The organism is Lujinxingia vulgaris (assembly GCF_007997015.1).
GTDB lineage: Bacteria > Myxococcota_A > Bradymonadia > Bradymonadales > Bradymonadaceae > Lujinxingia > Lujinxingia vulgaris.
Map to the genome: position 1 here is coordinate 516,020 of NZ_VOSM01000003.1, position 57,671 is coordinate 573,690.

Consider the following 57,671-nt stretch of genomic DNA (forward strand, 5'->3'; position numbering starts at 1 on the left):
CCATCGCTGATCCCGGCGAGCGCAAATTCGTCGCGCAGTGCTTCGGCACGTTGCGGCCAGGGGGCGCGGGCGCCCAGCGCCTCCAGGCGCTCGAGATGATCTTCGGCGCGCTCCCGATCCCCGTCGGCCAGCGCCAGTCGCGCAAGCCCCCAGTGCGGGGCCGGCAACGTGGGGTTCTTCTGCAGGGCCAGCGCGAAATGCTCCCGCGCCAGCGACGCTTCCTCGCGCGCCAGATGGTAACGACCCAGCTCGACGAGCACGTCGGCGCGATCGCCGACCTCCTGACGAGCGCGCGCGAGAAAAGGTGCGGCAGCCTCATCGCCCCGGCGTGCGCCGTGCAGGATCGCGAGCCACTTGTTCATCTCGGCCACCGCCGGCGCATACGTCGGCGAGCTGGAGTAATCGCGCAAGAGCTGCCGAAGATCGCGCCGTCCACGCGCCGGATCGCCCAGCTCGTAGGCACGGCCCAGCCCGGCCACAGCGGTCACGCTGCGACGATCGCGGAGCACCGCCAGCAAAAACGCCTCGCGGGCCATCTCGTAGCGTTCAAAATCCAGGTGAACTCTCCCAAGCTCAATGAGCAGCGAAGCGTCATTCTCATCGCCTCGCCAGGATTTGCGAAAGTATCCACGTGCGCGCGCCGTGGCATCATCGAGGCGGGCGATCAATCCCAGGTGCCAGTTGACCTCCGGGTGGTCAGGAGCGATGGCGTGCGCGCGCTCAAAATAATCGCTGGCCAGCTCCAGGTCGCGGCGCCAGAAGGCCGCCGCGCCCAGATCCACCAGATGCGAAACGCCACGCGGGTCGACTTGATTCCAGCGCTCCATGGTCGCCTCAAAGCTCTCCGGGAGCTCCCCCAGCCGGGAGTAGACCCGAAGACGTGTAGGCTCCAGGGCCAGCTGACCGTCCAGGGCAGCCGCGGCGTCGCGCCCCCGCTTCAACGCCAGATAGCCCAGCGCACGGCTGCGGCGATCATCCCAATGGGACGCTCCGGTGCGGTGTTCGACGACCTGATTAAAATCACCGGTGGCCAACGCAAGTGCAGCGCGGGCTCGACCTTGAAGTTCGGCGTCCTTAATCTGCCCGGCGACCAACCTCGCGGCGCGCTGACGCCCTCCCACCACATGCACGCGGGCAAGCTCCAGACGGGCGCGATCGGCCCACCCCTCAACCCCGAGCAACGCCTCCAGGGCGTGCACGGCGTGCTCAGTCGCTCCCATCTCCCGAAGCACCCGAGCGCGCGCAAGGAGCGCGCGGGCCTCAAGCTCACCGCGACGCTCGGGGGGCGAAATCAGATGGGCCGGACGCGCCGCCTCCCGGCGTGCGATCGCCGCGGCGCGCGTCTGCGCATCGGTATCCTCGGTATCGGTGAGCAGCGCGGCGCTCTCTTCGACGGCCACGGTTAAAGCCAGCGCAAGATCCGGTCTTCCCACCGCGACCAGCGCCTCCGGCCCGACAATCTGCACCTGTCGGTAGAACGCCGGCCGAAGTCCCGGATCGGCCAGGGCGCCTGCGAAGTAGTCGCGCGCCGCCTCCGGATCGTAATCTTCCGCGCTGGCAAGCCCCGCGACCACCTGGGCGACGGCCAACGCCGGCGCACGCCCCACCCCCGCCTCGACCAGCGACGCCTCCCACGCCCCACCCTGCTGCCTGGCCTCCACCGCCGTTGCCAGCGCCTCAAACGCCCTGCAAAAACGCTCGTCGATGCCCGGCGCCTCAACCTTCTCCCCGGCCGAAGCATCGCCACCCGAAGGCGCCTCCGCGACCTCCCCAAAAGGATCCACCCACCTCAGCGTCGTGTAGCAATGCTCGCCGGAGAGCTCGGCGCGATGATGCTCCCAGAGCTCGCGATCGTAGCGATGCGCCGCCAGCCGCATCATCGCGGTGCGCGCGGCCTCAAAGTCCTCATGCTGCCCGAGCACCCGCTGGTAAGCGCCCTGCGCGCAGCTCCACTGCCCGCGCGCCTCACAGAGCCTGCCGCGGGCATAAAGCGTCGCCAGGCGGCCCGGGTGCGTGCGCTCGGCGAGCACCGCGTACTCGGTGGCCTCCTCCCACTGCTCCGATGCGCTGGCCAGCAGGGAGCGCGCCGCCATCCCCCACTCGGTGAGCACCTCATCGCCCAGAAGATCGCGCAACGCCTCGCGCTCCACCGGATCCTCCATCGATTCCATCGCGCGCAGCGCGCGGGCAAATGCCTCGCGCTCCACAACTTCCGGGCTCTGACGGTCAGAGCGACGCGCCTGGGCCAGCACTTCATCAAGTGCCCCACCATCGAGGTGATTCAGGCGAACGAGCTCCGTATCGAGCGCGGTGATAAGCCGCGCGCGCCGGGCATGATCCCACCCTGCCCAGGCGCTCATCCCCGCAACCAGGATCACGATCAGCAGCACACCCACCAGCGCGGCGCGCCGCTTCTTCGGGCGGCGTGGGTGCCGACGCTCGATCTCATCGGTCGTCGGCAGCCCGACCTCGCGGCGCATCACCCGGGCACGTTGCACAGCCACCGGATCATCGCGCTTGGCGCCAACCTCCGGCGCTCCGACCGCCCCCGAGCTCTCCTCTGCAAGCGCGTCAGTTCCGCCCACCTCATCAGCCGCCGCTGACGCGCCAACCTCGACGCCTTCATCGTCATCGCCTGGGATGTCCGCGTCGCTCCGCTCCTGTAGCTCCTCGTCTGGCGCCTCATCGTCCGGAGTCTCCTCCTGCGGGGGCACCACCGCCACGCCCTGCTCACGCGCAAGCTGCACCAGCGCACGGGCCATCGAGACCTTCTCACGCGCGTGCAGCTCCGCCTCCAGAAGCCCCAGCAGCTCGCCGCGCGCCGGATTCCCCTCCAGCGCGCGCAGCACATCGGACTCCACCCCGGGATGTTCGATCTGGCGGGTGTAAACGTAGAGCAGAAGATCGAGCGCGTCGTCGCGCTCCGGGTTGCGGCGCAACCCCTCGACCAATTGCACAAGCCCTCGAACCGCGTCTCCACGGTCGAGGGCTTTTTTTGCTCGGTGCAGGAAATCCATGGCGCTGACGCGTCCGGGCCGCCCTCAACGGGCAAGAACCCTTCAGCGCGAGATCTTAACCTCGCCCGGGAGGAAGATCCCCAGGCCCACCGAGAGCATCACGGTGTTTGAGAGCTGCGGGTTGGCGTTGCCGCTGCTGATCTCGGCGCGATTGTAGAGGTAGTTACGAACCTGAACGTTGAGCGCGAGCATATCGCTCATGAAGAAACGAAGACCGCCGCCAAAGTAGCCACCCGGGCGGGTGCCGGCGATACCGTCATCGACGATCACGCCTTCCGAGCTGCCCTCGACGCCTTCATTGACAATGACCATGCCGCCGAAGAGGTGCAGGTCGTAATGCGAGAAGAGCGAGTTCATCACCGAGAACTTTCCGAAGATCGGCACGTAGGTAAAGCCCACGTCCGCGGCCCACCCCAGGTAGGAGTAACTCAGCGAATCAAGCCGAGCGAGCTCGCCATTGTCGGCAAGTGTGGCCTCAAGGTTCTCGCGCAGGTTGGTCGCCGGGTGCATCGCGCCGTACTGAAACGAGGCGCCCAGCCCGAAGACGTTATTCAAGTAGTAGGTCCCGCTGACTCCGGCCATCACGTTGCGCACGTAGGCATCGTTCATGCTGAACGTGGCCATCGGCTGCAATTCCAGGCGCGCGGAGCGGTGCAAGAGCTGGCGGCGCACGATCGGGCCGCTGTCAATCGCGGCGATCTCATCGCCCTCGGCAGCTTCAGCAGGAGCGTGCGGCAGGTAAAACGCGCACAGGGCAAGGGCGAAGACCAGGGGCCAGCGTCGATTCGACTTCATCATGAGCTTCTCAACCAGACAGGCGTCATTTCGCAACACACATACGCATCAGCGCTGCGCGGGCTCTTCGCTATCGGAGTATTCAAAGGCGGTGGGCACATACAGGCTCACCCCGGCGCCGACCGACACCGAGTGGGTCAGCGCGCCATCGGGCAGCCCGCGCAGCTGGGCGTTGTAGATGGTGTCGCGAACCTCCAGGTTCAGCGCCATCCAGTCGTTCAAAAACACCCGGGTGCTCAGCGCCGCGGTGCCCGCCAGGCCGCTCTGGCCCGAAGGACGCGCGATCGACGCGGAGTTCGCAAAGAGCACCCCGGCCGAGACCGACACATCGTAGAAGAAGAGCCCGCGGTTAAAGAGCGCGAACTTTCCGACCAGCGGAGCAAAGCCCAACTCGGCGCCGCCCGCCCAGTTCAGGTAGGCAGCATCGGTGCTCGCCCGCGCCTCCGTATCCACGTCGCGGAAGCTCTGGGTCGGACCGCCAAGCACTTCGCCAAAATCGTACCAGTCAAAGATCGCCCCGGCGTAGAAGCGCTCGCTGAAGTGGTAGTTGAGGTTCGCCCCGACGCGGAAGTTCCGGTAGATGGCGTCGTTGACGTTGACCCCGAATCGCGGCGTCAGATCCACACGTTGCTTCTGCAGCACCGGCCGGCGCTGGATGACGTGAATGGTGTCAGAGAACTCCTGCACGGTCTCCTGAGCGCTGACAGAGGCACTCAAGACGGTGGCGCTGCCCAGGGCAGCCAACGCGAGCAGATGGCGAGCGGCGAAACTTCGGTGCGGCATGGTCCTTCCAGAGGCTGGGGCTCGAGCGCATCGCGCCAGCGGCCCTCTACAGCTCGACCGGGGTGTGATCCCCGCGTGGGTTTACCTTCGATTCGCTGCGGCGAGGTATATCACAGGGATTTTTAGAGCGGCAAGAGCCCCTCTGCCCCGTGTGGGGGTTCGCCGGGCGCGCAACGCCGCTGTGGACGTTGCGCGCTGCGCCCGGCGTGCACTTGTAAAAAGACGCACACCGGGCCGCAGCCGGCGATCACATAAAGAGCGCCTCGACAAACTCGCCGGAGTTGAAGGCGCGCAGGTCTTCGACGCCCTCCCCGATGCCGATGTAGCGCACCGGCGCGTCGAGCTCATCGCAGATGCCCAGAATCACGCCGCCCTTGGCCGTGCCGTCGAGCTTGGTGAGCACCACACCGGTGATGTCGCAGGCTTCTTTAAACATCGAGGCCTGCTGAATGGCGTTCTGGCCGGTGTTGGCGTCGAGCACCAGGATCGTCTCATGCGGCGCGCCTTCGAGCGCCTTGCCGGTGACGCGCCCGATCTTGCCGAGCTCGTCGAGCAGGTTGACCTTGGTGTGCAGGCGCCCGGCGGTGTCGCAGATGATGACGTCGGCGCCCTCGGCGATGCCCTTTTCGATGCCGGCGTAAATCACCGACGCCGGGTCGGCGTTATCCTCACCGCGGTGGATGGGGATGTTGGTGCGTTTGGCCCACACATCGAGCTGCTCGACTGCCGCGGCGCGGAAGGTGTCGCCGGCGACCAGCATCACGCTCTTGCCCTCGCGCTTGAGCTTGCTGGCAATCTTGCCAATCGTGGTGGTCTTGCCCACGCCGTTGACGCCGATGACCAGCATCACAAAGGGTTTGTGCGCATCGAAGTCGATGGCCCCCTCATGCTTGCTGAGAATATCTTCGCAGTACGCGCGGATCTTGCCCCAGATTGCGGAAGGATCGCGCTTCTCATCGCCGGAGAGCTCATCTTCGACGGTGTCGATGATACGCTGGGCGATCTTCGCGCCGATATCAGCCGTAAAGAGGATCTCTTCGACTTCGTCGATGAGGTCGTCGGGGATGGTCTCGGCGCTGAAGAGTTTGCCCAGGCGGTCGACAAAGCCGGTGCGGGTCTTCTGCAGACCGTCGCGAAGCGACGCGGGCTCGGGTGCCGAGGGCTTATCAAGCTCAGTGGGTTGTACCGCCGGCGCCTCAACCTCGGTCGCCACATCGGACGCGGTCTCCTCAGCTTCAGCTTCGGGTTTTGGCGCGGGCTTCGCGGCGGGTTTGGGAAGTTTGGGCTTCGGCAGGGTGCCGGCGCCACTCTTCGCGCGCTCGGCCTGCGGCCGGGGCTTGGGCAGCGAGATGGAGCTCTCTTCGCCAAGCCCGGCGCCCTCTTCCGGCGCTTCGATCTCGGGCAACTTCGCTTTGGGGCGCGGAAGTCCGGTGGACGCTTTCTTCAACGCCTCTTCGGCCGGCGCTTCGTTCACCTCTTCGGAAGGCTCCTCCGCCGGCGCTTCGCTCACCTCTTCAGCAGGCTCCTCCGCCGGCGCTTCGCTCACCTCTTCGGAAGGCTCTTCGGCCGACGCTTTGGCCTCCGCATGATCACGCGCCGAGCGCTCGGTGGCCTCGGCCGCCGTCTCACGACGCGCGCCCTCGCCCTTGACCCGCGCGCGCTTCGCGCGCTTGATCTCGGCAAGGGTCATCCCCTCGTGGATCTCCACCGGAGCATCGACCTCATCGCGATCTTCGAGAAGATCGGCCGTCGGCGCCTGACTGCGGTCCCGAGGCTCGGCGCGGGGCCGATCGCCGGGTTTTTCGCCGCCTTTTCGCAAAAAGAGCAGCAGCGCCACCACCGCGATCAGCACCACGGCCACCAGCACAATCGGAAGCCAGCTGACCGGCTCCACCTCGGCGGCCTGCCCAATCAACGTCAAGGTTGTCGCGCTGCTCAAAAGCGTCTCACTCATCCGTCCATCCATGCTTAGAGTTGATCCTGGCCTGTCTGCCCGCCGCACAAGCTCGCAAAAGGTCGGTTCAGACGGCGCGTTTGATCGTACCGGCCCCTTTTGCCCCGCCGATGCGCCCTGCGTCAACCGGGCGCGCCCGGCGGATATGCCCTCAGGAAGCCATCTGCTCGTCGACCTCCGAGAGACGCACTGAGACGATCTTGGAGACCCCCGCGTCTTCCATGGTCACCCCGTAGAGCATCTGCGGGGCCTCCATCGTGCGGCGGTTGTGGGTGATCACGATCATCTGGCTGGTGGTGCTCAAATCGCGCACCATCTCCGCAAAGCGGCCGACGTTGGCCTCATCGAGCGGCGCGTCGACCTCATCAAGCACCGAGAAGGGCGTGGGCTTGAGCATGAAGATCGAGAAGATCAGGCTCACCGCCGTCAGCGCCTTCTCACCACCGGAGAGCAAGGTCACGTTCTGAAGTTTCTTACCCGGGGGCTGCACCTCAATGTCCACACCGGTCTCCAGCATATTCGCCGGATCGGTGAGCACGAGGCTGGCGCGACCTCCTCGGAAGAGGCGCGGAAAGACCTCCTGGAACTTCGCGTTGACCGCCTCAAAGGTCTCCTTGAATCGCTTGCGACTCTCGTTATCCATGCGCGCGATGACGTCGCGAAGATCTGCCACAGAGCGCTCCAGGTCGGCCTGCTGCTCGGCCTGGAAGCGGTGGCGCTCCTGCGTTTCCGCAAACTCCTCGATGGCCAGCGGGTTGACCGGCCCGAGCCGCTCGATGCGCTTACGCAAAAACTCCGCGCGCGACTTACGCTCCTCCGGTCCCAGCGCAATATCGCGCACCAGGGGCTGAGCCTCAGCCAGGGTGAGCTCGAAGCGTTCGGCGAGCTGCTCGTCGATGTGCTCCATGGCGAGCTCGGCCTCGCGGGTGGCGACCTCCAGGGCCTGGAGCGCCTCCTGAGCCTCATCGAGGGCCTTACGCAGCGCGCGCACCCTGAGCTCCTGCTCCTGCACGGCCTGCGCCACGACCTCAAGTGTTTCTTTAGCCTTTTTGACGTCGTCGCGGTGGATGCCGTGATCGCGCTCGACCTCCGCCAGCTCCTTTTTGAGCTCTTCCACGCGCATGGTGGCGTCGCGGGCGCGTTCGCCCTGCTCTTCGATCTCGCGGGCAAAGCGCGCGATCTGCCCCTCGGAGTGGCCGATGGCGCCGCGCAGACGAGCGGCGCTCTCTTCGAGGTGGCGGCGGCGTTCGCGCACCTGGGCCACGCGCACCTTCTCGTCGGTGAGCTCGGCGTTGCGCGCCTCGACCCGCGCGTTGACCTCATTGAGCTGCTGCATCAGCTCGCGCAACGCCTTCTCCATACCGGGAAGCGCCCCGGCGTGTTCTTGCTGGCGTCCGGCCAAAACCTCACGTTCTGCTTGAAGTCCCTGGTGGAGCTCTTCGTGCTCTTCGAGCTCCGCCTGCAACTTCTCCACACGCGCAGTGGCGCGCTGGCGCTCACGCTCCTCATTGTCGCGCTCCTGCATCAGCCCGCGCGCGCGGTGCACGGCCTCCTGCAGGGCTTCGCGCACCGACTCGACCTCATCTTCAGCGATGACGAGGTCTTCTTGAGCGACCTCAAGTGATTCTTGAGCTTCCTCATCGGCGACGATCAGCTCGGCCAGTGAAGATTTGCCGGCTTCAAGATCGCGAGCCTGCTTGAGCAGCGTCTCGGTCTGCTCGCCAACCCCCCCGCCGACGACCCGGCCGTCGGCAAAGAGAATGTCGCCCCGGGGGGTTGCCCAGGCGCGCGTGTTGCCCGCGTCCGTGTTTTGAGGGGCAAGGGCGAGCTCATCGACAATCTCCAGCCCTTCGAGCCAGCCGGAGAGCGCCTGGCGCGGATCGGCGTCGGGCGTGGGGAGCACAAAACAGCCCACTCGCCCCACATCGGCGCTGGCGAGCATCGCCAGGGCGTCGAAGGCCGCCTGGCGCGTCTTCACGACGATGTCGCCCAGGCGATCCCCCAGATACGCCGCGTAGGCGGCTTCTTTGCCCTCGGGAACGGCCAGAAAGTCGCCGGCCGGGCCAAGCACATCGTCGCGACCCTCCTCTTTGGCCCAGGTGAGCACGCGGCGCACGCCCTCCTGATAGCCCTCGCCGCGCTCGCGCATCTCCTCGAGACTTTCGACGCGGGCGCGGGTGACCGCCAGCTGGCTTGCGACCTCGCGGGCCTCATCTTCGGCTTCTTTGAGCGCTTCGCGGGCCTCGGCGTGGCGAGCCTGGGCGTCGCCGCTCTTGCGTTTGAGCTGCTCGACCTCCTCGGCCACCCGGGCGTGGTCCATGGTCAGACGGCTGAGCGCGCGCGTCAGATCCTCAACGTCCTCGCGCGCCGCGCCCAGCCCCTGGCGGGTGGTCTGCGCGCGCGCGTCCATCTCACTGAGCTGCTGCCCGACCCATTGCAGACGGTCGCTGACGCGATTCGCATCGCTTTGCGCCTCGTTGAGATCTTTGAGCGCCTGGTCTCGCTGCGACGAAAGCCCGTCGCGATCCTCCCGAAGTCGCTCCAGCTCCTCCTGCACCCGCAGCACCGCCTCGTCGTCGTCCTCGGGCTGCATCACAAAGGCTTCAAGCTCTTCTTCAACGCGCAGCAGCTCAACTTTGAGGTGCTCGCGCCGCTCTTCCTGGCTGCGCTTCTCATCGGCCAGGGTCAGCGCGCGCTCTTCGGCCTGGGAGATGGCGTCGGTGGCGTGCTCCAGCTGCGAGCGCGTCAGGTTGAGGCGAGTGTCGAGCTTGTAGAAAGACTCGGTCAGATCGGCGTGGCGCCGCTCAGCCTGGTGCGCGTCGACGCGGGCCACGCGCAGCTGCTCTTCGCCGGCCTCAAAGTCGACTTTGGACTGATGTTGGGTGCGCTTCGCCTCGCCGAGCTGGCGCCGGGAGTCTGTAGCTCGGGCCATGGCGTCGCGGCGCTTGTCGAGCAGAAGCGCGATCTCCAGCGCGCGCAGCTCCTCGCTAAAGCGCTGATGCTCCTCGGCCTTTTTGGCCTGGCGCTCCAGCGTGCCGAGCTGCTTGGTGATCTCGTCGAGCACATCGCGGGTACGCTGCAGGTTGAGCTCGGTGCGCTCAAGTTTGCGCTCGGCCCGGTCGCGCTGGCCTTTGTATCGGGTGATGCCGCTGGCCTCCTCAATGATCAGGCGGCGCTGCTGCGGCTTGGCGTTGACGATAAAGCCAATCTGCCCCTGCTCGATGATCGAGTAGCCCTGCTTGCCCAGGCCGGTGCCTGCCAGCAGGTTCTGAATGTCCATCAGCCGGCAGGGGATCTTGTTGATCAGGTACTCGCTCTCACCGCTGCGGTGCAGCCGGCGCGTGATGGCGATCTCGGCCACATGACGAAGTTCGCGCGGCAGGCCGTCGCCGGTGATCCAGCCGGGCGCGGCGCTCTTATCTTTCGCGTCTTCATCCGCTTCTTCAACATCGACGGCCAGCGCGCCCTGCAGGGGGGCGTCGTCCTCCGGGGCCTCTTGCACCTCCTCCGGCGATTCAGCGTCTTCTACCGCAGCCTCGCTGAGATCGGCGCCACTGGCGTCGACCTGCTCCTCGTCGGCAGCCTCTTGCACCCGGGCGGTGTTCTCAAACACCAGGGTGACCTCGGCCAGCCCCCCGGGCCGGTGCTTCTCGGTGCCGGCAAAGATCACATCCTGCATCGAGTCGCCGCGCAGGCTCTTGGGCGACATATCGCCCATCGCCCACTTGATGGCGTCGACGACGTTGCTCTTGCCGCAGCCGTTGGGCCCGACGATGCAGGTCATTCCGTCGCTGATATCGACGGTGACGCGATCGCGAAACGACTTAAACCCCACAATCTCAATTCGACGTAGCTTCATGCCGGCGGCTCAACCCCAGGGTAGGTGCGCGCTCCGCGCGCTTCCATTAAGCGCGCCAGAGGGGGCGCACGTTAACCCCAAGTCGGCGTCCGGTTCAACCGCCGCAACACGCCGGAACGTAACGCCAGATTCACACGCAAAATCAGACACTTACGCGCGACGCACAAATCGGAGCGGCACCTCCCCCTTCGGTCGAAGGGTCACCGAGGGGTCAAGCTCCACCGCCGACTCCGAAAGATCTTCGACGCGATACTCGCCAAGGATCGTCGCGAGCACGAGAACAAGCTCCATCATCGCAAAATGATTGCCGATACAGACCCGCGGCCCGCCGCCGAAGGGGAAGTACGCAAAGCGCGGCAGGCGCTTCTCCAGCCCGTCGAGCCAGCGCGAGGGCGCAAAACGCAGAGGATCTTCAAAAAACCGCTCGTTTCGATGCACCACAAAGGTGGGAATGATGACCTGGTCGCCCTTCTCGACGCGCCAGGGCCCGACCTCGACGTCGACGAGCGCCTCGCGCCCCACGATCCAGGCCGGCGGGTAGAGACGCAGCGCCTCCTGAGCGACGGCTTTAAGGTAGGGCAGATCGTTGGCAGCGTTGGCGCCGAGATCGCCGCCCCGAAGATCGAGCTCATCGTGAACGCGTTGTTGCGCGCCCGGGTGGTTGGCCAGGAGGTAGAGCGCGTACGTGATCGCCAGCGCGGTGGTCTCGTGGCCTGCCAGAAAGATCGTGAGCGCCTCGTCGCGAAGCTGGCGATCGCTCATGGCGTGGCCCTCATCGTCGCGCGCCTGAATCAAGCGCAACAAGAGATCATCGCCCGGACTCTGGTCGCGCTGACGCTCGCGGATCAACTCTCCGATGACGTCATCCAGCGTCTCCACCGCCCGGTTGTGCACCGGCTGCAGCGGCGGATCGACATAATCTTTGATGAAACGCCACATCGTATGAACGCGCTCATGAAACGCGTCCATGCCGTCTTCAATCGCCCGGCCGATGCGGTCGATCTCGTGGGCCATCTCCAGGTTGAAGAGGGTCTTGACCACAATACGCAGCGTCAACTCCATGCTGTCGTGATGAAACGCGCGGTCGCTTTGTTCGCCCCACTCTGCCGTCATGGCGCGGGTGAAACGCACCATCGCCTCGGCATAGGCCTGAATATGGCGCCGCTGCAGCGTGGGCGCAGCGAGTTTGCGTTGCCGGCGCCATAGCTCGCCCTCGCTGGTGAGCAAACCCTGGCCGACCAGATCGTCGAGCTCGTGGGTGATCTTATCTTTCACAAACTCGCCGGCCTTGCGCAGCATCACCTCCTCGATGAGCTGCGGGTCGCCGAACTGCCACATCGTGCTGCCGGCGAATCGAAAACGCGAGACGTCGCCAAAGCGCGCCTGCAAGCCTTCGATCATCGGGATCGGCCCGCGGGCGAAGTCCCGCAAGGTCATGGCCATCGTCAGCCCGCTGGGGCCGGGAACCTCAGGGCCGGGGCTATCGGGAGGAGAGGACATGGCAACATCCTGTCTGCAGCGCGAGCATCACAGGCCCACGGAAAGGTGATCAAAACGTGGGTCAAGATTCGCACAGCACTCGCTCCGGTCAAGCCCCGCCCCGGTCTATTCAACGCGCTCGAAACATCGCCTCGACCGAGGCCCGCTCTCCATCAGCAGCGCCCGTCGCGCTCTGCGCAGGCGGCTGCGACACAGCGCTCGCCGGCGCGGGTGCCGGCCATAACGACAGGGCCAGGGCCCCGATCAAAAAGATCATCAACCCCAGCGCGGCCAGCTGTGGCTGCGGCTGAAGCGCCGTCTTCTCCCCCTGCATACACGCTCCGTGTGCACACGTGTTGACGCCGGACATCGAGTGGTCCGCGTCGCCCGCATGAAGATGTCATCCCTGAGACTACCTTTAAACGTAATCACGACACCGCCCACCACGGAGCCAGCTTTGACAGACCTTTATCTCGGCCCGGGCTGCCGCGCTGCACTCCCCGGTGACGCCGAAGCGATCGCCACCGGAATCTGGATGCGCCCCTCCCCGCTCTGGGAGCATCGGCTGGTGGTCGCCGGCTGCTGGCGCGCGCTGGTTATCGGTGAGCCCGGGGCGATGTCGGCCGACTGGGAAGGGCTTCTCGACGCTTATGGACGCGGTGAGGGACTGGCGCTGAGCCGAATCCCCGGGGTGCACAGCGGGATCTTCTGGCGAGAGGGCCACAGCGCGCAGGGCTGGTGGCGCGATCGCTTCGGACGCATACCCTGGCAACACCGCTGCGCGCCGGACTTTGCCGCCAGCACCGATCCCGACCTCATGAGCGTGCTGAGCGGCGCCGACGGCTTGAATCTTTTGCGGATCGGCGACTTTCTGGCCGGCGGACAGGCCAACGACCGCGCCGACTTTGCGCTGAACGTGGAGCGATTGCGCCCCGGAGAAGTCGCGTATCTCGGGGCCCACACCACCCTCACCTTGCAAAGCTGGTGGCGTGCGCGCCCGGGCGTAGGGTCCACATCCCGGCCGACGCCGCAGCGCCGCGCCGAGGTGGCCCACAGGCTGCGCGCGCACCTGGAGCGCGGTGCGCTCGCGCTGGATGAGCCGGGCAGCTGGCTTGCGCTCAGCGGTGGGCTGGACTCGGCCACGCTCCTGGGGTTGAGCCCCCATCCGGCAAAGACCCGCACGCTGACGCTGGACCTTGATCCTGGCGAGCGCCGGCGCGCCCGGGCGCTGGCCGAGGCGATGGGTGCGCGCTGGGAGCCCCTGCCCATTGAGACCCGCTGGCCTCTTCGACTTCCGGCCCAACACCTGAGCGCGGCCGGCTGGGGGCCGCATGCCCACCCCGACCTCGGGTGGTTCTCCGATGCCCTCTCTCAGCTTCGATCCCGGCTCAACGAACCCCTCCTGACCCTGGTCACAGGTCACGGCGCCGACGACGCCCTGTGGATCCCGCCCCGGGTCTGGCTCGACGATCGCTTTGAGCACCTTGCGCCGCGCGATCTTCTGGCCGCGGCCCGCCACCTGGGGCTGAGTCGCTTGAGCGCCCCCGCGCTCGGCGCCGCGCTGCAACGCCTGGGCCTGCGTGCGGCCCGCGAGCACCTGCGGCCGGCCCCCGCCCCGACGCCCCCCTGGCTTCTGTGCCCGCCATACGCCTCGCCAGCCGGCATTGAGCCCGCCTCCAGGCGCTTTGCGCGCTTTCGCGCCGCGCGCCAGCACACCTGGAACTGGGAGCTGATCATGCGCAGCCTGGCCCGCATCGCCCGTCAGGCCAACCTGCGCCTTCTGACTCCTTTCCTTGATGCCGAGGTCTGGGACTTATCTTTAGAACTATCCCCTGCCGAGCTGGTTGAGGGGGGACGCCAGAAAGCGCCGCTGCGTCGCCTCGGTCGGCACTTACCCTCGGAGGTCAGGCGGCGTCCAAAGCTCGGAAGTTTCGACGCGCTCGTCGAGCGCGGGCTGGCCGATAAGGAGCTCAACCGCGCGCTGCGTCTGATGACCCACTCGCAGCTCGCCAGACACCGAGTGATCCATGAAGCCATCTTCCAGAAAGCCCTTGCCGACTACCTGGCGCGCCCCCTCTCAGGACCACCCTGGCGCGGCTCCTGGGAGATCTGGCGAACCCTTGCAGCCGAACTCTGGCTCCAGAACCAGAGCCGGTGGGCCGCAGCCGATGTCACCTGATGCTTCTCTGTTGGAGGTTCCTATGTGTACGCCGCAACCTGGCCATCGCTTCGATCGCCGTGCGCCCTCAACACCGCGCACCGACGCCACCTGCGCCTCAACCTATCAGCCCCCGCGTGTCGAGCCCCTGGGCTCACTCAAAGCCTTGATTCGGGGCGCAACCTCCAAAGGTGTCGATGCCACCGGCGGGGTCGATCTGGACATGCCTTACCCGGGCTGATGACAGCGCTCATTCAACAGCAGGCCAGCCCACCACGGGCAGCTCGCGAAGCGGGGAGCTGTAAAACTCCAGCAGCTCCCCCTTTCGTTTGCCAAAGACCCGCAGGTAGCGCTCGGTCTCTTCGCTGTTGAGCTCCGCCATCAACGCCCGCAGGTAGCGCCGTGTGTCCTGCACATGATCCGGTGCGACCAGAAAGGTGCAGTCGCTGGAGACCACCGCGCCGCTTAAGTCCAGCGCAAAGCAGGGATGTTTTGCGCGTCGCGGCACCACCAACTTCGGCGTGCGCATCGCCCGCGCATCGCGCGGCCAGTGCAGCCGATACCAGGGCATCTTTCCCAAACGCACCTCGCGTCGCGCCTCAAGGATAGGCCGGTAAGGCCCCAACACCGCCTCAACCGCCGGAAGATGCGCCGCGTCGACCTCCCCATCGAGGTAGAGCATCCAGGCGTGCGCCACCTCGGTCTCATAGGTCCGCCCCGCCTCCAACCTCCCGGATCGCAGCACCGGCCGCACATAGGGCAAAAGCGGCTCCCACCGCTCGGGAGGATGCGCGCTCTCACTTAAAAAGATCGGCGCGCCCACCTCCCAGCCATACTCACCTCCAAAGTTGCGCTCGTGACGCCGCGTCACCCGATCCGCACCGCTGACAACCCCCTGAAAATCACGCACCAGCTCACCGAGGGGCCGCCCCTGGCGTTTTCGGCGAGCGCCCCACCCCAGCACCTTCGCGTCGGCGCGCGGGCTCCAGCGAGCCTCACCGAGGCTCTGGGGCTGTACCTTTTGCCAGCCTGCAGACGCATCGCCCTGGGTACCGTCCAAAATAACCTCCGCACGCCAGCGTGGCTCGCGCAGCGCCTCACCACGGCGAAACGCGCTGAGCAGCACCTCCTGACCCGGCGTCGCATCAAAGACGCCCCGGGCCTCGCACCACGCAAAACGCTCCATCGCCCCGCGCTTTAGCAACCAGGCACGCAGCCGGCACGCGCCGTCGGCCCGAAGCCAGTGCGGCGGCGTCAGCCAGGCGGCCTGCCCGGCGGGTGCCAGCATCTCCACCGAGCGCGCCAGGAAGTAATAGAGAAGATCGGCGCGCGTGCCGCGCACATCTTCAAATCGCGGATGCGCGCGCAGCACCGCGGCAAGCGCCTCCCCGTGCCCTTTCTCCGGGACGTAGGGCGGGTTCATCACCACCGCAGCCACGCGCCCATCCAGTGCATCGGGCAAAGGGGCCAGGCCATCACCCACAACGATGCGCACCCCGGCATGTTCGCGCCCGCGGCGCGCGTCCAGAAGTCGCAATGCGGCGACCATCGCCAGCAGCGGATCACGCTCCACCCCTACCAGCGCCCGCCGGGGCCAGCGCCTGTCGGCGGCCAGCAATAAGGCGCCGGCGCCACAGGCCGGATCGACGATCGGCCCGGGCGTCGCAAGATCATCCAGCAGTCCCACCAGGCGCTGCGCCACCGCATCCGGCGTAAAATGAACGCCATGGGCCCGCCGCGCCTCATCGCTGAGATACCCGTCCCACGCCCCACCTTTCTCCCGATCTTGAACCTCCCCTTTACGCCCCTCGGCCGCCGCCCCCATCACCGCGCCAATCATCGACGCTACGTCTCCCTCCACCACATCGGCGATCGCCTCCCCAACCTCTTCCAGCGCGCAGCCCCACCGTGCCGCCGCATCACGCACCGCCGAGGCCAGCGCCGCACACAGCAACTCAGACCCCAACCGGGCCCCCAACCCCTCGACTTTTTTCTCCCCTTTCACGGCTCTTCCTTGCCTCGACACTCTTCCCTTTCCTATGCTGCTAGAGAGCATGTTAACGGCATTATTGGCAGCTTCGGCCCCTGTGCTCCGGCCTCCCGAACTCCTCCGGCATCACACACTATGACGACGCTCTCCCTCTCGACACCGGGCACTCGCCTGGCCGACCGCTACGAGCTCACCGAAGCCATCGGCGAGGGCGGCTTCGGCATGGTTTACCGCGCCCGTCAGCTCAATGTCGACCGAGACGTCGCCATCAAAATCCTTCCGCCGCGCTTCGCGTCGGTCGATGATGTCGTCGAGCGTTTCCGCCGCGAGGCCCGCCTGGCCAGCCGTCTTCAGCACCCCAACACGATCACGGTTCACGACTACGGGCAGCAAGACGATCTCTTCTTCATCGTCATGGAGCTCCTCCGCGGCCAGGACCTCGCGGACTGCCTCCAGGAGTCGGCCCCCCTCGATCTTCCCCGGGTCCTGCACATCGCTCGCCAGACCCTGGGCAGCCTCCAGGAAGCCCACGACCAGGGCATCGTCCACCGCGACCTCAAGCCCGAAAACATCTTCCTCACGCAGATCGGCGACGATCCGAACTTCGTCAAAGTCCTCGACTTCGGCATCGCGAAGATGGCCCAGGGAGGCCTGGAGACGCCCACCGAGCCGGGCGCGCGTCAGCTCACCATGACGGGCTCGACCGTCGGTACGCCTCCCTACATGTCGCCGGAACAAGCCGCCGGCGAAGAAGTTGATCCGCAGACCGACATCTACGCGCTGGGCATCATTCTGTTTGAGATGCTCAACGGCCACCCGCCTTTCAGCGATCCCAACCCGGTGAAGGTGATGCGCGCGCACCTCTTTGAGCCGCTCCCCGTCTTCTCCAACGCCGCGCTCCGAAACACTCGCCTGGAGTCGGTCGTGCGGCGCGCGCTGGAGAAAGACCGCGCGAACCGCTTTCAAAACGCCGCGGAGCTCCTCGACGCGCTCGCACAGCCCGACCTCACGCAGCGCGCGCCGGGCTTTGCGCCCCTGGGCGGCGGACGCGAGCACACATCGACACCCACACCCGCAGCGGCGTCCACGGGGGAAAATCACGCCGAAGACGCCGTCCCCTTTGGCGATATGCGCCGCCAGCCCGTCGAAACGCCTCCCCCGGGCATCACCCGAGGTGGGAGTTCTTCGACCTCATCGATCATCACTGTGCTCGAGCCGCCTGCGCCGCGCGATGAGGTCATTGTGCTGACCCGCCGCAAAGAGCACCCCACACCGATCGCCGCGAGCTCGCGCCAGCCCACGCCCGCCCCCCACACCGATCTCGAAACGCCCCACAACGCGCGGCCTCAGCAGCCGACCCCGGCCCCCGCAACCTCCCCCGACGATGTCTGGACCTGGGCCGATGACGCCACCCCCGACGCCAGCGGCTCGCAGCTGCTCGTCTCCCCCTACGAGCGCCCCCAATCGGGCGGCACCGGCCTGAAGTTCGCGCTGGCGCTCACGCTGATCATCGCGCTTGTCGCGCTCGTGATCCTCGGCGCCCTCGGCCACCTGCCCCTCTAAAATTACCAATTACCGCCATTCAATCGCCAGGGCCCCCTGCCCTGGCGACCCTCCTTCAGATCAAATCGAGCTGATTGCGCACCTTGATATGCGTCAGCCTCGAGGTGATGTCGGCTACCACCATATTGATGGCGATATCATTCTTGCCGCCGCGCGGGATGATCACGTCGGCGTAGCGCTTGCTCGGCTCCACAAAGCTGTAATGCATCGGGCGCACCGTGCGCTGGTACTGCGAGATCACCGACTCCAGGGTGCGACCGCGCTCGGCCACATCGCGCTCCAGACGACGGATAAAGCGAATATCATCGTCGGCGTCGACAAAGATCTTCACCTCCAGAAGATCGCGCACCCGCGCATCGGCGAGCACCAGGATGCCCTCGACGATCACGATGGGTGCCGGCTCCACCTCCACCACCTCGGAGGTGCGGACCGACTCGGCAAAGCTGTACACGGGCTTTTTGACCGCCCGGCCCGCCGAAAGATCCTGCAAATGCTGAATGAAGAGCTCTGTGTCAAACGCGTCGGGGTGGTCGAAGTTGAACTTGCGACGCTCCTCTTTGGGCATCTCGCTCAAGTCGCGGTAATACGAGTCCATATCCAGGCAGATCACGTCCTCGTCGAACGCCTCCAGAATACGGCGCACCACCGTGGTCTTTCCCGAACCGGTGCCCCCGGCAATTCCGACTAAAATAGGACTTGTACTGCTCACGCCTGACCTCGTTTGCCGCTTCTCGCGTTGAAGGTGGAGGCGCAAACAGGCTCAGGGCCGCTCCACCGTAACCTCGTAAGGCTCACAGGATGAGCCTCCGCTTGCGCTGACGGCCAGATAGTAGAGCCCATGGGGCAAGTCAATCGCTAACTCCTCATCCGCCCCCGGACCGGCACGATTGACCTGGGCGACCCGCGCCCGCTCATCGTCCAGCAGCTCAAAACGCAGGTTGAGCCGGTTGGCCTTCACGCGCACGCGCACCGACTCGGTCTCGGGCGGCTGCCAGCCGAGTGGATCCGCTGTAGGAGCGGCCGCCCCGGGATCCGCTTCAGCGATCGCACCGGGCTCGGTGGCCTCCGGCGCAACCTGCTGCTCGCCGGCGGCGTCATCATCGCTGCGCGCACCCTCTTCACGTTTCTCAGCCGGGGCGTCGGCCACCGCCGCGACCTCGGCCGGTCCGACCAGAAACGCGTAGTAGTCCACGTCGCCCTCGGTCGACACAAAACCCACCCGCGCCGCGGTGGGCACAAGGCGGTCGGCCTCCTCCGGGGCGTCATTCGGCTCGATCTCCAGCCCCGGGGTCTGCGCCACATTGCGCAGCCGCAGCTCATAGTCGTAGGAGCGGTTGACCAGGCTGAAGTTCGACTCCGCCGCCCGCACTTCCACATCGTAGGCGCCCGGACCCAGCACGTGGTTGCATACCGTCAGCGACTCGCGGGGCTCTTCGGCCTCCATCGAAAACTCCCGCTCACCGCTCTCCACATCGGGGAGCCAGCGCAGCGCCAGGCGATGATCTTCTTTAAGGGGGTTGAGGGTGAGCTGCGCCACAACCTCGGGCGCTTCCTTCTCGGGCACCGCCGCCCAGGGATCGGCCTCAACCTGTGGCGCGTCATCCCCGGCGTCTGGCGAGCTCCCGTCGAGCACGTACTCAACCTCGTCGTGCTCGGGCGCCTCGATCACAAAACGGTAGCGGTCCACATCCCCGGGGGCGTGCAGGTAGGCGCGGACGACCTCCTCGAAGTCCACGTTCTGCGCGCCCGCGGCGCTGTCATTGGGCTCGCGCTCCACCACAAACTCCGGCTCGGGCGGGTGCTCGATCACGCGCAGCCGATAGCCGCGCTGGCGGTCGTAGGCCTCGCCGGCGGTGAGCACAAACCACAGGCCCTGCGCGCCGCTGGCCAGCGCGATGTTGGGAATGATCGCGGGTCGATCTTCAGCGACCGTCAGCTCCAGGAGCGCCGCCTCCAGCTCGGGCGCCCCGTAGATGCGCAGGGTTTGGGAAATCCCGGCCACCGAGCTGACCTCGAGCGTGTAGACCTTGCTCGGGTCCAAATCATCGGTCTTCACAAAGAAGATGTCGCGGTCCTGGGGTCGATCGTAGACCCCCTGCACCTCGCCAGGCACCGCGAGCGGAGAGGCGATATGAGCAAAATCGTTGGGCTCAACTTCCACCGCGCCCGCACTCAGACGCCGGCTCACCTCCACGCGGTACTCACCAGCGCTACCGTCGGCGCCGCTCACAAAAAAGCGCCGCCCCTCAGCAGGCACCGAGATCATCGGCACCGTCTCAACCTCGCCAGGACCGGCCACCTGATAGAGCAGCTCGGGAAAATCCCCCTCCCCCTCCACTTCCACATAGATGGCCGCATCCAGCGCGTCGCCGCTCGGAATCACGCTTAAGTCGACCAGCCAGCTCTCCCCCTGCGGGGGCTCAAGCACAAACCAGTCCACGTCTTCCGCGGGCTCAATCGCCCCGTGGATCGGGCGCATATCCACGCCCAGCGATAGCGAGGTGGCCTGAGCGATGCTGTCGTTGGGCTCGGTCTCGCGAAGCTCGGTGGTCTGCTGGCGCTCTTCGGCTGCGATCACCCGCTGGTCTTCGCCCTTGTCCATCAGCGAGCGCACCTTGCTCTCCACATCACAGCCCGACGCGCCCAGCGCCAGACCCAGAATCGTCGCGGTATAGAGGTGCGCTCGCATCATCTTCCTCGCTGCCTCACCGGCCGGTTGCTGGCCGGCGAACAGAGCTCGGGCTCACTTACTGGTGAGCCGCGTTGTAACGACGCACAAGCTCGTCGGTCAGGTTCATGCCGTCGGCCGCGTAGAGCACCGAGGACTCGGTGCGCTCCAGAATCAAGGTGTAGTTCTGCTCGCGGGCCATCGTGCGAATGATCGCGCGCATCTTGTCAAAGATGCCCTTGGTGGCCTCAGCCTCCTGCTGCGCGAGCTCGTTCTGGAGCTGCAGGTAGAGCTCCTGAAGTTCCTGCATCCGCCCCTGAAGCGCCATCACGCGCTCCTGGCGGGCCTCCTCCGAGAGCATCATCGCCTGCTGCTCAAGCTCCTGACGCATCTCCAGAACTTCATTCTGCTTGGTGTCGAGGCGTTCCTGGCGCTGCTGAAACTCGCGCTCCAGACGAGCCTTTACGCGCTTGCCCTCCTCAATGGAGTTGAGCGCCTCCTGCATATCGACATAGCCGATCTTCACATCCTGGGCGCTGGCCGTCGACAGCCCCCCCAGAATCACGGCGGCGGCCATCATCAACGCCACCATCAGGCGGCCCATCGACTTGCTCAGTTGCATGCTGCTCATCACGTCTCCCTTGGTCCAGATGATTCTACGACGCTCGGCCGGGGCTCCCCGCCGGGTCGTCTAAACTTAAAATGCGTTCTGAATGCTGAAATCAAACACCAGCGGCTTCTCACCCGAGAGCTTCTGCAGGGGCACACCCCATTCAAAGCGCAGCGGCCCGATCGGACTGAACCAGCGCACCCCGAAGCCCACCGTCGTGCGCAGCGCATCGGCGTAGCGGTTGGCGTCGTCGCTCATCAGGTCGAGCTTGAGGGTGAAAGGGGTCCCATCGTCAAATGCATTCCCCACATCCGTAAAGACCACCCCGGTCACGTTGCCCGCGGCGAGGATCGGAAACTCGACCTCGGCGGTCAGCACAAGGCGTTTGTTGCCGCCGTAGTGGAACTCGCTCAGCCCGCCCGAGGGGTCATCGCTCGACCCGGGCACGCGCCGGCTCGGTCCGAGCGTGTAGCGATCAAAACCGCGAATGGTGTCGGGCCCGCCTGCAAAGTAGCGCTCGAAGATCGGCACGGGGCGCTCCGATGAGGTGCTCGTGACAAAGCCCAGGTTGCCGTTGAGGCGCAGCACCATGTTCCAGAAGAGCGGGAAGTAGAAGCGCGCATCGAGGTCATACTTGATGAACTCATTCTCACTGGCCGTCAGCGTGCCATCGGCAACTTCAACCCGCGCCGAGTGGTACATCCCGCGCCTGGGGAAGATGCGGTTGTCGCGCGTATCAAGGTAAGCCCCCAGGCGCACACTGCTCGTCAGACCGCCCGTAAAGAGTGGCGAGGCCGGCTGCACGTTGGTGCCGGAGTAGCCGCCCGGCTCCACCTGAACATCTTCGAGCTTGTAGGTCAGCGAGGTTGAGAGCGCGTCACCGATCTCCAGCCCCAGCAGCTCGCCAAGCGGGTAGCCGAAGGTGAGGTTGCCCCCGGTCGAGACGCGCGAGAAGTCCTGGTAGAGGTAATCGAAGTTGTAGAGGTCCACCGCAAACTGCCAGCGGCTGCCCAGCAACCAGGGCTCGGAGAAGCGCAGGTTAAAGAGTCGCCGAATCCCCGAGGCCTGAATGCTCAACGCCAGCGACTGACCGCGCCCCAGCAGGTTCTCCTGGGAGACCTGCCCCTGGAAGATGAAGCTCTCCTGGCTGGAGAGGCCCGCGCCGATCTGGAAGGTGCCGGTGGGGCGCTCTTTGATCTCGATGCGCAGGTCCACCACATCGGGCGAAGACGTGGGCTGGCTGGTCACAGTGACTTGCTCAAAATAACCCAGGCGCTCCACACGCGCTCGCGACTGCTCGATGGCGCTGGCCGAATAAAGCTGCCCTTCCTCAATCACAAGCTCGCGGCGCACGACCTTATCACGGGTCTTTATGTTGCCCACGACTTCGATGCGCCCGATCGAGACCAGCGGCCCCTGCGTGATCGTCAGCGCCAGGTTCACCCGCGAGGGGTCTTCCTGGGTGGGAATGGGCTGCGGCAGCACGCGCGCGTTGGCATAACCGGCATCCTGATAAAAACGCTGGATGCGCTGAATGCCCATCTGCATATCGCCCCAGAGCAACACGTCATCGGACTCAAGCTCGATCATCTCGCGGAGCTGTTCTTCGTCCGCGAGCAGGTCACCCTGAATGTTGACCTCATTGAGGTAATGCTGGACGCCCTCATCGATGCGGATCGTCAGGTAGAGGTCGCGCTTATCACGTGAGAGTCGAATCGTCGGCTCATCGACCTGAACCTGCAGATAACCGTTGTGGTAGTAGTAGAGCACCAGGCGCTGCAGATCGTCCTGGAAGTCCTGCTCCCGGAAGTTTCCGAACTTCGTCAGAAACGACAGCCAGTGCCCCTCGCGGGTGGCCATGATGTTTTTGAGTTCGGCGTCTTCGATCTCGGAGTTACCGAGGATCGTCACCCGTTTGACGCGAACCCTGGAGTATTCGCGGATCTCGAAGGTGACCACCGCCAGATCTTCGCGGCCTTCCACGCTGTCGATCTCGTAGTCGACCTCAGCCAGGTAATGGCCCTTCTCGCGGTAGAGCTCCTGGATGGCGGTGGCGCTGCGGTTGATGTCGGCGAAGTTCGCGATGGCGAAGCGCTGCAGCTCCACCACCTCTTCGATATCTTCGGTGCTCACGGCGTCGTTGCCGCGGTAGCGGATGGCGTCGATCGCCGGCTTCTCGTCGACGATGTAAGTCAGCACCACCCCCTGATCGGTGGCGGTCGCGTCGACCCGGACATCATCGAAATATCCCAGCGCAAAGATGCGCCGAATATCCTCACTGACCTGCTCGCGCGAGAGGGCCATACCGGCTCGCTGGCGAGCGCGGTCGAGGATGGAGGCCGCCTCCACACGGCGGTTTCCCTGGACGCGCACCTCGGCGATGTCCTGGCCCTCGGTGCCGGCTTCGCCGCTCGGCAACTGCGCCGTCTGACGCGGCGCCACCGGCGCACTATCCAGAATCTCGGGGCGCTCCAGCTGCGGCATCCCCTGGGCGTGCAGCGCCGTCGGCATCCCGATCAGCCCCACAAGTGCGCATAGCAGCAGCGCCGCCCTTAGCTTTCCATCAACCATCACATCTGTTCCTGAGAGCATTTCGAAGTGGGCGCGCGTAATCAGGCGTGCGGCGTCGGTGCGGAAGAAGCGACGCCATCGGCACCGACGGAGGCGTCCGCTACAGCCGCAACCTGGCGTGGATCGCGCGGTGCCTGATCAATCAAATCATCCGAAACTCGCCCTTTCAGCCGGTCATCCCCCGGAATCTGAGGGATAAGCTGGCCCTGATCCACCAGCACACGGATGGGCATGGTCTCGGCCAGGTTCGGATCGTGGGTGACCACCACCACGGTCACGCCGGTGCTCTCGTTGAGCTCACGCAGCACGGCGTGTATCCCAGCGCCCGTCTTAAGGTCAAGGTTGCCGGTAGGCTCGTCGGCCAGCAGAAGGCGCGGCTTTTTAAAGAGAGCGCGCGCGATCGCCACCCGCTGCTGCTCCCCACCGGAGAGCTCCCCGGGTTGATGCTGCACCCGATCTTTGAGCCCGACCTTCTCCAGAAGCTCCATCGCGCGCGCTTCGGCCTCGCCTTTGCGCATCCGCCCGATGAGCCCGGGCATCATCACGTTCTCCAGGGCGGTGAACTCCGGCAACAGGTGGTGAAACTGAAACACAAAGCCGACCTGCTCGTTGCGAAAACGCGCAAGCCCGCTGGAGCTGCGCGCAAACACATCTTCGCCGTCAAAGAGCATCGTCCCGGAGGTGGGCGCATCGAGCGTGCCCAGAAGTTGCAAAAGCGTGCTCTTGCCGGCGCCGCTCGGTCCCATGATCGCGACCTGATCGCCCGCGAAGATCCGGAAGTTCAGATCCCGAAGCACGTCGAGCTGCTGGCCGCGATGCTCAAAGCGGCGGTGAATACCCTTGAGCTCGATCAGCGGCGTGGTGGTCGTCGTCTCAGTCATAACGAAGCCCCTCTACCGGACGCATCTTCGCGGCCTGGTACGATGGATACAATGTGGCCAGGAAGCTGATCAGGATGGTGCTCAACACCACCGCCACAACCTCCAGGCGGTCAACCTCAACCGGAAGGGTCGAGATATAATAAACCTCGGAGTCCAGCGGCAGGCCCACCGTCTGGAGCAAGTAGCAAATCAAAAGCCCCATCCCCAGCCCGGCCGCCGCGCCCACCGCCCCGATCACCACCCCCTGGAACATAAAGACGCGCATGATGCCGCCGTCGCTGGCCCCCATCGACTTGAGGATGGCGATCTCACGGGCCTTCTCGATGACGATCATGATCAGCATCGCCACGATGCTAAAACTCGCGACCAGGATGATGAAGATCAGCACCAGGAACATCGCGATCTTCTCGAGCTTGAGCGCAAAGAAGAGGCTGCTGTTCATCTGCTGCCAGTCCATCACGCGAAGCTCTGGCGAGAAGATCTCACGCAGGCGCTCCCCCACCGCCAGAACCTCCTCGACGTTGTCGGTGCGAAGCTCCACGCCGGTGGCCCCCTCAAAGTCGAGCAGGCGCGCGGCGTCATCGAGCGAGGTAAACGCCGCGTTGGCGTCGTATTCGTACATCCCGCTGTAAAACACCCCGACAATGCGAAAGGGCCGGCTCCGCGGGATAGGTCCCGAGGGTCCCATCTCGCCACGGGGCGTGACCACGTTGACCTCATCGCCCAGACGCACCTGCAGCGAGGTTGCGAGCTCGGTCCCGATGATCAAACCGGGAAGCCGCCCATCATCCTGCGGCGCTTCATCAACAATGCCCGGCATCTCGCCACCGGCCTCATCGCCCTCCTCGCCGGGCAGCGCGGGCAAATCCCAGGCCTCTGCGCCGCTGTCGTCAAAGAGCGGCGGCATAAACCCCTCATCACCGCCGCGCTCGGCCTGCGGCTGCGGCGTCTCATCGCTGACCTCATCGAGGTCGATGAGCGGAGGCAGGTCCTCGTCGGGTGCCGGCATAAAGTCGTCGCTGACACCCGTCGCGCCGCGCTTCGCGTCGATGGTCTCGCGCAGCTCCTTGCTCTCCTTATCGAGCCGATCGAGCAGAACTTCGAGCTCTTCGTCACGCTCCTCCTCGATGCGTTCCATCATCCCGCGCGAATCACGCAGGTTGGAGAGCTCCCCTTTCTCAAGGTTTTCCAGAAGATCGGTGACCGTCCCCACCCGATCGACGTCGATGCCACGAAGCACCACGCCGCTCAGGTTGGTCGGCGAGGAGACCATCACCTCGCTCTCGATAAATGGGGAGGCGCCGACAACGCCTTCGACCTCCAGAGCGCGGTCGGCCACGGCGTTGGCGTCATCGAGCGGGCCAAAATCCGGCTGCTGGATGACCACATGGGCCTTCGCCCCCAGAATTTTGCTGGTGAGGTCGGCGCGGAAGCCTCCCATCACACTGAGCACGACGATCAACGCCGTCACGCCCAGCGCCACACCGCTGACCGCGATCAATGTGATGATCGAGACGACGCGGCTGCGCTGTTTGGCCATCAAATAACGACGGCCGACGAAGCTCTCATAAGACATCAGCTTCCCGTTGAGGGCATAGACGAGGGGAGCAGCACCGAGCGGCTGCAACCGGGCCACCGCCGCGTTGATTCCGCGCCGGTGGCCCGTTCTTTCTTACGCTTCGGCCGCTTCATCACCCTCAGATTGTCCGCCCGCCTTAAGCAGGTAGGCTTCCACGAAGGGGTCGAGGCCCCCGTCGAGCACCTTATCGACGTTGCCCTCGGTGTAGCCGGTGCGAACGTCTTTGATCTGCTTGTAGGGGTGCAGCACGTAAGAGCGAATCTGGCTACCGAAGGCCACATCCTTCTGCTCGGCGTGCTCATCAGCGGCCTTGTCGCGGCGCTCCTGCATCTCGCGCTCGTAGAGTTTGGCGCGAAGCATCTTCATCGCTGTGGCGCGGTTTTTATGCTGGGAGCGCTCATTCTGACAGGCCACCACAATCCCGGTGGGGATGTGCGTAAAACGCACCGCGGAGTCGGTTCGGTTAACGTGCTGACCACCGGCACCGGAGGCGCGGTAGGTGTCGATGCGCAGATCGCTATCTTTGATCTCGATCTCGATATCGTCATCGATCTCGGGGGCCACCGACACCGCCGCAAAGCTGGTATGCCGACGCTTCGCGCTGTCAAAGGGGCTGATGCGCACCAGGCGATGCACGCCGGCCTCGGCTTTGAGATGACCGAACGCAAAGTCGCCGGTGACGTGCAGGTCGGCGCTCTTGATCCCCGCCTCATCGCCGGCCTGCTGGTCGGTGACTTCCACCTGCCAGCCCTTCTGCTCGACGTACCGCAGGTACATCCGCAGGAGAATCGAGGCCCAGTCCTGGCTCTCGGTGCCCCCTGCCCCGGCGTTGATCGAGACAAAGGCGTTGTGGTCGTCGTGCTCGCCACTGAGCATCCGGCGCGTCTCCAGACTCTGGACCGCGCTCTTCGTCTCCGTAATAAGCTGACCGGCGTCGGCAAGGGCCTGCGGATCGCCATCGGCCTCAGCGGCAAGCTCCAGGTAGAGCTCCGCCTCATCCAGACTCTCGAGCTGCGTCTCGTAACGCTCGATCACATCGACCAGCTCACCGCGCTCTTTCATCGTCGTCTGAGCGCGCTCTGCATCGTTCCAGAACTCCGGGTCCTGGCTTATCGCATCGAGTTCTTCGATCCTGGCTTTCTTTTGAGCCAGGTCAAAGATACCTCCCGAGCTCAACCAGCCGTTGACGAAGATCGCTGATACTCGAGCGAATCTCTTCACGGGTCATGGCATGACCTCCATCTCGCCACGCAAAGACGCGTGGGTGGGTGTTTTGTCAAAAGGGGCGTATCGCCCGAAAATTCGCCACCTTCGGCGGCCGGGCGGTTGTAGCGCGCGGGCTCTCAAACTGTCAATCAGCCCTCTGCCCGCGGCGCATTTCCTGCAGAGAACAACGCGTAAACGAAAGCTCATCCCCGCAGAGTACGCGAGCGCCGCCCGCGCTGACGCGCGGACGACGCTCCTCTTCGGATTTGCCCCCTTTCTGGGGGCGCAACCTTACTTCTTAAAGATCGACGCGCCGGGGTAACTCGCGGTCGCGCCGAGCTGCTCTTCGATGCGGATCAGCTCGTTGTACTTGGCGACCCGGTCGGAGCGCGAGAGGCTCCCGGTCTTGATCTGGCCGCTGGCCGTGGCCACCGCCAGGTGCGCGATGGTGGTATCTTCGGTCTCCCCGGAGCGGTGGCTGATCACGGCGGTGTAGCCGTTGCGATGCGCGAGCTCCACCGCATCCAGCGTCTCACTGAGCGTGCCGATCTGGTTGACCTTGATCAGGATCGAGTTCCCCACGCCCTTTTCAATGCCGCGGGCGAGCGTCCTGGTGTTGGTCACAAAGAGGTCGTCGCCGACCAGCTGCACCTTCTTGCCCAGGCGGTCGGTGAGCTTCTTCCAGCCCTCCCAGTCGTTCTCGTCGAGACCATCCTCGATGCTGGCGATCGGGTAGGCGCTGACCAGCTCTTCGTAGAAATCAATCATCTTCGCCACGTCGAGCTCACGGCCCTCCCCGGCGAGCTTGTAGGTCTTGGACTCTTTGTCGAAGAACTCACTGGCGGCGCAGTCCAGCGCAAGCACGACGTCTTCGCCGGCTTTGTAGCCAGCCTTCTCGATGGCTTCCATGATGCGGTCGAGGGCCTCGCGGTTGCTCTTGAGGTTGGGCGCAAACCCGCCCTCATCGCCCACCGAGGTGGAGTAGCCCTGGCCTTTGAGCACGCTCTTAAGGGCGTGGAAGATCTCCGCGCCACAGCGCACCGCCTCGGTCAGCGAGCCGGCTCCCACGGGCATGACCATGAACTCCTGAATGTCGACGCTGTTGTCGGCGTGAGAGCCGCCGTTGATGATGTTCATCATCGGCACCGGCATCACCGTGGCCTGCAAGCCGCCGATGTAGCGGTAGAGCGAAAGCCCCAGCGCCTCCGACGCGGCGTAGGCCGACGCCAGACTCACCGCCAGAAGCGCGTTCGCGCCCAGGCGGCTCTTATTCTCGGTCCCATCAAGGCCAAGCAGAATGTCGTCGATGCGACGCTGGTTCGCGCTGTCCTCGCCGATAAGCTCCGGGGCGATCTCCTCGTGGATGTTCTCCACGGCCTGCTGAACGCCCTTGCCGAGGTAGCGCGCCTTATCCCCATCGCGAAGCTCAATGGCCTCGTGCTCCCCGGTGGAAGCACCGCTGGGGACCGCCGCGCGTCCCATCGCGCCACTCTCCAGATAAACATCACACTCCACGGTGGGGTTACCGCGGCTGTCGAGAATCTCACGGGCAACAATATCGACAATCTCAGTCATCATCTTCCTCAGTTTCAAAGGTGTACTCAGAGGGCGCCCCGCTGGCGGAGCGCTCTTTATCATCATGATCTTCAGGAGTGGAGTCGGGCGACGCGGCCGCCTCGGCGGTCTCATCATTATGATGAGGCGCAACGCCAGCCTCATCTTTGGCGCTGACCAGGTGAATCGCTGCGTTAAAGAACTTCTGCCGCGGCCCCCTGGCGTAAAGACCAACCTGACCACGCTCCCCGTCGCAGACAAGAATCGCCTGAAAGGGAAGATTAAAATAGGTCAGGTGCTCGCGCGCCGCGTCCTCGCTCAGCAACGCATCGCTCCCGGGTTCCGACCAGAACATCCCCACCACATGACGTCTGCCACTTCCGGGCTCTTCGCGACGGGTCAATGCGGCGAGCTGCTCCTTAACCCCGCGCTCCAGCGCGTCGGCGGCGTCATCGTCCTCCCAGACATAGGTAAGGTCCTCAAACGCGCTGACCTCGACAAACGCACCATCACCATCCAGCGCAAAATGCCCCAGCAAGATCGCCACTGCACGTTGCGAGCGGTAACGCGCCGCTTTGGTCAGCTCCGCGAGCACATCGGCGTAGATAAAGTAGCGAACCGGCTGGTTGCCATCTTCGCCAAAGACCTCGACGTCGACGACTTCGCCCGAGGTCGGGGGCTCGGCAAAAAGGGCCTTTAAGACCTGCCTCTCCAGCTGCGCAAACCGCTTCGGGTTAAGCTCCATCTCACTCGGATTACCCACGAGGATTCACCGCCCGTTGCGAGAGCTGGCTGATACGATCGGCCGCATCGACCTCTTCTTTGCGCAGGTTCACATCCCAGGCGATCGTCTGCTCCGTGCCATCGAGGTTGTAGACATACTTGATGCGGTAGACGCCCTCACCGCGCGCCTCGGGCATCCAGCGGCACTTGCGCTCTTCTTTGCAGGACTCGAAAGCCTCGGCGGTGTCGGCCTGAGCGGTCAGCAGCCACTCCAGGGTCTCGATCAGGTCAGACTGGTCGAGCAAGGTCGCCAGCGCCTTACATCCGTCGCGGTGGCGAGGCTGGCGGCACTGGGTGCGCGCCGGGCCCAGCCAGCGGTTGGCTGCGACGCGCTGCTTCGGATCGTAGGTGCCAGGCATGATGCTCACACGGTCTGTGGGCTCAAACTCCTCGCCGACTCGCATGATCTGCGCGGCCTGCAGGTTCACCGCACGAAGGGCGCGTTTATCAAAGTCGAACTCAAACTCGGCATAGGTCTGCTCGCCACCCTCGGTCCACTGAAAGTAGGCCCGAAAAAGGTTGTCGCGATCGTGATCGATGGTCCACCCCAGCACGGTATCGCCCTCACCGGAGCCCTCGCGCTGCTCGAAGTAGAGCAGCAGCGCGCCGCCCAGATTAATCCCGGCCGGGAAGCGGTGGTTGGTCATCGCCGAGACGACCTGCGCGGCCTTGTCGTAGTACTTCGACTCCTGGCCCTTCTCGGGGTCACTGGCGACCTGGGCAAGCACGTTTTTGGGCACCACTTTCTGGGTCTTCAGGTCCACAAGCCAGGCCGGTCCGATGCGGATATTGGCGTCTTGAAACCCGTAGCGCACAAGGAAAAACGAGGGCCCAAACTTCGTCTCCCCCCACCACTGAGCATGCCAGCCGGTGGACTCGGCCCCGGTGATTTTAAGTTTATCTTTGATGAACGCCTCGCTGGCGAGGAGCTCACCGACGGTGTTGGCTTCAACCTCACCGTCCTCGGATTGATTGACGCGAGAGCGCTGCACCAGCGCGATGGCGGCCTCACCCTGATCGGCCCAGGGGTTCTTGCGCTCTCTGGCTTCCCGCTGCTCGGCAACGGCCTGCTCGACGATCACCGTCTCGGCATCGCCTGTCAGCGCGATCACCATCAGCCCGCCAACCACGAGGATCAGCGCGACGACCAACCCCAATACGATCTGAAGAATTGTGCGTGTATCCATACAATGGCGCCGTCGTAGAGTTGGGTGTTGCGGCGCGCTGCGCGCGCCTGCTCTCATCCCGCTGAGCGGGTCTGAATTGCCGGAAACTTACTCGTCATCGTCGTCGACCAGGCCCATCAGCTCGGGTGAAATCATCACCTTGGCCTCCGGCGTCGGCTCGGCCATCCGCCGCGATGGCGAGCTGCGGACCTCCACCTCTCCGGCCAGCGCGGAAGGCGCAGCACTCGCCTCGGCCGGCTCCGCGTCCATCGGTGGAGCAGTCATCGAGACGTCGGCCTCACCACTTGCTGCGCTCGACGGCACTGGTGTGTTCCGGGCCTTCATGCGCTGGCGGAGACGCTCCTTCAGATCGAGGCTCGACTCGGCGCGCAGCGAACGAAGGCGCGCCAGGTCCGCGTCAATATCAACGGTCTTGCCGAGATCGTCGTCCTGGTCAGCGGGTGGCTCCGCGCCAGACTTTTCGGGGACGCCGCCGCCAAACATCGGCCCGGTCGTCGCCTCAATCTCCGCGCGGGAAAGCGGACGATCGAGCTGCACGGTCGCGCGAAGATCCTCTTCCGGCTCATCGAGATGAGCACCGCCGAAACTCACCGACGCCGACGCATTCTGCTCGGCGTCATCGCGCTCTGCGAACGCCTCATCGACACCCCCGATCACCCAGTCGTCTGAAGCGCCGCTGGACTCTTCCTGAGGCGACTCCCAGGGGCTGAGCGTCACATCCCCGTCGGCCTTCGCGGCATCGAGTTCGTCATCATCACGCATCGGCGAGAGACGGACCGTGGGACGATGCGCGACGGCTTCCGGGGGAAGATCTTCCCACTCATCTTCGCTGACTTCATCAACACTGGCCTCATCATCGCTGGCGACATCTCCCCAGCTCGCATCGGAGCCGTCCCAACCACCGAGGGAGGCGGCCAGCGGCGCATCATCGAGGGGAAGGCGATCGTACTCGCGCGTCTCCTCATCATGCTCCGACGCAGTTGACGACGCGACCTCCGGCATCACCTCAGGCTCATCGGCCTCAACGCTCTCTTCGACATGCCCGTCGCTTTCCTCTGCGATCTTCTTGAGGTCTTCGGTGAACACGAGCGAGCCGGAAGGGGGCGTAAAGTCAACCGCGGCGTCCGGGTCTTCACGCCACTGGTCGGGGCTGAAGCGATACTCGGCGGGCACGCCCTGGAGGCGGTCGGCAAAGACCTGCACGAAGTTCCAGAGCAGCTTGATGGCCAGCCCGGGCGCGCTGCGCAGGATGCCCATAAAATCATCACGCGCGATCGCAAAGAGCGTGGTCGGCTCAAGCGCCTGCACCCGAAGTCGGTTGTCGCTGTCATCCTGGGCGTCGATCAGCGCCATCTCACCGAAATGCTCCCCGGCGGTCAGGACGCTGACGCGTTGCCCGTCGAGGTGCAATGAGACAGAACCTCGCAGGATCACAAAGAGGCTGTGCGCCACATTCTCCGGTGAGGTGACGACCTCTTCGGGCTCCGCCTCGACCACCTCGCCAAGCCGACGGATGTGCTCAAGCTCGTTGGCCGCCAGGTAATGGAAATACGGGGTGCTGCGGAGCATCTCGAGCACCGGCGCCACGTCGTTCTGCTCAGCCTCGGCGTCGACAGCGTCCACCACGATCACGGTGATGTTATCCTTACCACCGCTCTCGTTGGCGAAGTCGATGCATCGCGTGATGATCTCTTCGAGGACGTCGCCCGAGGTCATGTCGAGCACGTCGATCTCTTCCTCGAAATACCCGCTGAGACCGTCGGAGCACATCATCATGCGATCGCCCGGCTCGATGCCAAACTCAAACGCATCGACCTCCACGAACTCTCGCACACCGACGGCGCGGGTGACCGCATTATTATGCGGGAAGTCGCGCTCTTTGGTGTCGGGGGGAAGTTTGCCCTGACGGATCATCTCGTTGAGCAGCGAGTGATCCATGGTGATCTGCTCAACATCGCCCTCGCGCACCCGGTAGAGGCGAGAGTCGCCGACGTGGCCCACAAAGCCATGCGCCCCGCTGATAAGCAGCGCTGAGCAGGTTGTGCCCATGCCGCGGCGGCTGGCGTCTTGTTGGGCCATCTCGAAGATGCGGGCGTTGGCGGTCTGCACCGCCTGGCGCAACAGCTCCACCGTCGCCTGCTGGACCTGCTTATCTTCCGGGGCCTCTTGAAGATGACTCAGAAGCTCGCCAGCCCCGGCGATGACCTCCCGCACCGTGCGTACGCACACCGCGCTGGCGACCTCGCCGGCGGCGTGGCCTCCCATCCCGTCGCAGACCACGAAGAGTTGCAGACGTTTGTCGACCAGGAAGTTATCTTCGTTATGGTCGCGGACGCGCCCGGTGTCCGTAGCGGCCCAGAACCGCAAATCCATGGTGGCTCCTCAACTATGTCGCGCAGGGCGATCGGTCGGGCGCATCATAACCCAAAGTTCCCGATTCATCATCCGGCCAGTTGGCTTTTTTGTCCGCTCGCGCCTCCCCCCGGTGTTCACCGCGCAGGACGCCAACACGTCCACGAACCCGGAGCGCTCACGCGCCCCTCTTCTCATCCCCGATCAGCGCATCGCGCGTCCAGGTCACGGGCAAAAGCATCAAAGAAATCGACAGCATCGTTCGGGCCGGGGCCGGCCTCCGGGTGGTACTGAACGGCGTGGACCGGCAGGCTCTTGTGCGAGAAGCCCGAGATGGTGTCGTCGTTGATGTTGACGTGGGTGATCTCCAGATCGTCGGGAAAACTCTCCCGTCGCACCGCGTAGCCGTGGTTCTGGCTGGTCATGGCGACGCTCTTGTCGCGCTGGTTCTGCACCGGCTGGTTGGGCCCCCGGTGGCCAAAGCCCAGCTTGAAGGTCTCGCCACCAAAGGCTTTGGCCAGCAGCTGATGCCCCAGACAGATGCCCATGGTCGGGTAGCGCTCGCTAAGCGCGCGCACGCCTGCGATGAAAGGCTCCATCTTATCGGGATCCCCCGGGCCGTTGGACCAGAGCACCCCATCGGGACGCTGCGCCTCGACATCCTCCACTGCGGCGTCGCGGGGCATCAGCGTGACGCGCATGCCGCGGGCCAGAAGATGGCGCAGAATGCTGAACTTCACCCCGAAGTCCATCACAACAACGTGCGGCGCCTTGCTCTCGTCATCACTCCCAGGGGCGGCCGGTGTCAGCACAAGCGGGCTCTGCCAGGCGTCTTCGGCGCTCACGCGGAGGGCGCGCGCGGTGGCGACTTCACTCACATAGTCCACGCTGCCGTAGCCCGGGTGCGCGGCGATAAGTTCCAGCGCTGCGGCGGCATCCTGTGCGGTGGCGTCGTGCACAATCGCAGCCAGCCCCACCCCGCCCTGCCGGATCCGTCGCGTCAGCTCGCGGGTGTCAATCTCACAGATGCCGACCACGCCGCGATCGACGAGCCAGTCTTCAAAGCCCTGTTCGCTGCGCTGGTTGCTGGCGCGCCGCGAGAGCGAGCGCACGATCACGCCGGCGGCCTGCGTCTCCACCGACTCGCTGTCGAGCGCGTTGACCCCGTAGTTGCCGATATGGGGCATCGTGTAGGTAATGAGCTGCCCGCGGTAGGAGGGGTCGGTGGCGATCTCCTGATAGCCCGACATGCTGGTGTTGAAGACCACCTCCCCCACCGTGGAGCCGGGCGCGCCGGCGCTCAACCCTTCAAAACAGGTGCCGTCCTCCAGCACCAGGATCGCGGGGCTACGCCCCGAGAGCGACTTCAACCTGGGTCGCGACTGCTTCAACTGCTGCTCCTTAGGCGTACTGCGCTTGCCTTCCAAAATACGCTGCGATCACTGCCTGACGAACGGCAACCCCGTGGGTTACCTGCTGCCAGATCAGGCTCTGCGGGCTCTCGATCACCGGATCGGCGAGCTCCACACCCCGTATCACAGGACCGGGGTGCAAGATCATCGTCGACGGCGACATATACTGCTCAACGACCGTCGGGTCGATACCCCAATCCAGGGCGTAGCGATGCGGATCAACCACTGAGCTACGAAGACGCTCCTGCTGAACCCGAAGCACCACCACCGCATCCGCCCAGCGTACGGCCTCCTTAAGCGAGGTCGAGACACGCACAGGCCACTCGGCGAGTCGCTCTTCGGTGGGGATTAACATCTTCGGTCCGGCGATCATGACCTCGGCGCCCAGCTCTGAGAAGATATGCGCGTCACTGCGGGCCACGCGGCTGTGCACGATGTCGCCGATGATCGCGATCTTCAGCCCGCCAAGCTGATTACCGGTCTTAAAATGGCGGCGCAACGTCAGCGCATCGAGCAGCCCCTGGGTGGGGTGCTCACCGCTGCCGTTGCCGGCGTTGATGACCGGGATCCGCACCCGCTCCGCGAGCACCTGAGGAAGATGGCGATCATGATGACGGACCACCAACCCGTCGACGCCCATCGCCGCCAGAGTCTGGCAGGTATCTGCGGCAGACTCCCCCTTTTCAACGCTGCTCCCCTCCCCGTTCACCGTCACCGACTGCCCGCCAAGGCGTTGAATCGCCAGATCGAAGCTCGCGCGGGTGCGTGTGCTTGGCTCCAGAAAGAGCAAGGCAAAGGTTCGTCCACTCAGAAGCTGCGCGTCTTCAGGCGGGGTGATCACCCTGCCCTCGTCATTCAGGTAGCGCTCGGAGGCGTCCAGAAGCGCGATCATCTGGTGTCTCGACAGGTCCTTCAGCCCAATCAAGTTCATCGTCGCTCCCGGCGTCTCGGGCCCCCCAACACGACGTGTGCGGAGCCTCGTTATGGTCACGTCACAGGTCTACTCGATCGCCATCCCAAAACGATCCCAGCGGATGCCCGGATCGCCGGTCTGGCCGTCTTCGAGCGAAAGCCAGATGATCATGGCGCGCCCCTTGATGTTATCCATCGGCACCTGGCCCCAGCAGCGGCTGTCGGCGGAGTTGTCGCGGTTATCACCCATCGCAAAGAAGTGCCCATCTTCGACGGTGATCGGGCCGAAGTCATGCCCCTCATCGTAGCCCGGCGGACTGTCTTCGCGGATCTGGTGGGTCGCCTCCCCCAACGTCTCCAGATAGTAGTACGCGGTACGCCCGGAGCGATCCGGGGCCGGGCCGCGGCGAATCGGCGTACGGTCCACCGGCTCACCGTTGACCAGAAGCTGCGCGCCTCGCCCCTCCACCACATCGCCGGGAAGGCCAACAATGCGCTTGATGAAGTCCTTCTCATCGAAGTTAAGGATGCACTCGACGGCTTTCTCCCCCTTGGCGGCGGCCTCCTCACGGCGCTTACGCACATGCTCGCGCGCCTCCTCGGAGGGGAAGCGAAACACGACCACCTCGCCACGTTGTGGCTCGGCAAAACGCATCAGAAACGTAGTCGTAAAGGGAACTCGGATGCCGTAGCGGATCTTGTTGACGAAAAGATGGTCCCCCCGGAGAAGGGTCGGCTCCATCGAACCGCTGGGGATCTTAAACGCCTCAAAGAAAAAGGCCCGCAGCACCAGCGCGCATAAAATCGCCAGTCCCACAGTCTCGACGTACTCCTGCCAGGCAGGCTTGACCGAGATGCCCGCCAGGTGCTCCTCAGCCAGCGCACGCACCGTCTCGCTGACCTCTTCGACATACTCGAGGTCCTCGCGCTTCATCCCCTGGCGAAGCGCATTGAGCTCTTCCTGAAGGCGATAGCGCGCCTCGTCGGGAAGCTTGCGTGCGCGGTCCAGACGCAGCTGAGTCTCGCGCACCAGCTCCTGCGCGTCGTCGATGATCTGCGCCTTGTCGTTTTGCCTGCTCACCGCAACTTACCTCACGCTGGCTTAACCCTCATCGACGCGCAGAACCGCCAGGAAAGCCTCCTGGGGCAGCTCCACATTGCCGACCTGCTTCATGCGCTTTTTGCCCTCTTTCTGCTTCTCGAGGAGCTTGCGCTTACGGCTGATATCGCCGCCGTAACACTTCGCGGTGACGTTTTTACGAAACGCTTTGACCGTCTCACGGGCGATCACACGGTTACCGATCGCCGCCTGCAGCGCCACCTCAAACATCTGGCGCGGAATGACCTCTTTGAGCTTCTTGGCCAGCATCCGCCCGCGGTTGTAGGCAAAGTCGCGGTGCACAATCACGCTGAGCGCGTCCACCGGCTCCCCGTTGACCATCAGGTCCAGCTTGACCATATCGCCCTTCTTAAAGCCGATCAGCTCGTACTCAAAGCTGGCGTAGCCACGCGACACCGACTTGAGGCGATCGAAGAAGTCAAAGACCACCTCGCTCATCGGCATCTCATACTTGAGGATGATGCGGTTGGCCCCCGAGTAGCGCAGATCCGACTGCGTGCCCCGGCGCTCCTCGCACAAGCCGATGACCGGGCCCACATGCTCCGGCGGCACGTGGATGGTGGCCATAATAAAGGGCTCTTCGATGCGCTCAATAAACTGCGTCTCGGGCAAGTCGCTGGGGTTCTCCACCATCAAGGTCTCCCCATCGGTGGTGATCACCTGGTAGACGACCGAGGGCGCGGTGGTGATCAGGTCAAGATCGAACTCGCGCTCCAGACGCTCCTGGATGATCTCCATATGCAGGAGCCCCAGGAAGCCACAGCGGAACCCGAAGCCCAGCGCCTGGCTGGTCTCCGGCTCATAGGTGATCGAGGCGTCGTTGAGCACGAGCTTGTCGAGCGCGTCGCGCAACTCATCATAGTCTTTGGAGTTCGTCGGGAAGATCCCGCAGAACACCGTGGGCTTGACGTCCTTAAAGCCCGGAAGTGCCTCGGCGGCCGGACGCCTGGCATCGGTGATCGTGTCGCCAACCTTGGCCTGATCGACCTCTTTGATCATCGCGATCACAAAACCGACCTCGCCAGGCCCGAGCTTGTCGACCGGAATAGGCGTGGGTCCGTAGACGCCGATCTGCGTCACTTCACTCTTCGCCCCGGTGGCCATCCATTTGATCTCCATGCCCGGGCGCAGCTCGCCCTCGACGATGCGGATCATGTTGATGACGCCACGGTACGGGTCGAACCAGCTGTCGAAGACCGACGCACGCAGCGGCGCCTGGGGGTCGCCCTGAGGCGGCGGGATGCGTTGCACGACCGCCTCGAGCGTCTCTTTGATGCCGATGCCGCTTTTTGCGCTGGCGAGCACCGCTTCGCTGGCGTCCAGGCCGATGACGTCTTCGATCTCTTCTTTGACCCGTTCCGGGTCGGCGGAGGGAAGATCGATCTTGTTGAGCACCGGCACGATCTCCAGATCGTTGTCGATGGCCAGATAGACGTTGGCAACGGTCTGCGCCTCGACGCCCTGAGCGGCGTCGACCACCAGAATCGCCCCCTCACAACAGGCCAGGCTGCGGGAGACCTCGTAGTTGAAGTCCACGTGCCCCGGCGTATCAATGAGGTTGAGCAGGTACTCCTCACCGTCGTCGGCGGTGTAAAAGAGGCGCACCGCCTGGCTCTTGATCGTGATGCCGCGCTCACGCTCCAGGTCCATGCTGTCGAGGAACTGAGCCTTCTTCTCACGATCGCTGACCGCTTTGGTCTCATCGAGAATACGGTCGGCCAGAGTCGACTTACCGTGGTCGATGTGCGCGATGATGGAGAAGTTGCGGATTTTAGATTGGTCGATCGAACGTTTCGCCATGGACGCTCTTGGCCTTCTTCAAAAAGTGACACTGCTCTAACGGGCCGAAAAGGATCATCCTTCCCGACGTGGCTACACTGCGTGCAGAAGATGATGGTGCTCCCTGCAGCCGTCGCGACATCACAGGGCGGCTCAAGGGCGTCACCCATCGCTGACGACCGACGCCAGCACGCGCGGCTCCCGGGGCGGTTTCATAGCTCAGCGCGCAGGTCGAGGCAAGGTAAGCCGCGCGCCGGACTCACCGGGTTAACTTTGACACCGGAGCGCTAAACTTCCATGCTGCCCGGCGAGGAGCCGGCACCTGACGCCTGAGCGCTGCCCTGATGAATGCCTCCGGCCTTTGCATGGATTCGTAACTATGAACGCTACCCGAACCCTTTTCGCTTCTGCCCTGATCACCACGTTGATGGCCCTGGGCCCTGTTGCTTGCGGCTCCGATGAGGCCGCCGAACGCGACATGGGCGAGCTGGGTGCGGCGCACTTCTCGCGCTCCAAAAACGAAGAGGGTCAGGTCGTGGAGCGCTACGACTCTACCGGCGACGGCGTGGCCGATGTTCTCAAGTACTTTGAGGAGAGCGCCGACCCGGAAGATCCTTCGCTGACCCAACGCCGGCTGGTGAAACTGGAAATCGACGCCAACGGCGACGGAAACATAAATGTGCGGCGGATCTTCGATGAGTCCAATACCGTGCGCACCGAAGAGTTGGACGTCGATCTGGATGGTCAGGTCGATGTCATCCTCTATTTCGATGGGGGCAAGCTCACCCGTAAGGAGCTCATCGACACCGAGAGCGGTCGCGTCGCCACCACGCGCCACTACTCCGAGGGGACACTCATCCGGGTCGAGAAGGACGAGAACGCCGACGATCGCATCGATTACTGGGAGTTCTACGAAGAAGGTGTGCTCACCCGGCTGGGACGCGACACCAACGGCGACGGGCAGGCTGACACCTGGCAGGCGCGCTGAGCGACACTCCGCACACTAACCCACCGCACTCATCACAAAGCCGGGCCGCCCTGATGGCGAGCCCGGCTTTGTCGTGTCCGTACGTTTTCCGCTTCTTCTGCTTCACTCCAGCATGCGTCACTCGCCAGAGTTCAACACTCTGCTCTTCACTCTGCGGCAGCCTGAGCGCTCAGCGCGCTGGTCAGCTCTCGCACCACCACCGAGGCGGCCATCATCCCGAAACTTCCGGTCACAAAGCTCACCGTGCCCTCGATGAGGTTTCGGTGCTCGCAGGAGTGCAGATCGTTGCCCTTGGTCGGGCAGATGCAACGGAACCCGGACGTGCCGTCATAGCTCAGCGACTGCGGCTCGTGGCGCGACTCACTGCTGTAGACGGTGGGGATTCCCAGGCGCTTGTTGCCCGAGAGCACCCCACGCTGACGCATGATCTTGCGCACCGCGCGCGCCAGCGGGTCGCCCTTGGTGCGCGCCAGATCGGCGATCTCGATGCGCGTCGGATCCACCTTACCCGCCGCCCCCATGCACGAGACCACCGGGATCCCCTGCTCCATGCAGGAGACCAGCAGGTGAACCTTCGCGCTGACGTTATCGATGGCGTCGACCACAAAATCGGGGCGCTGGCTCAGAAAAGACTCGCTGGTGGCCTCATGGTAGAACGCACGCCGCCCGACGACGGTGGCCTCCGGGTTGATCAGCGAGCAACGCTCAGCCATCAGGTCGGCCTTCCACTTACCGAAGGTTCCCTTCATGGCGTGCAGCTGACGGTTGGTGTTGGTGCCGCAGACGCGGTCAAAGTCCACCAGCGTGAGCTTGCCAAGCCCGGTGCGCGCCAGGCTCTCAGCGGTGTAACTGCCCACACCGCCAAGCCCGAAGACCATCACGTGCGAGCCGTAGAGCCGCTCCATGGCGTCTTCGCCAAGAAGACGGCCGGCGCGGTCCCAGCGCCTGTGCAGCGCCCACGACTTCATCGGGCGGCCCTCAAAGACCACGGTGCCGGCGTCATCCGGCTGGTTCTGTTCGTCTACGCTCAAACCATCGATGGGACAGCTCATCGTCGTGTCTCACTGCTCGTGGGGGGGATGCGATTGACAGACCTCATCGACGAGGCCTGAATCGAGGCGCGCAAACTACGCACTTTGCGCGAAAATCTCAACACTTAAGCATGATCACCGAGCGTGCCGGTGATGTTGAAGAGGCGGCGCGTGTTCTCGGCACATCGCGCGGCGACCCGCTCAGGAGGCTGCTGGATCGCGGCGGCAACCGCCCGAATCACCTCCACAAGATCAGCGGGCTCGGAGCGCTCGCTGCCCGCATCACCGGGGACCGGACCATCCGGGCAATCCGTCTCCAGGTGCATCCGATCGAGCGGCACCTGTTTTACAACCGCCTGAAGTTTCTCGGGATTTCGCGCCAGACGACCGCCCACCGAGATATCGAGCCCGTGCATCAAAAAGAGCGGCACCTGGCGCGCCGACCCGCTGTACCCATGCATGATACCGCCGGCCGGCGACGGCCCCTCTCGCCGCAGAAGATCATGGAGGGTGCTGTGGCAGCGCACCGCGTGCAGCACCACCGGAAGCTCGCGCTCCCGGGCCATGCGAAGCTGCTCCGAGCAGGCGCGAAGTTGCAACGCGCGGGCGTCGGGGTCGGTGGCCCGCACAAAGTCGAGCCCGAACTCGCCGACGGCCGCCCACCCGGGGGCATCAAGCGCCTCTTCGAGCAGCCGAAGCTCCTCGTCCAGCGAAGCTGCATCCAGCGCATCGACCGCCCAGGGATGCACCCCGGCGCAGATCGCCACGCCGGGACGCTCGCCCAACTCTCGCAACGCGGCCCGGCGACGCTGATCAAAGTCCGCGACGACGATGGCCTGCACGCCGGCGTCCTGCGCGCTGGCGAGCACCTCCGCGCGATCGCCGTCGAAGGCTTCAAAATGCAGGTGGCAGTGCGCGTCGATCATCGCGAATTCCGTCACCCTTCGCCGTGCTCAAACGAGCTGACGAAAGCCTCAAAGCCTTCGGCCTGCCCGTCGATCAGGGCCTTCGGCCCGACCATGCGGAAGAAGAAGAGGCCCTGGGAGGTCTCGGCGATCGCGCCCAGCATGCGCTGCTCATCGCGCGGGCCCTGCCCGCCCATCGCCATGCCGGCGTCGTAGGTCCCCGACGCATCGACGGTATGAACCTTCACGCCGTTGACTTCCCGCTCGGCAAACGTCGCCGGATCGCCGCCGTTAAACTGCCCGGCCCAGCGCTCCAGGTTGGCCTCGACGCCGCCGCCACCGCCCGGACCGAAGTAGAAGACCACAAGCTCGGCCGGCTCCTGGCCCGCCTCACCGGGGATGCTGTACTGGGCCTGACGCATCGCGTTGGTGGGAAGCTGGGCCTGCCAGCCCTCGGGCACCTGCCAGCGGATGGGACCGACCTTACCGTACTCTTCCGGCGACATCCGGGGAACTTCAGGCGCGGGAACACCACCGATCATCTGGCCGCCCTGCTGCCCGCCTTGCTGCCCCATCGGCGGATGCCCGGGCGGAAGCTCCGTTCCCTCCACCGGTCCCAGCCCGCCGGAGCGCCCCGGAGCATCCGAGGCCCCCGGCGCAGCAGCACCGCCCTGGGCCGGCGCCGAGGCCGACGCGCTCACCGAGGGCGCCCCCTCAAAGGGATCGTCCTCGCAACCTGCAAGTCCCAGCGCCACCACCAGCGCCACCGCACCCATCGTTACCTTCTTCATGATCACTACCTGAGTTCTTCGTGTTGAATCGTCTTCGTTGTCGGCGTCTCACTCTCCAGCTGCGCTCCCATGCCGAGAGCTGCGCAGTGGGAGCGCCCGCGCAACCCTTTACACCCTGTGGGGCATTCCCCCAACCCCTGCCCGCAGTGGTCGATCGTCACATCAACAGGTGGCCGGCATCGTAATCCTGAATCTGCGAGTCCCCACTGATGGAGAGCTGCGCAAACTGGTTGAAGCCGGTTCGCATATCGGTGGCCCGCACGCTGAGCATGCCGTTGGTGTCGACCTCAAAGGTCACCTCGATCTGCACCTCTTCGCGGGGGCCAGGGGGGATGTCCGTGAGCTCCAGCACGCCCAGCTGCTGGTTATCCTCGATACGACGGCTGTTGCCCGAGTAGATCGGCAGTACCACCCGGGTCTGATCGTCGCGCGAGGTCGAGAAGTAGCGCGAGCGCTCCAGAGGAAGTTGACCGTTGCGCTCGATGATGATGTCCATCACCCCGCCGACGGTGGCCACCCCCAGCGCGTGCGGGGTCACGTCGATAAGCAGCGGGCCGGCCTGAGCGGCCTGCTCGGCGGAGTCGATCTCTTCGAGCCAGCTCTCATCGACCTCGTCGATGCCCTCGTCAAACCCGGCGACCGCCGGAATCGCAGGCATCGGTGCCGGGGCGGCCTGCTCCTGAACCATGGAGGCTCCGAAGACCGCAGCACCCACCGCCACCACCTCGTCGGGATCAATGCCCAGGACCGGCTCGCGATTGAAGAACTCACGCGCGCGCCGCTGCACAAGGGGCACACGGGTGGAGCCGCCGACCAGCACGAGGTGGTCGATCTCGGCGCGCTGCAGCCCGGCGCTGCGCAGCGCGTCTTCGCAGGTCGTCAGGCTTTGGTCGACGATATCAACGCAGCGCTTCTCGAAGTTGTCGCGGGTCAGCGAGAAGTCGAGCTCCAGTTCGGTGACCGTGCCCGGGATGGTCTCGCGGATCATCATGCGCACGGCGTCCTGTTGGCTCAGCCCTTTTTTGATCTCTTCGGCGTAGACGCGCAGGCGCTGTCGCACCAGCTCATCGGCAGAAAGGTCAACGTGGTGCTGACGCTCAAAGGCGTTGAGGATCGCGCTGACCAGTCGAAAGTCGAAGTCGTCGCCCCCCAGGTAGCTGTTGCCCGCGGTGGAGAGCACCTCAAAGACATTGCCGCGAAGCTCCAGCAGGGTCACATCGAAGGTACCTCCGCCGAAGTCATAGATTGCCACGCGCTCGCGCTTGTCGCTGCCGTAGCCGTAGGCCAGCGCTGCCGCAGTGGGCTCGTTGATAAGGCGCAGAACCTCCAGCCCGGCAAGCTCCCCGGCGCGTTTGGTGGCGCGCCGCTGGGCCTCATCGAAGTTCGCCGGCACCGTGATCACAGCCCGGGTCACCGGTTGCCCCAGGTAATCCTGCGCCAGACCTTTGAGGTAATGCAGCACGCGCGCGCCGATGCCCTCCGGCGGGTGAAGCTGCTGCTGCACCTGAATGCGCGGGGTGTTGTCTTCGGCCGGAACGATGGGAAAGGGAAAGAGCCCCATCAACATCTTGATCTCGGGGCTATCAAAGGGCCGCCCAATAAGACGCTTGGCGCTGAACACCGTGTTCATCGGATCGCTAAGCCGGTAGGGGCGCGCGTCGTTACCCACGATCGCCTGCCCCCCCTCCATCAGGTGCACAATCGAGGGATGCACCCGGCGCCCCTGGGCGTCCGGGATCACGATCGCCTCGCCCTCCAGCACCACTGAGATCACGGAGTTCGAGGTTCCAAGGTCGATCCCTGCGACAATCTCCGACATCTGCATCTCCTGCGAGTTCGGTCCGGTTAGGTCGTTGCTGGTCTTACGCATCATGGTGACGCGCGCCATGCGCACGTCAGAATCGTGCGCCCTGCGTACACGGGGCGCGATGGTGCCACAGCCCGGCCATAGCGGCCAACCTCGACGTGATGATGCGTCGCTTCACAATCGCCTCGATTATGCTTGACCGGGGAATGGGCGAGTTGAAGATTGCCGGGCGAAGTCCCCCGGAGCCGGGGTTGCCGACTCGGGCCGGGTTCGCTATGAAAGGGGGTCTTTGCGCCGCCTGATTTTCGTGGCGCTACGCTGTGTATCAACCCGAAACGGACGCCCTTGTCGATCATCACCAACAGGGCGGCCCCCGCAACTTATCTGGAGTCTCCATCGTGGACAGCTTCCTCGAACTCAGCACGGGTCATCAATGGTTCCGCGTGGTCCTGGGCATTGGCGTGCTCGTGGGCTTTGGTTTCGCGGCCCGTACCGTCTACTGGCTTTTGCGCTATGTCGCCGCCGGCCAGGGTGATCTGAAAACCAGCCAGATCCCCGAACGCATCAAAGGCATCATCACCCAGGTTCTGGGCCAGGCGCGGGTTATCGCCGAGCCGGCCGGGGTCCTGCACCTCTTTATCTTCTGGGGCTTTTTGATCCTTCAGCTGGAGACGCTGGAGTACATCGCGCGCGCCTTTAAGTGGGACTTCCACCTGAGCGCACTGATCGGCCGAGGCGCCTACAACGGCGCGCTCTTTATGCAGGACGTCTTCGGCTTCCTGGTGCTGGTCGCGATCCTGATGTCGGCGTTTCGCCGCTATGTCATCCGTCCCAAGCACTCGCTGCAGTCGGTTGACGGCGCGGTGATCATCGCGCTGATCGCCTCGCTGATGATCTCGAAGTTCATCGCCAACGGTGCCGAGATCGCCTTCATCAGCGTGGAAAACCAGGCCCACGACGCGCAGTGGACGCCGGTGGCTCTCTTCACCTCCACGATCCTCCAGAGCCTGGGCGCCTCCCCGCAGTCCGAGGGCATGTTCTGGATTTACCACGTGTCCTACTGGATCCACATCGGCATCGTGGTGGCCTTTGCCAACTACATCCCCTTCGGCAAGCACCTGCACCTGATCGGGGCTATCCCCAACATCTTCTTCCGCAAGCTCGAGCCCTCCGGCGCGCTCTACCCCATCGACATGGAAGACGAGAACGTGGAGTCCTTCGGGGCGGCCCGCGTCGAAGACCTGCGCTGGAAGCAGCTGCTCGACACCTACGCCTGCACCGAGTGTGGTCGCTGCGAGCACTACTGCCCGGCGTACAACACCGGCAAGGCGCTCAACCCGATGGCCGTGATTCACAACATCAAAGAGCACCTTCGCGAGAAAGGCACCGCGGTCATTCGGGGCAACAACCCGGAAGCCGCCGAAGAGTTCCCGCCGCTGGCCGGTGGCATCATCACCAAAGAAGAGCTCTGGGCCTGCACCACCTGCGGGGCGTGTGTGGCCAACTGCCCGGTCTACATCGAGCACGTCGACACCATCGTGGATATGCGCCGCTACCTGGCGCTGATGGAGTCGGACTTCTCGGCGGAGGTCGGTCGTACCTTCCGCAACATGGAGAACAACTCCAACCCCTGGGGTATCTCTTCGTCTTACCGCGCGGACTGGGCCGAAGGCCTGGACATCCCGCTGATGAGCGAGATGACCTCGGCGCCGGATTACCTCTTCTTCGTCGGTTGCGCCGGCAGCTTCGACGACCGCCAGAAGAAGGTCACCCAGGCCTTCGCGAAGATCCTTCGCTCGGCCGGCGTCTCGGTGGCCATCCTGGGGCCGGAAGAGGCCTGCACGGGCGACCCCGCCCGCCGCATCGGCAATGAGTACCTCTACTGGATGCTCGCCACCCAGAACATTGAGACGATGAACAGCTACGGGGTCACCCGCATCATCACCACCTGCCCCCACTGCTTCCACACCATCGGCAAAGAGTATCCGCAGCTGGGCGGCAACTACGAGGTGATCCACCACACCGCCCTGCTCAATGAGCTGATCCAGCATCAGCGCATCCAGCTTAAGCCCTCGGCCACGATGAAAGTCACCTACCACGACTCCTGCTACATCGGTCGCTGGGACAACACCTACTCCAACCCCCGTGAAGTGCTGCAGTCGGTGCCCGGGGTGGTCATGCAGGAGATGGATCTTAATAAGAAGCAGAGCTTCTGCTGCGGCGCCGGTGGTGGCCGCATGTGGATGGAAGAGACCGAAGGCAAGCGCGTTAATATTGAGCGCACCGACCAGGCGCTGGCCACCACGCCGGATGCCATCGCGGTCAACTGTCCCTTCTGCCTGACGATGTTCGACGACGGCCTCAAGAACCGCGGCGCCGACGAGGTCAAGTTGCTCGACCTGGCCGAAATCATCGCCGATAACCTCGTGGAGAACGTCCCCGAGGAGACGACCGAAGCCGCCGCCGAGTAAGGCTCTGTGAAGCAAGACCTGCCGGGGCGCTCGCAAACGAGCGCCCCGGCACCTTCGAACGCCGCCGAAGCATCGCTGAGGCGGCGCTCTCGCATTGACGCCCTGCGCGCCACGCCGGCGCCACAACCCCTGGAGACGCCATGACCCAACGATCCCCCGAGATTCAGCAGGCCGATCCGGAAGTCTTCGAGATCCTCGAAGCGGAAGATCAGCGCCAGCACACCACCGTGCGCCTGATCGCCAGCGAGAACTACACCTCCAAAGCAGTGATGGAGGCCACCGGTAGCCGCCTGACCAACAAGTACAGCGAAGGCTACCCCGGCAAACGCTATTACCAGGGTCAGGAGAACACCGACCGCATTGAGCGCCTGGCCTGTGAGCGCGCCAAGAGCCTCTTCGGCGCCGAGCACGTCAACATCCAGCCCTACAGTGGATCTCCGGCCAACCTGGCCGTCTTCTACGCGATGCTGGAGCCGGGCGATAAAGTCCTCGGCATGGGACTCCCCTTCGGCGGGCACCTCACCCACGGCTGGAAGGTCAGCTTCTCGGGGCGTTTCTACGACGCGCACGCCTACGCCGTCGATCCGACCACCGAGCAGATCGACTACGACGCTGTCGCCAGACAGGCGCGGGAAGTTCGCCCGAAGATGTTGATCTGCGGCGCCTCGGCCTACCCGCGCACCATCGACTTTCAGCGTTTTGCCGAGATCGCCCGCGAGGTCGACGCGGTGCTCCTGGCCGACATCGCCCACATCGCGGGCCTGGTCGCCGCCGGCGTCCACCCCTCGCCCATCGACGTCGCCGACGTGGTCACCACCACCACCCACAAGACGCTCCGCGGTCCGCGCGGAGGCATGATCATGTGCAAGGCCGAGCACGCCAAAGCCATTGACCGGGCCGTCTTCCCGGGACTTCAGGGCGGCCCGCACATGAACGCGGTCGCGGCAGCTGCGGTGGCCTTCGGCGAGGCCAACACCGACGACTTTAAGGCCTACGCTCAGCAGGTCGTCGACAACGCCCGCGCCCTGGCAGAGGGACTCTTAACTCACGGACTGCGCCTGGTGACCGGCGGTACCGACAACCACCTGGTGCTGCTCGACTTGACCCCGCGCGAGCTCGGCGGACGCGCCGCAGCCACCGCCCTCGAGAAGGCCGGCGTGGTTGTCAACTCCAACTCCATCCCCTTCGATAAGCGCAAGCCCTTTGACCCCTCGGGCATCCGCATTGGCACCGCCGCGGTGACCACCCGCGGCATGGACCAGGGGGCCATGGGGCAGATCGCGGGCTTTATCGGCCGCGCCCTCGACAACATCGACGACGACACCGCGCTCAGCGCGATCCGCGCCGACGTCGAGGCCTTCTGCGCCGATTATCCTATCCCTTAACCCCTCAGTGAGCCCCGGGCTCTCAACCGACCACACACCGACGTCGTGTTGACGTCACTTCTGTGTCCAGGCAGTGAACGCTCTATGTACAACCTTCTTATCAGCATCGCAGGCTCGCTCGTCGTCACCCTCCTCGTTGGCTTTCTGGTCGGGGGCGGCGAGCTGCAAATCGTTTATGGAATCGTCCCGGGCCTGATTGTGCTCGGGGCGGTCTACATCATCCTCGCCCGCCGCTCGATGAAGGCAGTCCAGGACGTGATGGCGCGCGCCCAGGTCGACCTGCAGGCCAACCGCATCGACCGCGGCATTGAGACCATCAAGGAAGCCTACCCCATCGGCAAATGGCAATTCTTCATCACCTCGCAGGTCGACGGCCAGATCGGTACGGTCCTCTACATGAGCCAGCGTTTTGATGAGGCTGAGCCCTTCCTCAAGCGCTCCTTTAAGCGCAACTGGGTGGCACGCGCGATGCTGGGCACCCTGCTCTACAAGCGCAAGCGCTACGATGAGATGGAGAAGGTCTTTGAGGAGGCGGTCATCGCCAACAAAAAGGAGAGCCTTCTGTGGAACCTCTACGCCTACTGCATGTGGAAGAGCGGCCAGCGCGATAAGGCCATCAAGGTGCTCAACCGCGCCGTCGAGAAACTCGAGGGCGACCAGCGTACCGAAAGCAACCTCAAAGCCCTGCAGAACAACCGCAAGATGAAGATGCGAGGCTGGAACCTGATGTGGTATCAGTTCCACCTCGACCGGCCGCCGGCCCAGCGCCAGCAGGCTCAGTTTCGTCGCCGTTAACCGTCATCGAGCCCACACGCTCGACGCTTTATCCCTTGAGAGTTCAGCGTATGTCTGAAGCGACCCCCGCCTCCGAGATCCCCGAGAGCATTGGCCGCAATGATCCCTGCCCCTGCGGCAGCGGCCAGAAGTACAAGCGCTGCTGCCAGCGCACCCACCAGCTCCAGAAAGAGAGCGAGAAGCAGAGCCGTGAGCCCCATCAGCTCATCGGCTCGAAGACCATTCCGTACAAGGTCTACAAGGTTCTCACTCAGGTCTACGAGAGCAACGCCCTGGCCTTCTATTACGACCTCAGCCACGAGGCCGGCCCCTTCCGGGAGCGCTACCCCGAGAAGAGCGCCTTTATCGAGGCGGTCGACAAGGGCAACGACTCTCCGGTAGCCAGTCCCGACTACGAGCTGCAGCACTTCCGCATCGACGGGCCCGACGTGCTCATGGTGCTCACCCGCGGCCAGAACGATCCCCGCGTCGAAGAGGTCGAGGTCGACGTGGTCACGCTTCGCCCCAACCAGCTCGGCGCCGACGGGCAGGAGCGCGAAGTTGCCTACCGCGGCTTCCGCATCTGGGATGTGCAGCGTCACACCATCAGCAAAGACGACTACAACGCCACCTCCTTCCCCGACCTGAGCAAGCTCGGGGTGAGTTGGAAGAAGGTCGACTAAGCACGACCGGTGCCGGTCATGGACCGACACGCATAAACACAAAAAGCCCCCGCAGCGTGCCGCTGCGGGGGCTTTTTGTGCTTGGGAGGCCAGGCCTATCGACGACCCGGCGCGCCTGAACGGCGCGCCTGCAAACCCCTATCAATCGACCTGGCTGACCTTCTCCCAGAAGCCCGCAGCCACATTGGTCGGCACGCCCCAGCGCTCCTTATCCCAACGCGCGCGGTGCGCACGGAACCACCCCACCGAGTCCTGCATCCAGCGGCTGGCCAGCGGATGCTCCTCGGCCACATCGTTGAGTTCTTGCACGTCCTCGCTGCGGTCGTAGAGCTTAAACTGCCCGGCGCGCAGGTAGATCTTCCACTGCGCGGCCTGCATCCCGTAATGAAGCTGGTACTGCGTTGCCACCGCCGGGCTGGGGTAGCCGCCGTGCTGGCCATACATGTAGGGCAAAAGGTTCATCCCCTGCTTGTCTTCCGGATGCTCCAGCCCCAGGAGCGCAGTCACCGTGGGCAACACATCGACCACGTCAGCGCCGGCCTTAACCACGCGCCCCTGCGGCAACTTCGGGTAATGGAAAATCAGCGGCACGTGCACCATCTCCTGATGCACATTATGGCCGTGCCCCACGCTGCCATGCTCCCAGAACTCCTCGCCATGGTCCGAGGTGACCACGACCAAGGTGTCATCCCAGATGCCCAGGCGCTCCAGCTCGGCGCGCAGATGACCGAAGGCGTTGTCGTTGTAGGTGACCTCGTTTTTGTAGAGGTTGATGATGCGCTCTTTGTCGCGATCGGTCACCGGCAGCTTCTTGCCCTTCACAAGCCCCAGGTCCTCGCCGGAGATGTAGCGCTGGAAACGCCCGTTATAAGGCTCGGTGTCGTAGAGACCGATGTACTCCTCGTGGCGCCGGTACGTGACGTGGGGGTCGATCGTACCCAGATACAGAAAGAAGGGGTGCACCAGGTTCGACTCCACCCAGCGCAGGCCCTGATTTGCCATGAACATCCCGTCGAGGGCGGTCTGCTCGTGGATGTTGTTCTGGTATTCATCCCAGGCCCGCCGCAGGTTGAGCAGGTGCGAGGCGTAGCCGTTGCTGGAGTACATCGCCGTGCGGTAGTCGGCGTCTTTGAAGAACTGCTGAATCACGCGCACGTCATCGCGCACCTTCCCACGGCCGGCCACGCCGTGGCGGTTCGGATACAGGCCCGAGAAGAGCGAAGCGTGGCTGGCCCGCGACTCCGTGCCCTGCACATAGGCCAGCTCAAAGCTCACGCCCTCATCGGCCAGGCGCTTGAGGTTGGGCGCCTGAACGTTGGTCTCGAAATGAATCGGGAGATAGTCTGCGCGCAGCGTATCGATCACCCAGAAGAGCACGTAACGCGGCGGCTCAATCGTCTCCGGCATCTCCGGCAGCGTTCCCTCACGCACAACCTGAGCGCTCTTGATCGTCATCGCCTCCTTGCACCCCTCCCCGGCGAAGATCTCCAGGCGAGTGATGGCGTCTTCGCTCATGGGCAACTTCCAGCTGGTGGTCTGGGCGTCGCCGCGCCCCTTCACCAGCGCGCGGGCGTCATCGAGAACCTGCGTCACCTCGCCCTGCCCCGCCTCGCGCTCCAGGCGCACGCGGGGGCCGCAGCCCGGTGCAGCTTCAACCTCGAGCTGCACATGGGCATCCTGATGCGCCCACACAAGCCAGGAGAGCCCCTGCCCGGCTTCCAGCGCAACCTCGCCCTGCCCCAGGTTATGCTGATGCGGTTCCGGGCTCGGAGCGCTGACGTCTTTCTGTGCCACCTCGGGCGTCTCGGCAGCCCCGGAGTCTGCAACCGCGGCAGCGCCCGCACCTTCGGCGCCTACGGCTGCACCGCTCTCAGCTCCCGCTTCGGCTGCGACGCCGGACTTCGCCGGACCCTCGGCAACCTCTTGAGACTCGGCCAGGTCTTCGACCGCAACATCCTCGGGCAGCGCATCGCCCAGACGAGCCCAGGCAAAGCCACCGCCGGAGAGCTGCCCGTCGACGCGGCCCATGTTGGAGAAGCTCAGCACAATGGCGTTATCAGCCCGCACTGGCGCGCCCGTCAGGGGCAGACGTAAGGTCTGCCACCCCTCTTCCAGCGCCACCTGTTCGAGGCGATGCCCGTTGATCGTGATCTGAAGATCATTATGCCCCCGCGCCGGACTGAAGACGCGCAGCGCGAGCTCGGCGATCTCACCGCTCGGGGCCGGAAGCCAGATGCGCGCCTCTCGCCCTTTGGTCGCCGAGAGCATCCCACCATCCACCTCGGCGCCCACAATCCATTCGCGACCGTGGTTGCCGTGGATGTAGCGCATGAAGTCCGGCTCCCGCGCGTCGATCCAGTAGGCGCGCGCGTCATCCTTTACGCTGACGCGGTGGGCAAGGGGCCGGTTCTGCAGAAGATCAAAAGAGGTGTAGTGCTCGCCATCCAGGTCGGGCAGCGGCGGATCAAGCTCCGGTGCGCCGCTTGTCGGCGCGACGGTCGGATCGGCGACGCGCTCCAGATTCTGGCGCGCCTCCGAGGCCTGCTCGGGCGAACGGCTGCTGCAGGCCAGCGGAGCGCCGGCGACGAACACAAGGGTGGCGAACGCAAGCCCGTGGGGCCACTTCATCGATGTCATGATCGGATCTTGGGAAAGGAAGGGGCGCGCGGCGCCGGCAGGCGCCGCGCGCGAGTGCCTTAGTTTTGAAGCGTCGTGCGGTTAAAGCTGGTGGTCACCAGACCGGCACGCCGAAGCCCCACGCCGCTGGAGCGCACGAGGTCATCGATGCTGACCGTGGTGCGGATGGCATCGACAAGGATCGTGCCGCCCGTAAAGAGGTCTTCGCGCCCCTGAGGGGGCTGCGGCACAGCGACGCTGTGGCTGAACTCACCGTTATTACCCTCGGCGCCCATCGACCACACATCCCAGCTGCGCTCCTCGCCGACCATGCGCACCCGGTAGATCGGGCCGGCGTCGGCATCGATCGCGATGGTGCGTTGACCGCGGTTGGCGCTGAGCACCGAGGCGCCCGGGAAGGTGCCCAGGCGAGTGGCGGTGTTGAGCGTCTGCCCGTTCCACAGCGCGGCGGAGAAGTCCGTGGCGAGCGCGTCGCCCTCGGCGCTGAACGCCAGCGCGAGCAAGGCGTAACGCCCACCCACGGTCGCGCCGTAAGGCGGCGCCATAAAGAGCGTGCGCGCGTCGGGGCGACCGTCGCCATCATCATCGGTGGTGGCGCTGATGCCCATCGGCACAAAGCCCGGACCTTCGAGTTGCACGCCACCCACGAGCACCGCCAGCGACGCCGCCTCATCGCCGAGCTGCGGGAAGTTCGAGATCTCCACCGCCGTCGAGAGGCGCTGACGCACCGAGGGCACCAGATCTTCTTCGGGGAAGTTGTTGTAATCCGGGAGCCACTCGCTGGTGTCGCCGTTTCCGTTGATATCGGGAAGATCCAGCGCGCGCGGCAGCGACTCCAGGACCATCGGTTGCTGGTCGTGATCAAAGCGGCTGAAGAGGGGCAAAAGCGTGCCGATCGCCGCGTTCACGTTGTCGGGCGGTGAGGAGAAAAGTCCAATGAGATCACTGGCAGGCACCTGGCCGGCCAGGCCCCAGGCCAGTCGCGCGCCGCCTGCAGATTGCACGTAATAGGTCTGCTTACCCTCGACCTGCAGCCCGAAGACGCTGCCATAGGCAATGACCCCGCCCGGCAAAGGCACGTCGGCGCCCCCAAGACCCGGGATTGAGAAGTCGGTCACAAAGGAGTCGCCCAGAAGACGCGTCAGATCGAGGTCCAGAAGGTCGCCGGCGATGCTCGCTCCGGCCAGCCCCAGGTTGATGTCGCCAGACGTGTTGAGCTGGCTCAGGTCAAAGGAGCCAGTAAGCCCGGCGGCCGGGCCGTTGCCCGAGCGCGGTGAGACCGGCAGACGCACGTCGCGCGCCTGAACACCCTGCACCGTCAGGTAGTTGTAGTTGTTGTGGAAGACCGAGACCGTGTAGGCGCCCTCGACCCGCTCAAAGGTGGCGAGGCCGCCGGCGTCGGTTGTGGCGACCTGGTCGCCAAGCTCCACCCGCGCGCCGCTGATCGGGCGGCCGGTCTCCATATCCTGCGCGACCACGCGGATAACATCGACCGGCACCAGACCGCTGTTGCTGAATTCGGCGTCACCGTCGCACTGAATCGGGTCGCCCGTGGCCAGCGTCGCCGTGACCAGGGTGGTCCCGGCGGTGGTGCCCCCTACAAGATCGCGCCCGTCGATCGAGGCGACATCCGGCGCGCTGGAGCTCCACATAAAGTCGGCGGCTACGCCGTTGCCCTCCTCATCGAAGGCAAAGGCCTCCAGGCGCACGCGCTCGTTCGGCGCGATAAGACCGCCCTCGGTGATGACCACACATGAGAAGGTCAGCGGCGGGTCGATGCACTGACCGTTGTCGCAGAGCTGGCCTTCCCCACAGGTGTCATTGCCGCGGCAGAGGCGCTCCTGACAGTAGCCCCCGACGCACTCTGCCCGGGGACCACACTGGGCATCATCGGTGCACTCCGGGGTAAACTGGCACACTCCGGCAATGCATTGCTCCTGCTCACCGCAGTCGTCATCAAAGGTGCAATCGGGGCGCTCGACGCAGCTCTCTTCGACGCACACCTCGGAGGGGCGACACTGCGCGTCGCTCTCGCACTCCGGCCCGGCCACACACTCGCCGGCCTGGCAGACCTGGGTATCGGCACACTCCGCGTCGATCTCACAGCCGCGGCATTGCCCCTCGTCGCAGATCAGCCCGTCGCACTCAGCGTCGCTCTCGCAGACCTCTGCCACGCAACGGCACCCCAGCTGAACCTCGCCCTCATCGCAGGTCACCGGGCAGTCTTGCGCCACACACTCACCCACCTCGGTGTCGCAGATCGACTGCACGCACGCGTCGCCTGCGCTCTCGCACTGGCCGCTACCGCAATCCAGATCATCTTCGCAGAGGATGGGCTCAACGTCGGGTTCATCGCCGTCAGGCTCTTCGCTGTCGGGAAGATCGACGTCGGGCAGATCATCGCTCACGCAGATCTGCCCGATGCACTGCCCTCCTTCGGGACATTGACTATCGGTCTCGCAACGCTGTCCGATTTCGGTGCGGCCACAGGCGGCCGCCATCACACAGAGCGCGGCGATCATCGCGGCGCGCGTCATGGAAGAGAAGGAGGTCTTTGGGAGCGAGATCATGGGTCAGGGGCCTGGGATGATTGGGTCAAGTTGGGCGCGTGAGCCCGAGTGTAGTGAAGTTGGCCGGAGCGATCCAAACGACGCCCCACGTCCGGGTGCGATTAACCCTCGAAACGAAAGCGCTTGCTGCGCGCGAGCTGACGTTCGCGCCGCAGCGCGTAGCGCGCGATGGCGTGTTTATGCGGCTGAGAGATCGCGCGAAACACAAAAGCCGTGCCGCTGCGCTCACCATCCTCATCGACGCGCACCACCTCACCGATGGCCAGAATCTCGGGACTGTGCAGGCTGGGGATCTGCACGCGAATTTCGGCCAGGTCACCGAGCGACCACGGTCCATATTCGTCGCCCGCGGCCAGCCACATGCCCTGGTCGTTGAGCTCCACCCAGCGGGAGTTGAGCCCGGCCTCGTTATGGGACTCAATGAGGCGTTGCAGCTCGGTGATCTGCTGACGCATCGCGCGCAGCTCGTTGAGCGCGAAGACCATCTCGCGAGAGAGATCGTCGGCATGATCGCGCCAGTCGAGCGCGTCGTGCATCACCCCGTCGCTCTCCAGGACGGCCGCATCGAGGATGCGCGCCTCCAGCGCCTCCACGTCATCGGCAGTCACGGGGGTCACCTGACAGGGGAGAAGACTACGCACACGCACAGAACTGCGACGCTCCGCGCCGGTTTTTTCGCTCATCATATCATCCCTCGGGTCCTGAATGCCGCCTTATGGGTCGGTTCCCGCGAAAAGGCGGCGTCATTGCGGGCACTTGCGCCCTCCAGACTACACCAGCCTACAGCCCGGGCAACTTGTTCTGCGCGGCAGGCTCACGGACGAAAGGTCAGCGAGGCGACATCGTCGCTGCTCACGCGCACGCGCCGGGTCTCGGAGTAGCGCTTCAGGGTGGTGAAGTAGACGCGCACGTCGTACTGCCCGGGCGCGAGCGCGTGGCCGTTGAGGCGAGGACTGCTGGCGACGAGCGCCCCGTCGACGTAGATGCGCGCCTCATCGGTGCCTTCGACCCGCACGTTGAGCCGGCCGGACGCGGCTTCCGCCGGCGCACCGCCGCCGAGCTCCCAGATGTTGAGCGCCTCGGCGGAGGCGCGCTCCTCCGATGCCGCAGGCTTTTGCGCAGCCCGACGCCGCCGCGGAGCGCGGCGCTCTTTCGATCGGGCGGGTGCGCTGGCCACCTCTTCTGCGGGCTCCTCGGGAAGATCGAAGCTCAGGTGAACCTCGCGCACTCGAGGGTCATCTTCACCCCAGATGATCTCTTGCTGTTGAGGCTCGGCACCCTCAAATTCCGCATAGACTTTATGATCTTCGTCGCGTGCCAGCCCCATCGCCGTCACCGGCGATTCGCCCAGAAGATCGCCGTCCACATAGACGCTGGCGCCGGGCGGTGAGGTGGTGATCTTCAGGATGCCCCCCAGTGCCTCGAGTTGAACCACGACCGGGGGCATCTCGGCCTCGGCCACCAGGTTGAGCTCGCTGACATCGTAGCCGTCGCGCTCAAAACGCAGCGCGTAGCCTCGCCCCACCCGAAGCTCGTTCAGCGTTGTGGGCGTCGCCCCCACAAAAGCATCATCGAGGTAGACCCGCGCGTTGGCGGGCTCCGTCGACACCATCAGATCGGTATGCGTCGCCGCGGCCGGCGCGCTTGCGGCAGCGACCTGCTCGGAAGAAGCCTCTTCAGCACCACCACTGAGCGTCACGCCGGCCACGCCCACCACGCCAATGGCCAGCAGCGCGAGCGCCGCGCCCACCAGGTGCGGCCGCGTGCGAATCAACCTGTCAATGCGGGCCTTCAACGGAGCCTGCGCCGCAGCGCGCGGCTGCGTGCCGCGCACGCTCTGGCGAGCAGACGGCTTCGGTGCTGGCTCAGGAGAAGTTGGCGCCGTGCTCAGCGAAGCGCCAAAGCCCACCTGAGCTTTTTGCCTTCTCTCAACAGCCGGATTGGCCGCGGTGGGCACCGCTTTGGAGTCTGCCAGCAGGCGCGCCGGGGGGCGCGCCTCGCGGGTCATCACATCGTCGGGGTACACAACCTCCTGCGCGCCGGAGCGAAGCGCCGGGCGATCTTCAGTGGTCTCGACCCCATCGTGCTCGCTCCAATCCACAAGCGCTGTGGCCGCGTCGGCCTCCAGATCATCATGCTCATCGTCGCGCATAAAGATCTGGGTGTGGGCGTCTTCGGCAAACCCGCCATCATCCTCAAGCCCACCGCCCTCAAGCTCGGCCGCGCGCGCGTCGAAGATCACGCTGTGCTGGCTGGCTTCAAACTCGCCGCGCTGCATCGCTTCAAAACCGGCCGCCCGCGTCTCTTCAGGAAGATGCGCGTCGAGGTAGCCGCGCACAAAGTCGGCCATCTCCATCCGCCCCATCGCCGGAAGCTCGCGGCGGGCCACCTCGGCAAGATCCCGGCGCAGCTCCAGGGCGCTGGTGTAACGCAGCTCCGGGTTTCGCATCAGCGCGCGGCGAATCACCGCGACCAGCCCCGGCGAGAGGTCCGGGACAACTTCTTCGATCGGCGGGAAGTCGGCCTGGCGCACCGCGCGCAGCAGATCGCCATCGGGCACGCGATCGAAAGGATGCTCCCCGCTGAGCACCTCGTAGAGCACCATCCCCAGCGCGTACACGTCGGTGCGGCCGTCGATATGATGGCCCAGCGCCTGCTCCGGGCTCATATAGTAGAACTTGCCCTTGATGATGCCGGCCTGGGTCTGCTCGGCGCGCATCCGCGCTTTGGCGATGCCGAAGTCGACGAGTTTGACCTCGCCATCCACGCTGAGCATCACGTTTTGCGGCGACACATCGCGGTGCACCAGCTCCAGGGGTTTGCGGTCGGGCCCGAGCTTCGTATGGGCGTAGTGCAGGGCTTCGGCGACCTCCATCGCCACATAGACCGCCACCTCGGTAGGCAGCTGGCGATGCTGGCGTTGCACCCGCTCGGAGAGCTCATGGAGGTCGAGCCCATCGATAAACTCCATGGCGATGTAGTACTGGCCACCGACCACCCCCAGATCAAAGATCTGGCCGATGTTGGCGTGGTTAAGCTGCACCACCAGCTTGGCCTCATCGATGAGCATCGAGGCAAACTCGCTGTCTTCGGAGAACTGCCGGTGCAGGCGCTTGATCGCCAGCACCTTGGCAAACCCGTCGACGCCATCTGTGCGCGCTTTAAAGATCTCGGCCATCCCTCCCACAGCGAGGCGCTGGAGCAGGGTGTACTTGCCAAATTTCTCACCGGTTTCTATCATGACGACTTCGGATTCAGGGCCAGGGAACGGGCCGTCATTGTGGCGTATTTTGCTCACCAAGACCACCCGTTTCCTTCCCCCTGCCGCTGATAAGGTTGGCCGCTGGCCCCCACTTCAGCCCTCTCGACCATTTCCCCGTCGCGACCCTCTGACCCATGTTGGAGGGCCGCGCGTCC

Annotated in this window: 38 protein-coding genes and 1 pseudogene (1 of these 39 cut by a window edge); 8 read left to right on the top strand and 31 right to left on the bottom strand. The window is 64.8% G+C overall.

The genetic code is table 11. From position 1 onward, the window contains the following. The 7 genes from FRC98_RS09050 to FRC98_RS09080 form a co-directional block, all read right to left on the bottom strand. A protein-coding gene (locus FRC98_RS09050; protein WP_146980971.1) for a tetratricopeptide repeat protein crosses the window boundary here: on the bottom strand, window positions 1-2,957 show its 5' portion. The gene continues 19 nt to the left of window position 1, outside the view; the window shows 2,957 of its 2,976 coding nt (coding positions 1-2,957); its start codon is at window positions 2,955-2,957; its stop codon lies off the left edge, out of view. A gap of 102 nt (window positions 2,958-3,059) precedes the next feature. Next, a complete protein-coding gene (locus FRC98_RS09055) occupies window positions 3,060-3,815 on the bottom strand; it encodes an outer membrane beta-barrel domain-containing protein (protein ID WP_146980972.1) in 756 nt (251 codons plus the stop codon). Between the two features lie 45 nt (window positions 3,816-3,860). After that, on the bottom strand, window positions 3,861-4,595 hold the full coding sequence (locus FRC98_RS09060; protein WP_146980973.1) for an outer membrane beta-barrel domain-containing protein: 735 nt from the start codon (window positions 4,593-4,595) through the stop codon (window positions 3,861-3,863). Window positions 4,596-4,842: 247 nt separating this feature from the next. Continuing rightward, window positions 4,843-6,549 carry a signal recognition particle-docking protein FtsY gene (gene ftsY / locus FRC98_RS09065; RefSeq protein WP_146980974.1) on the bottom strand — a complete coding sequence of 569 codons (1,707 nt, stop codon included), beginning with the start codon at window positions 6,547-6,549 and terminating at the stop codon, window positions 4,843-4,845. A 151-nt stretch (window positions 6,550-6,700) separates the two neighbouring features. Continuing rightward, complete coding sequence (gene smc / locus FRC98_RS09070; RefSeq protein ID WP_146980975.1) at window positions 6,701-10,408, bottom strand: chromosome segregation protein SMC; 3,708 nt, start codon at window positions 10,406-10,408, stop codon at window positions 6,701-6,703. Between the two features lie 150 nt (window positions 10,409-10,558). Then, entirely contained in the window at window positions 10,559-11,908 is a 1,350-nt protein-coding gene (locus tag FRC98_RS09075) for a cytochrome P450 (RefSeq protein ID WP_146980976.1), read from the bottom strand. Between the two features lie 109 nt (window positions 11,909-12,017). After that, the gene (locus FRC98_RS09080) at window positions 12,018-12,221 is read right to left on the bottom strand and encodes a hypothetical protein (RefSeq protein WP_146980977.1); all 204 of its coding nucleotides are present in this window, start codon (window positions 12,219-12,221) and stop codon (window positions 12,018-12,020) included. A 123-nt stretch (window positions 12,222-12,344) separates the two neighbouring features. Here FRC98_RS09080 and FRC98_RS09085 point away from each other — a divergent pair, with 123 nt between their 5' ends. Beyond that, complete coding sequence (locus FRC98_RS09085; protein ID WP_230467449.1) at window positions 12,345-14,066, top strand: asparagine synthase-related protein; 1,722 nt, start codon at window positions 12,345-12,347, stop codon at window positions 14,064-14,066. Window positions 14,067-14,088: 22 nt separating this feature from the next. Further along, entirely contained in the window at window positions 14,089-14,286 is a 198-nt protein-coding gene (locus FRC98_RS09090) for a hypothetical protein (RefSeq protein WP_146980979.1), read from the top strand. Window positions 14,287-14,295: 9 nt separating this feature from the next. Here FRC98_RS09090 and FRC98_RS09095 read toward each other — a convergent pair whose 3' ends face one another. Beyond that, window positions 14,296-16,050 carry an N-6 DNA methylase gene (locus FRC98_RS09095; RefSeq protein WP_146980980.1) on the bottom strand — a complete coding sequence of 585 codons (1,755 nt, stop codon included), beginning with the start codon at window positions 16,048-16,050 and terminating at the stop codon, window positions 14,296-14,298. Window positions 16,051-16,170: 120 nt separating this feature from the next. Here FRC98_RS09095 and FRC98_RS09100 point away from each other — a divergent pair, with 120 nt between their 5' ends. Next, window positions 16,171-17,598, top strand: coding sequence for a serine/threonine-protein kinase (locus FRC98_RS09100; protein ID WP_146980981.1), 1,428 nt, complete (start codon window positions 16,171-16,173; stop codon window positions 17,596-17,598). Between the two features lie 55 nt (window positions 17,599-17,653). Here the strand turns inward: FRC98_RS09100 and udk are convergent, their stop codons facing one another. The 15 genes and pseudogenes from udk to lepA all read right to left on the bottom strand — a co-directional run bounded on the left by udk (window position 17,654) and on the right by lepA (window position 38,233). Next, window positions 17,654-18,307, bottom strand: a complete 654-nt coding sequence (gene udk, locus FRC98_RS09105; RefSeq protein ID WP_146980982.1) for a uridine kinase — start codon at window positions 18,305-18,307, stop codon at window positions 17,654-17,656. Between the two features lie 51 nt (window positions 18,308-18,358). Continuing rightward, the gene (locus FRC98_RS21445) at window positions 18,359-20,290 is read right to left on the bottom strand and encodes a hypothetical protein (protein ID WP_230467450.1); all 1,932 of its coding nucleotides are present in this window, start codon (window positions 20,288-20,290) and stop codon (window positions 18,359-18,361) included. A gap of 55 nt (window positions 20,291-20,345) precedes the next feature. Further along, window positions 20,346-20,897, bottom strand: coding sequence for an OmpH/Skp family outer membrane protein (locus FRC98_RS09115; RefSeq protein WP_146980983.1), 552 nt, complete (start codon window positions 20,895-20,897; stop codon window positions 20,346-20,348). A gap of 66 nt (window positions 20,898-20,963) precedes the next feature. Next, entirely contained in the window at window positions 20,964-23,447 is a 2,484-nt protein-coding gene (gene bamA, locus FRC98_RS09120) for an outer membrane protein assembly factor BamA (protein WP_146980984.1), read from the bottom strand. A 197-nt stretch (window positions 23,448-23,644) separates the two neighbouring features. Beyond that, a pseudogene (locus tag FRC98_RS09125) lies at window positions 23,645-24,328 on the bottom strand (ABC transporter ATP-binding protein); the annotation flags it as partial. Next, window positions 24,321-25,904 (bottom strand): FtsX-like permease family protein, encoded by a 1,584-nt coding sequence (locus tag FRC98_RS09130; protein WP_146980986.1) that lies wholly within the window; start codon window positions 25,902-25,904, stop codon window positions 24,321-24,323. The gene FRC98_RS09130 and the pseudogene FRC98_RS09125, both read right to left, overlap by 8 nt. Window positions 25,905-26,000: 96 nt before the next feature. After that, a protein-coding gene (gene prfB / locus FRC98_RS09135) for a peptide chain release factor 2 (RefSeq protein ID WP_146980987.1) occupies window positions 26,001-27,135 on the bottom strand; the annotation gives its coding sequence in 2 pieces (ribosomal slippage) (window positions 26,001-27,074 and window positions 27,076-27,135; 1,134 coding nt in all). Window positions 27,136-27,404: 269 nt separating this feature from the next. Next, a complete protein-coding gene (gene eno, locus FRC98_RS09140; RefSeq protein ID WP_146980988.1) occupies window positions 27,405-28,688 on the bottom strand; it encodes a phosphopyruvate hydratase in 1,284 nt (427 codons plus the stop codon). After that, window positions 28,681-29,430 (bottom strand): hypothetical protein, encoded by a 750-nt coding sequence (locus tag FRC98_RS09145; protein ID WP_146980989.1) that lies wholly within the window; start codon window positions 29,428-29,430, stop codon window positions 28,681-28,683. Before FRC98_RS09145 ends, eno begins: the two co-directional genes overlap by 8 nt. Continuing rightward, a complete protein-coding gene (locus tag FRC98_RS09150) occupies window positions 29,423-30,637 on the bottom strand; it encodes a hypothetical protein (protein ID WP_146980990.1) in 1,215 nt (404 codons plus the stop codon). Before FRC98_RS09150 ends, FRC98_RS09145 begins: the two co-directional genes overlap by 8 nt. Window positions 30,638-30,724: 87 nt before the next feature. Further along, entirely contained in the window at window positions 30,725-33,010 is a 2,286-nt protein-coding gene (locus tag FRC98_RS09155; RefSeq protein WP_146980991.1) for a Stp1/IreP family PP2C-type Ser/Thr phosphatase, read from the bottom strand. Between the two features lie 173 nt (window positions 33,011-33,183). Then, a complete protein-coding gene (gene carA, locus FRC98_RS09160) occupies window positions 33,184-34,380 on the bottom strand; it encodes a glutamine-hydrolyzing carbamoyl-phosphate synthase small subunit (protein WP_230467451.1) in 1,197 nt (398 codons plus the stop codon). A gap of 10 nt (window positions 34,381-34,390) precedes the next feature. Beyond that, entirely contained in the window at window positions 34,391-35,332 is a 942-nt protein-coding gene (locus FRC98_RS09165; RefSeq protein WP_146980992.1) for an aspartate carbamoyltransferase catalytic subunit, read from the bottom strand. 69 nt (window positions 35,333-35,401) lie between these two features. After that, window positions 35,402-36,394 carry a signal peptidase I gene (gene lepB / locus FRC98_RS09170; RefSeq protein WP_146980993.1) on the bottom strand — a complete coding sequence of 331 codons (993 nt, stop codon included), beginning with the start codon at window positions 36,392-36,394 and terminating at the stop codon, window positions 35,402-35,404. 21 nt (window positions 36,395-36,415) lie between these two features. Continuing rightward, window positions 36,416-38,233 (bottom strand): translation elongation factor 4, encoded by a 1,818-nt coding sequence (lepA, locus tag FRC98_RS09175; protein ID WP_146980994.1) that lies wholly within the window; start codon window positions 38,231-38,233, stop codon window positions 36,416-36,418. 358 nt (window positions 38,234-38,591) lie between these two features. On the opposite strand from lepA, the gene FRC98_RS09180 reads away from it, so the two are divergent. Then, window positions 38,592-39,200 carry a hypothetical protein gene (locus tag FRC98_RS09180; protein WP_146980995.1) on the top strand — a complete coding sequence of 203 codons (609 nt, stop codon included), beginning with the start codon at window positions 38,592-38,594 and terminating at the stop codon, window positions 39,198-39,200. 146 nt (window positions 39,201-39,346) lie between these two features. Here FRC98_RS09180 and FRC98_RS09185 read toward each other — a convergent pair whose 3' ends face one another. From FRC98_RS09185 to FRC98_RS09200, 4 genes are all read right to left on the bottom strand, one after another. Then, on the bottom strand, window positions 39,347-40,252 hold the full coding sequence (locus FRC98_RS09185; RefSeq protein WP_230467453.1) for a tRNA threonylcarbamoyladenosine dehydratase: 906 nt from the start codon (window positions 40,250-40,252) through the stop codon (window positions 39,347-39,349). A 104-nt stretch (window positions 40,253-40,356) separates the two neighbouring features. Continuing rightward, window positions 40,357-41,157: a TatD family hydrolase gene (locus FRC98_RS09190; RefSeq protein WP_146980996.1), complete on the bottom strand. Its 801-nt coding sequence runs from the start codon at window positions 41,155-41,157 to the stop codon at window positions 40,357-40,359. A gap of 11 nt (window positions 41,158-41,168) precedes the next feature. Next, a complete protein-coding gene (locus tag FRC98_RS09195; RefSeq protein WP_146980997.1) occupies window positions 41,169-41,927 on the bottom strand; it encodes a hypothetical protein in 759 nt (252 codons plus the stop codon). Between the two features lie 157 nt (window positions 41,928-42,084). Further along, the gene (locus FRC98_RS09200) at window positions 42,085-43,746 is read right to left on the bottom strand and encodes an Hsp70 family protein (protein WP_230467454.1); all 1,662 of its coding nucleotides are present in this window, start codon (window positions 43,744-43,746) and stop codon (window positions 42,085-42,087) included. A gap of 386 nt (window positions 43,747-44,132) precedes the next feature. Here FRC98_RS09200 and FRC98_RS09205 point away from each other — a divergent pair, with 386 nt between their 5' ends. From FRC98_RS09205 to FRC98_RS21450, 4 genes are all read left to right on the top strand, one after another. After that, window positions 44,133-46,205, top strand: a complete 2,073-nt coding sequence (locus tag FRC98_RS09205; RefSeq protein WP_146980999.1) for a (Fe-S)-binding protein — start codon at window positions 44,133-44,135, stop codon at window positions 46,203-46,205. Between the two features lie 140 nt (window positions 46,206-46,345). After that, on the top strand, window positions 46,346-47,590 hold the full coding sequence (gene glyA / locus FRC98_RS09210) for a serine hydroxymethyltransferase (RefSeq protein ID WP_146981000.1): 1,245 nt from the start codon (window positions 46,346-46,348) through the stop codon (window positions 47,588-47,590). Window positions 47,591-47,674: 84 nt separating this feature from the next. Then, on the top strand, window positions 47,675-48,385 hold the full coding sequence (locus FRC98_RS09215; protein ID WP_146981001.1) for a tetratricopeptide repeat protein: 711 nt from the start codon (window positions 47,675-47,677) through the stop codon (window positions 48,383-48,385). A 50-nt stretch (window positions 48,386-48,435) separates the two neighbouring features. After that, window positions 48,436-49,047: an SEC-C metal-binding domain-containing protein gene (locus tag FRC98_RS21450; RefSeq protein ID WP_230467455.1), complete on the top strand. Its 612-nt coding sequence runs from the start codon at window positions 48,436-48,438 to the stop codon at window positions 49,045-49,047. 141 nt (window positions 49,048-49,188) lie between these two features. Here FRC98_RS21450 and FRC98_RS09225 read toward each other — a convergent pair whose 3' ends face one another. The 4 genes from FRC98_RS09225 to FRC98_RS09240 all read right to left on the bottom strand — a co-directional run bounded on the left by FRC98_RS09225 (window position 49,189) and on the right by FRC98_RS09240 (window position 57,495). Further along, window positions 49,189-51,684, bottom strand: coding sequence for a sulfatase family protein (locus FRC98_RS09225; protein WP_146981002.1), 2,496 nt, complete (start codon window positions 51,682-51,684; stop codon window positions 49,189-49,191). A gap of 59 nt (window positions 51,685-51,743) precedes the next feature. Further along, window positions 51,744-54,254: a carboxypeptidase regulatory-like domain-containing protein gene (locus FRC98_RS09230; RefSeq protein ID WP_146981003.1), complete on the bottom strand. Its 2,511-nt coding sequence runs from the start codon at window positions 54,252-54,254 to the stop codon at window positions 51,744-51,746. 101 nt (window positions 54,255-54,355) lie between these two features. After that, window positions 54,356-54,940, bottom strand: a complete 585-nt coding sequence (locus tag FRC98_RS09235) for a hypothetical protein (protein ID WP_146981004.1) — start codon at window positions 54,938-54,940, stop codon at window positions 54,356-54,358. 128 nt (window positions 54,941-55,068) lie between these two features. Beyond that, on the bottom strand, window positions 55,069-57,495 hold the full coding sequence (locus tag FRC98_RS09240; protein ID WP_146981005.1) for a serine/threonine-protein kinase: 2,427 nt from the start codon (window positions 57,493-57,495) through the stop codon (window positions 55,069-55,071). Window positions 57,496-57,671: the final 176 nt, after the last annotated feature.

Coding starts and splice junctions, on each gene's coding strand:
- FRC98_RS09215 (WP_146981001.1), top strand. CDS start 47,675: ATGTACAACCTTCTTATCAGCATCGCAGGCTCGCTCGTCGTCACCCTC.
- FRC98_RS09165 (WP_146980992.1), bottom strand. CDS start 35,332: ATGAACTTGATTGGGCTGAAGGACCTGTCGAGACACCAGATGATCGCG.
- FRC98_RS21445 (WP_230467450.1), bottom strand. CDS start 20,290: ATGATGCGAGCGCACCTCTATACCGCGACGATTCTGGGTCTGGCGCTG.
- eno (WP_146980988.1), bottom strand. CDS start 28,688: ATGACTGAGATTGTCGATATTGTTGCCCGTGAGATTCTCGACAGCCGC.
- bamA (WP_146980984.1), bottom strand. CDS start 23,447: ATGGTTGATGGAAAGCTAAGGGCGGCGCTGCTGCTATGCGCACTTGTG.
- FRC98_RS09075 (WP_146980976.1), bottom strand. CDS start 11,908: ATGTCCTCTCCTCCCGATAGCCCCGGCCCTGAGGTTCCCGGCCCCAGC.
- FRC98_RS09055 (WP_146980972.1), bottom strand. CDS start 3,815: ATGATGAAGTCGAATCGACGCTGGCCCCTGGTCTTCGCCCTTGCCCTG.
- FRC98_RS09195 (WP_146980997.1), bottom strand. CDS start 41,927: ATGAAGAAGGTAACGATGGGTGCGGTGGCGCTGGTGGTGGCGCTGGGA.
- FRC98_RS09230 (WP_146981003.1), bottom strand. CDS start 54,254: ATGATCTCGCTCCCAAAGACCTCCTTCTCTTCCATGACGCGCGCCGCG.
- ftsY (WP_146980974.1), bottom strand. CDS start 6,549: ATGAGTGAGACGCTTTTGAGCAGCGCGACAACCTTGACGTTGATTGGG.
- FRC98_RS09240 (WP_146981005.1), bottom strand. CDS start 57,495: ATGATAGAAACCGGTGAGAAATTTGGCAAGTACACCCTGCTCCAGCGC.
- FRC98_RS09200 (WP_230467454.1), bottom strand. CDS start 43,746: ATGTCGGAGATTGTCGCAGGGATCGACCTTGGAACCTCGAACTCCGTG.
- FRC98_RS09185 (WP_230467453.1), bottom strand. CDS start 40,252: ATGAGCTGTCCCATCGATGGTTTGAGCGTAGACGAACAGAACCAGCCG.
- FRC98_RS09090 (WP_146980979.1), top strand. CDS start 14,089: ATGTGTACGCCGCAACCTGGCCATCGCTTCGATCGCCGTGCGCCCTCA.
- FRC98_RS21450 (WP_230467455.1), top strand. CDS start 48,436: ATGTCTGAAGCGACCCCCGCCTCCGAGATCCCCGAGAGCATTGGCCGC.
- FRC98_RS09130 (WP_146980986.1), bottom strand. CDS start 25,904: ATGTCTTATGAGAGCTTCGTCGGCCGTCGTTATTTGATGGCCAAACAG.
- FRC98_RS09080 (WP_146980977.1), bottom strand. CDS start 12,221: ATGCAGGGGGAGAAGACGGCGCTTCAGCCGCAGCCACAGCTGGCCGCG.
- FRC98_RS09225 (WP_146981002.1), bottom strand. CDS start 51,684: ATGACATCGATGAAGTGGCCCCACGGGCTTGCGTTCGCCACCCTTGTG.
- FRC98_RS09150 (WP_146980990.1), bottom strand. CDS start 30,637: ATGGATACACGCACAATTCTTCAGATCGTATTGGGGTTGGTCGTCGCG.
- FRC98_RS09190 (WP_146980996.1), bottom strand. CDS start 41,157: ATGATCGACGCGCACTGCCACCTGCATTTTGAAGCCTTCGACGGCGAT.
- FRC98_RS09060 (WP_146980973.1), bottom strand. CDS start 4,595: ATGCCGCACCGAAGTTTCGCCGCTCGCCATCTGCTCGCGTTGGCTGCC.
- smc (WP_146980975.1), bottom strand. CDS start 10,408: ATGAAGCTACGTCGAATTGAGATTGTGGGGTTTAAGTCGTTTCGCGAT.
- FRC98_RS09115 (WP_146980983.1), bottom strand. CDS start 20,897: ATGAGCAGCATGCAACTGAGCAAGTCGATGGGCCGCCTGATGGTGGCG.
- FRC98_RS09155 (WP_146980991.1), bottom strand. CDS start 33,010: ATGGATTTGCGGTTCTGGGCCGCTACGGACACCGGGCGCGTCCGCGAC.
- FRC98_RS09180 (WP_146980995.1), top strand. CDS start 38,592: ATGAACGCTACCCGAACCCTTTTCGCTTCTGCCCTGATCACCACGTTG.
- FRC98_RS09235 (WP_146981004.1), bottom strand. CDS start 54,940: ATGATGAGCGAAAAAACCGGCGCGGAGCGTCGCAGTTCTGTGCGTGTG.
- glyA (WP_146981000.1), top strand. CDS start 46,346: ATGACCCAACGATCCCCCGAGATTCAGCAGGCCGATCCGGAAGTCTTC.
- lepA (WP_146980994.1), bottom strand. CDS start 38,233: ATGGCGAAACGTTCGATCGACCAATCTAAAATCCGCAACTTCTCCATC.
- FRC98_RS09100 (WP_146980981.1), top strand. CDS start 16,171: ATGACGACGCTCTCCCTCTCGACACCGGGCACTCGCCTGGCCGACCGC.